Genomic DNA, 55,068 nt, shown 5'->3' on the forward strand with positions numbered 1-55,068 from the left:
ATCTGTCTATGCGTCCATCAGGGATCAAGGAATCGTCAACACCATACATCAGAACCATATGTTCAACGCCTTCAGCCATAGCGCCACCAATCAGAGCAGAACCACCATTAACGGTCAAATAGCGCTTGCGTAAAACAGGAATACCATCTTCTTGTGACAAGTAATAAATGTAATGCTGGTATTCCCAGATCTGGCTCTCATTATTGGCACCAAAGAGTGGTCTGGTTTCGCTCCCCTTGATGACTCTCGCCTCCTGACTATTGGTTGCCATATAAAAGCGGTTTGTATCCAATCCCTCTGATGCGGGTATAGGACGCCCTACCAATCGCTTGATACTGATAACATCCGAGTTTGCCACCCGATCAGCAGCGAGAATACAAGCGAATCCAGCCAATCCTTTGGAGGTTGATACCCGGCTTACCCATAGCCCCCTGATGGGACCAGCATTTGATGGCAAACTACCGACAGAACGCTCATCCAGACAATCGCTACTGGCAGGAACAATGCTACCAGCACTGAGGGTCAGAGAGGGGCCAACTTGCGTTGACTGACCGGTATAAGCTCCAAAAAAGCCAGCCCATTTGATATCCTGGCTAATCAGTCGAATGGCCAATCGACCATTTTCCTGTAATTCACTTTGATCAAAGGCATCTTCAGAGCTGGAGCGAGACATCACAAAAACTGTGAATACCCCCGCCAACAAAAATAGACCGAGCAGCATAGCGACCAGCCACTCTACCAGCGTGAAACCGCGAGAATTCATAAAGTCGTCGTCAGAATAAACTGGCGCCTCGAAAGATTATTTGCTGTCGAGAGTTGACACTCATTGATCAGCGTTGCTGCGGCGGCAGCAGCCCTCCCATCAGATATCTCTTGCTTGCCAGCCCAGAATATTCCGACAGCCAATACATTATTGGCCCGCCGCACCACGCAGCCTATCGGTGAATTCAAGGAAGATGCCGCCCCCGACACACTGGCCCCAAGCAGGGCTTGTTGCCAGTAGTGAAGGTCGGCATTACGTAAATCTGCAGCACTGCACGCACTGATTGTGCCATCTGCAGCGGCGCATGTCGGGCGTGGCAAGTTGGCGGCAAGATTGACGGTCACAGCACCGGATGCGGCCCAGCTATCGCGATTTATCCGTACCCGCTCAACCATATCGTTTGCCAACCAGCTGGCGATAGTACGCTGGCGAGCTTCATAACTGGCAAATTTGGAATGAGTTTGCAAAGCAACCAGACCAAGCAGCCCCAACGACAGGATGACTGCAGTGATCATCACCTCCAGCAGGCTGAATCCTCTCTGATGTGGTGAAACATGAATGACCATGGGCTATTCCCAACAGCTATTGCTAGCTGCACCAGAAGCACTTTTGACACCCAACTGATTAATGGAAAACACCGTGCAATCGGTATCTTTGGCTTGGGCCGTCGCCGCGCCAGCACTGGCTGACAAGGTGTAGGTGTTGCCTGATACGGCAATGGATAATTGATACAGACCATTCTCAGATGCACTACTGATACCAAGAGCAGCAGCAGAGGATGCATACTGATTGAAATCCATAAAATAGGTTTCTTGCCGATTGGCCGCATTCAACAGCATGCTCTTGGCTTCGACACGATGACTGGTCAGCACATATTGCTGATAGGCGGGATAAGCGATGGTGCCAAGAATCGCCACGATGGCGATGACAATCATCAACTCAATAAGAGAAAAGCCACGAAAGTATCCAATCATATCCCATCCTTGGTGACAGACTGCTTCATAAGTTTAACGCCGAGCCTGTCACTAGAACAAACCCGGCGTCATTATCAACACACTTTATTCTTAAGCCTTCCTGGCTGCACTCAAATTATTCTAAGTTCGGGAGGCACCTCAAAGACTACGTTCTCTTCACGGCCAGGATGCTCGGCAACCACCTTGCCACCCAGCTCCCGCAGGCGGGCAATCACGTTTTGCACCAGCACCTCGGGGGCGGATGCGCCAGCAGTGACGCCGATCGTCTTCACCCCTTCCAGCCAGCTCGTCTCAATCATCGACGCATCGTCGATGAGGTAGGCTTTGGCGCCCACCTTCTCGGCCAGCTCGCGCAGACGGTTGGAGTTGGAGGAGTTGCGAGACCCCACCACCAGCATGGCGTCCACCAGCCCCGCCATCTCCCGCACCGCATCCTGACGGTTTTGGGTGGCGTAGCAGATATCGTCCTTGCGCGGCCCCTGGATCTTGGGGAAGTGCTTGCGCAGCGCATCGATGACGTCAGAGGTCTCATCCACGCTCAGGGTGGTCTGGGTGACGAAGCAGAGGTCATCCGGATTCTTTACCTTGAGCTTGGCCACATCTTCCGGTGTTTCTACCAGATACATGCCGCCTTCGCGATTCTCGTACTGCCCCATGGTCCCGATCACCTCGGGGTGACCGGCGTGGCCGATGAGCACAGCCTCGGAGCCCTTGCGGCTGGCGCGATGGACTTCCATGTGAACCTTGGTCACTAGCGGACAGGTGGCATCAAATACCTTGAGGGCGCGGGACTTTGCCATCTCGCGCACTGTCTTGGCCACGCCGTGAGCAGAGAAGATGACGATGCTGTCGTCCGGCACCTCGTCCAGCTCCTCGACGAAGACAGCGCCCGCATCTTTCAACTTGTTCACCACATACCGGTTATGCACCACTTCGTGGCGGACATAGATGGGGGCACCGAACTTCTCCAGCGCGCTCTCGACAATACTGATGGCGCGATCGACACCGGCGCAAAAACCGCGAGGGTTAGCGAGCAGAATATCCATTAATGCACCTTCTCCTCATCATCAACGCCCAGGATCTCCACCTCGAAGGTGACGGTATGACCGGCCAGCGGGTGGTTGAAATCGACCGTGACCGACATCCCGGCTACCGCCCGGATGATGCCCGGCAGCTCGCTGCCATTGGGCTGATCGAACAGGATGATGGTGCCGACTTTTGGCTCCACATCGGCGCCAAATTTGGCACGGTCGAGATGGTAGATATTGTCGGGATTGGAGAGACCAAAGGCCTCTTCCGGCGCCAGAGTAAAACTCTTACTCTCCCCTTCGCTCAGCCCCAGCAGACACTGCTCGAAGGTGGGGGTCAGGCTGCCATCGCCCATCCGCAGGCGGGCAGGTTTGCCGTGCAGCGCCGTGCTGTCGGCAACCGAGCCATCTTCCAGCTTGATGGAGAAGTGGAACAGCACGCTGCTGTTAGCGGTGATCTGCTGGCTCATGCCTGCTCCTTTTTCTCACCACGGAAACCGTCCAGCACGATCATGGCGGCCCCGATAAAGATAAAGCTGTCGGCCAGATTGAATGCCGGCCAGTGCGCACGCTGCCAGTAGAAGTCGAGGAAATCGACCACATGGCCCAGCACCAGTCGATCAAAGACGTTACCAAGGGCGCCGCCGATGATGAGTGAATAGGCGATACCGCTCCAACGCTGGGTCACCGACTGCTTGCGCAGCCAGTGGATCAGCAATCCACAGATGGCAAAAGCCAGCACCGCGAAGAACCAGCGCTGCCAGCCCCCCTGATCAGCCAGAAAGCTGAATGCGGCGCCCTTGTTGTAGACATGCACCAGATTGAAGAAGGGGGTGATCTCCACCCCCGGGTAACCAAATGGCAGCAACTTGACCACGGCGAGCTTGCTCGCCTGGTCCAGTACAAAGGCCAGCACTGCCAGCCACAGCCAACGCAGGCCGCTTTTATGTTGAGTCATGTTCATCAGGCAAATTGACGAGTTTCGCCGTCACCCTCAACGTTGGTCACACAGCGACCACAGATCTCTTCGTGACCCGCGATGGTGCCCACATCTTCGACATGGTGCCAGCAGCGGTCGCACTTGGCGGCAGCAGACTGGGCCACGCTCAACCACAGGTCATCACGCTCGGTCGCCACAGAGCCTTCCGGCGCAGTGTCAGCCTCCACAACCTTGGCTTTGGAGGTGAGCAGCACGAAGCGCAGCTCATCGGCCAGCGCGTTAAGACGAGCGGCCAGCTCCGGCTTGGCGAACAGGGTCAGTTCGGCCTGTAGGGAACCGCCGATACGCTTCTCACCACGAGCCACTTCCAGCGCTTTGTTCACTTCACCGCGCACGGTGAGGATCTCGGCCCAGAACTCGTCGTTGAGAGTTTCACCCGCTTCCAGCCCGAACAGGCCGTCGTACCACTCTTCGGTGAAGACGAACTCGCCGCGCTCACCCGGCAGCAGGGCCCAGATTTCATCGGCGGTGAAGCTCATGATCGGCGCCATCCAGCGCACCATGGCCTCGGCAATGTGATAGAGGGCGGTCTGGCAGGAGCGACGGGCCAGGCTGTCAGCCTTGGCGGTGTACTGACGATCCTTGATGACGTCCAGATAGAAGGAGCCCATCTCGATGGAGCAGAACTGCATCAGCTTCTGGGTTACACCGTGGAAGTTGTACTCGTCGAACGCCGCCATGATCTCGGCCTGTACCGCTTTGGCACGACCCACAGCCCAGCGATCCACCACCACCATGTCGACAGGTGCCACCATGTCGGTCGCCGGATTGAAGCCGTTCAGGTTGGCCAGCAGGAAGCGGGCAGTGTTGCGAATACGACGATAAGCATCGGCAGAGCGCTTGAGGATCTCGTCGGAGACAGTCATCTCGCCGGTGTAGTCAGTGCTCGCTACCCACAGACGCAGGATGTCGGCACCCAGCTTGTTCATTACATCCTGCGGGCTCACCACGTTGCCGATGGACTTGGACATCTTGCGACCCTGACCATCCACGGTGAAGCCGTGAGTCAGCACCTGGTTGTAGGGAGCCTTGTCTTTCATGGCCACGCCGATCATCAGGGAGGACATGAACCAGCCACGGTGCTGGTCAGAACCTTCCAGATACATGTCGGCCGGCTTGCCGTTGAACTCGGGACGGGCATCAACCACGGAAGCGTGGGTAGAACCGGAGTCAAACCAGACATCCAGAGTGTCAGGCACCTTGTCGTACATGTCGGCATCGGCACCCAGCAGCTCGGCCTTGTCCAGATCCCACCATGCCTGAATGCCGGACTGCTCGACCCGCTTGGCCACTTCGTGCATCAGGCGCACGGATTCCGGGTGTAGTTCCTGGGTCTCTTTGTGGACGAACAGGGAGATGGGCACACCCCAGGTACGCTGACGGGAGATACACCAGTCAGGACGGTTCTCGACCATCGCCTGAATGCGGTTTTTACCCCAAGCCGGTACCCAGCCGCTCTGGCCTTGCTGGGCAATACCGTCCTTCTCGATGCGCTCGATCTCCTCCAGTGCGCGCTTGCGCAGACCCTTCTGCTCCATGCTGATGAACCACTGCGGGGTGGCACGGAAGATGATCGGGGTCTTGTGACGCCAGCAGTGCGGATAGGAGTGGTTGAACACCTTGTGGTGCAGCAGGGCGCCGCGCTCGGTCAGCACTTCGATCACGGAGGCATTGGCCTTGAACACATGCTGGCCGGCAAACAGTTCGGTATCCGGCAGGTAAACACCGTTGCTGCCAACCGGGTTGGCCACTTCCAAACCGTACTTCTGGCCGACCACGAAGTCTTCCTGACCGTGGCCAGGGGCGGTGTGAACGGCACCGGTACCGGCATCCAGGGTGACGTGGTCACCCAGTACCACAGGTACATCGAAGCTGTAGAAGGGGTGGTTGAAGCGCAGCAGCTCGAGCGCGGCACCCTTGGCATAGCCCAGATTGTGGAACTTCTCGATACCGGCGCGATCCATGACGTCCTTGACCAGCTCTGCGGCCAGGATCAGACGCTCGGGGTTCTCCCCTTCAACTTGCACTAGCGCATAGTCGAGGTCGGCGTGCATGGCGATGGCGCGGTTGGCTGGCAGGGTCCACGGAGTTGTGGTCCAGATCACCGCAGAGATCGGGCCCTTGCCGGTGTGGCCTTCGGCGCAGTCAAACTTGGCGGTAACGGTCGCCTCATCGACGGCCTTGAAGCGCACATCGATGGAGGGAGAGTTCTTGTCGTAGTACTCCACCTCGGCTTCAGCCAGCGCGGAGCCGCAATCGGTACACCAGTGCACCGGCTTGGAGCCTTTGTGCAAGTGGCCGTTTTCAACGATCTTGGCCATGGAGCGGATGATGTTGGCTTCGGTGCCAAAATCCATGGTCAGGTAGGGGTGTTCCCAGTCGCCCAGCACACCCAGACGGATGAAGTCGGTCTTCTGCGCTTCGATCTGGGTCTTGGCGTATTTGCGGCATTCGGCGCGGAATTCGGCAGCAGAAACCTTCTCGCCCGGCTTGCCGACCATGCCTTCTACTTTCAGTTCGATAGGCAGACCGTGGCAATCCCAACCCGGCACATAGGGGGAATCGAAACCGGAGAGGCCCTTGGACTTGATGATGATGTCTTTGAGGATCTTGTTGACCGAGTGACCGATGTGAATGTTGCCGTTCGCATAGGGGGGGCCATCATGCAGAATGAAAGAAGGCTTGCCCGCTTTGGCGCGGCGAATAGCGCCGTAGAGATCCTGATCGTACCAACGTTTCAGCATGTTGGGTTCGCGCTTGGCCAGATCGCCACGCATCGGAAACTCGGTTTCCGGAAGATTCAGGGTGTGTTTATAGTCGCTCATCAGTCCTGGGTTCCCTTCTTTTCTAAAAGAGTGCTGGGTAAATTGAATTGTGGCAGCCCGAACCAGGCTCGGGCCGCCAGGGCATCTCGTTCGATCTGCTCTTTCAAGGCAGTGAAAGAGGCAAACTTCTGCTCTTCGCGCAGCTTGTGGCGAAGCAGCACCTTGACCTGCTGACCATATAGATCACCAGAAAAATCAAATAGATGTACTTCCAATCTGGCTTGTGTGCCGCTCAAGGTCGGCCGTACACCCACATTGGCGACACCGGGGAAGGTCTTGCCGGAACATATCACTTCCACCGCAAACACGCCACCGACCGGGATCACCTGACGCTTGAGGGCCAGATTGGCGGTAGGAAAACCTATGGTGCGCCCCAACTTGTCGCCGTGGGCCACCCGGCCGCTGATGGTATAGGGACGGCCAAGCATCAGCTCCACCTCCGCCATCCGGCCCGCCTTGAGTGCTTCACGCACCAGGGTGCTGCTGACCCGCTGCCGTTCGAGCTGGAAGCTCTGGGTACTGATCACCTCGAAGCCGAAGCGATGGCCCGCCTCCTCCAGCAGGTGAAAGTCACCTTCCCGCCCCTTGCCGAAGCGAAAATCGTCGCCGACCACCAGGTAGCGCACCCCGAGCTTTTCCACCAGCAACTGCTCGATGAAGGTCGAGGCTGCCTGCTCGGCAAAGCGGTGGCTAAAGCGCACGCAGAGCATGCGATCGATATGCAGCCCCTGCAGTGCTTCGTACTTTTCCCGCAACCGGCTCAGCCGGGCGGGCGCTGCCGTGCCGGCAAACAGCTCCAGCGGCTGCGGTTCGAACAGCATGACGCAGGCGGGCAATCCCAGCTGGGCCGCTTTCTCCTTGAGACGTGCCAATACCGCATGGTGACCCTGATGAACCCCATCAAAGTTGCCAATGGTTAATACACATCCCCGGTGACGGGGCTTGAGATTGTGAATGCCGCGAATAAGCTCCATCAGTGCCTTGTGCGTTGCTGCCATGGAAATCGGCGGATTATATATCAGGCAGCAGGCAGGGTCAGCCCTCATAGCCTGATTTCAACTATCCGGGCCCAATCACGCCCCCTGCGGCGTCATGAGGCACTATCCCCATGGCACCGCAGGATCACGACTACTGCTGCCCCGATTTAAGGTGACGCGGCCGAATGCCCAGCAGCAGCAACACCACGGCATAGACCGCAGCCCCCAGCGACAGCAGCATGGTCAGCTGCAAACTGGCCTTGCCCATGCTCCATGCGCCCCACTGGGCCAAATCTGGCGACAGATAGGCGAGCACACCCCCCATCAGCACGCTGGCGACCAGCAGCTTGAGGCAGAACACGCCAGTATGGCGGGAGGGACGATAGACGCTCTGCTGGTACAGCCCCTTGAACAGCAAGGCCGCATTCAGAGTGCCCGAGCAGGCGGTCGAGAGCGCCAGCCCCACGTAACCGAGCGGGTAGATGAAGATGAGGTTGCAGACCATGTTGGCAATCATCGACATCACCCCGATCCGCACCGGCGTCTTGGTGTCCTGACGGGCGTAGTAACCGGGCGCCAGTACCTTGATCAGCATCAGGGAGAGCAGACCGGTAGTAGAGGCCAACAGACTGGCGCTCGACATGCTCACTTCATGCAGACCGAACTCGCCGCGCATGAACAGCACCCGCAAAATGGGCTCGCGCATCACCGCAATGCCTATCATGGCGGGCAGACCGAGCAGCATCACCATCCGTACCCCCCAATCCATGGTGCGGGAGAAGTCGGCAGGGTCTGCATCCACATGCTTCTTGGCCAGCGCTGGCAGGATCACGGTACTGATGGCCACCGCAAACAGACCGAGGGGGAACTCCAGCAGGCGATCCGAGTAGTAGAGGTAACTAATGGCACCGGTCGCCAGGAAAGAAGCCAGCATGGTGTTGACCAGCAGATTGATCTGGCTGACCGAAACCCCGAACAGGGCGGGGATCATCAGGGTGCGGATCTTCACCACCCCAGGGTGATTCCATCCCCACTTGGGCCATACCAGCATGTTGATTTGGCGCAAAAAGGGGTACTGGAACAGAAACTGCACCAAACCGCCCAAAAAGACACCAATTGCCAGCGAGATCTCAGGTTTGTCCATCAGCGGCGCAATCCACCAGGCCGCCGCAATCATGGTGATGTTGAGAAACACCGGCGTAAACGACGAGACCGCAAAGCGGCCGAAGGTATTGAGGATGGCCCCCGCCATGGCGGTAAAAGTGATAAACCAGAGGTAGGGGAAGGTGATTTTGAGCATCAGACTGGCGAGCTCGAACTTCTCGGCCGCAGGGCCGCCATGCAGCCAGTCCCAGAACCAGCCCCAGCCAAACAGCGCGGTCAGCACCCCCGACCCCAGCACACCGAGCAGGGTGACCACAGTCACTATCCCCCCCAGCGTGCCCGCCACCGCCGCCAGCAATTCACGCACTTCCCCCTCGTCGCCATTTTTCTTGTACTCCGTCATCACGGGAACAAAGGCCTGGTTGAAGGCACCTTCGGCGAACAGACGACGCAGAAAGTTGGGAATGCGATTGGCAAAAAAGAAGACGTCGGCGGCCACCCCGGCACCGAGCAGATTTGCGATGACCACATCGCGAACCAAGCCCATTACGCGGGATGCCAGCGTCATTCCGGACACTATCATGCCGGATTTGATCAATTTCTTACTCAAGACGAGGCCTCTGGAACTGTCAGAATGAAAAGAATGCTGCTAGAATCGGCCGACAGTTTAACCGTCTCCCTACTGACACACCACCGGGAGGCGGTGTTTATTTGCACAAATCATTTGACAATATGTGGTTGGAAGGGCATATTTCCGGGCCTTTTCAATACACTCGCTAAGACAGTTTTAGGAGTTTTACCTTGGCTAACATCAAATCTGCTAAGAAGCGCGCTCTTCAGTCAGAAAAACGCCGTCAGCACAACGCCAGCCGTCGTTCCATGACCCGTACCTACCTGAAGAAAGTCATTGCTGCTATCGCCTCTGGCGACAAAGCTGCTGCGACTGCCGCTTTCGCTGTTGCTCAGCCGATCATGGATCGTATGGCGACCAAAGGCCTGATCCACAAGAACAAAGCTGCTCGTCACAAGAGCCGCCTGTCTGCCCAGATCAAAGCTATGGCTTAATCAGCGTCTGCTGATCAAAGCTGAAAAAACCGGCCTTAGTGCCGGTTTTTTATTTATCTGCGCTGCAATAAAGTCGATGCAGCAAACTGATCATTTCACGCACCTCATGGCTGCGCAGCGAATAGTAGACCGTCTGGGCCTCTTTGCGCGTCGTCACCAGCTCATCCCGCCGCAGCAGCGCAAGATGCTGTGACAAGGCCGACTGACTCAGTCCCAATCGCTCGTTGAGCTCCCCCACTGACAGTTCGCGCTCCAGCAACTGGCACAGAATAAACAGCCGCCGCTCGTTGGCCAGCGCCTTGAGCAAGGCCACCGCTTTACTCGCATTGGCTTCCATCTCTTCAAGTTGCATCACATCTCTCCTCTACCACTCATCGCCGATGATACGTGGTGACGGGTCGTTTTAAAACGACAGGGTGGCCGGCTGGATGGCGGAGAAGTTCTCCTGGCCGGAAAAGAGAAAGGTAAAATCGCTCTCGCAGACCCGCTTCACCGCCGGATGCTGGATCATCCGCTCGGCGAAGATGACGTAATACTCCTCCATCAGATCCTGGGTTTCCCCGATCAGCATCACCCCCTCCCCCTCGAGGATCTCCTCCCGATAGATGGTGGGAGCCATGAAAATCCCCTGATTGAAGAAGCCAAACGCCTTCATCAAGGCGGCATCATCAAACTCGCCAAGAATGCTGGGGGAGACACCCTGCTGCTCGAACCACTGGGTCAGCTGACGCCCCATGGCGGTACGGCGACCGGGGATCAGCAGCTTGCGCTCCTCCAGACAGGCAGGAAAGGGCTTCTCAGGCAGCGGCGCCTTGCAGAAGAAGCTGACGCCACAGCCGCCCAGCCGTTTGGAGAGCAGCCCTGCATGCTGGCTGGAGTCCACCGGACAGTCGGAGAGGATCATATCGAGCTTGTGTTCGCTCAGCTGCTCCAGCAGCAGTTCGTGGGTCGATTCGAAACAGCGCAGATGGATGGAACCATCATTGGGGATGACAGAGAGCAGCACGCGGCTGGCAAGGCGCTTGGAGAGAGCATCGGCGATGCCGACGTCGAACAGGATCTGGCTCTCCTTGCGGTAGTTGACGATATCAAGCATCTCGTAGGAGAGGCTGAACATCTTGTCGGCATAGCGAAACACCAGCTGGCCCAGCTCGGTCGCCTCTAGGGAGCGCCCCTTGCGTTTGAGCAGCTTGCCACCGAGGCGCTGCTCCAGCAGCTTGATCTGGCCGGTGACCGTCTGCGGGGTCAAAAAAAGGGCTTCCGCTGCCTGGGTAACGGAGCCCTTCTTCTGAGTCATCCAGAAATAGTAGAGATGGTTGTAGTTAAGGTGTGACATCCGATGGGGTTCCCGCTTGACGCGGACTCCGGTAGCAGCTGAGTTCAACCGCCAGAATGTCATACATGTCGCTAACCGAGTCAACCTTGTTCGCGCCAAACTGCTCCATCAGACTGGCCTTGAGGCGTGCCTTGTCAGGCATCCGGTCAGCGCAATAACGCTTGTTGGAACGCTTTACCATCTCGCCAGCCCGGCTGCTCAGCGCCCGCTCGGAGAAGGTTTCGCCAAAGCGCGCCTTGGCCTGCTTGTCCCCCAGCAGCAGGGCACTGTCTACCACTCCGTTCAGATAGGCAGAGCAGTTCGCCGAAGCGGCGTCCTGCTTGCAATCCTCCAGCCCGCCGGCCCATGCCGCGGGGCTCAACAACAGCATCAACAACCCTGTATGCAGCTTCATAGTCCCTCCGTACTCTGTTCCCCTTCACCCTTGGGAAGGGCCATGCGCAAGGCCAGATAGCCGACTACCGCCGCCATGGTGGAGCCCACCAGGATCCCGAGGCGAGAGTAGCTGCCGTAATCCAGCCCACCGTGCTCGAAGGCGAGCGACGCGATAAACATCGACATGGTGAACCCGATGCCACAGAGGATGCTGACCGCAAAAATCTGCTTGAAGTTGACCCCGGGCGGCAACTGGGCGATGCCCAGCTTGACCGACAGCCAGCTGATGGTGAACACCCCGAGCGGCTTGCCGATAAACAGCCCCAGCATGATCCCCATAGGTACCGGACTCAGCAGGGAGGAGAGACCAATCCCTTCCAGCGATACCCCTGCGTTGGCAAAGGCAAACAGCGGCAGGATCAGATAGGCACTCCAGGGGTGCAGTTGATGCTCCAGATACTTGAGCGGCGAGGCGTAACGCTTGCCGTTAAGCGGAACCATAAAGCCCACCACCACACCGGCCAACGTCGCATGGACACCAGACTTGAGCACCGCCACCCAGAGCACCAGACCGACCAGCATGTAGAGGCTGATCCGATCCTCACCACGGCGATTCATCCAAAGCAGGGTGAGGGTTGCCAGAATACCGATAGCCAGCGCCTCAAGCGACAACTGCTGGGTATAGAAAAGCGCGATGATGATGATGACGCCGAGGTCATCCATGATGGCCAGCGCCAACAGGAATACCTTGAGGCTCACCGGCACCCGCTTGCCGAGCAGCGCCATCACCCCGAGGGCAAAGGCGATGTCGGTCGCAGCCGGGATCGCCCAGCCAGCACGCGCCACTTCATCCGAATAGTTGAAAAAGGCGTAGATCAAAGCCGGGGCCAGCATGCCGCCCACCGCAGCGATAGCCGGGAAGGTCGCCTGAACCCGGGTCGAGAGCGCCCCTTCCAGCATTTCACGCTTCACTTCCAGACCAACCAGCAGGAAGAAGATCGCCATAAAGCCATCGTTGATCCAGAGCAGCAGTGGTTTGTTGATGTCGAGGGCCGCGATGCGCACCTGCACCGGCGTGTCGAGAAACGCCTGATACCCGCCAGCCAGTGCGGTATTGGCTAAAATCATTGCCAGCATGGCAGCCATGATCAGAATAATTCCGGAGGCGGCCTCCAGCTTCAGGAACTTTTTGATTACGTCACTCATGGTTAAATTTTCCACCGTATTGCTTTGGTTTGAGTCTATCCCTTGCAACAACCAATGGAAAATCGTTTCTTGCTGCTCAATACAACGAAAAAACCGAAAGCAAAATAGAACATACCTGCTATAAGCAGGTTTTTCCTCGTCTCTGGCTACCGTCTTATTAGTCAATAAAATGAATTTTCAATTATTTAACTGCATAAAAAAGGCGCCCTGAGGCGCCTTGCTATCAGATGGCGACGGGCGCCTTGATGCCGGGATGGGGATCATAACCCTCGATCTCGAAATCCTCGAACTTGTAATCGAAGATGGAGTCAGGTTTGCGCTTGATCACCAGGGTCGGCAGCGGGCGCGGCTCGCGGGAGAGCTGCAGAGCTGTCTGCTCCATGTGGTTGGAGTAGAGATGCACATCACCGCCAGTCCAGACAAAGTCACCCACTTCCAGATCGCACTGCTGGGCCATCATGTGGGTCAGCAGGGCGTAGCTGGCGATGTTGAACGGCAGGCCGAGGAACACATCGCAACTGCGCTGGTAGAGCTGGCAGGAGAGCTTGCCGTCCGCCACATAGAACTGGAAGAAGGCGTGGCAGGGAGCCAGCGCCATCTTGTCCAGTTCACCCACGTTCCAGGCGGATACGATGATGCGGCGCGAATCCGGGTTGTGCTTGATGTCATCCACCGCCTTCTGGATCTGGTCGATGACAGACCCGTCAGCCGCAGGCCAGGAGCGCCACTGAGCGCCGTAAACCGGCCCCAGATCGCCATTCTCATCGGCCCACTCATCCCAGATGCTGACGCCATTTTCCTTCAGATAGGCGGTATTGGTATCGCCATTGAGGAACCAGAGCAGCTCGTGAATGATGGAGCGCAGGTGGCACTTCTTGGTGGTCACCAGCGGGAAACCTTCCGCCAGATTGAAGCGCATCTGATGGCCGAACAGGGAGACAGTACCGGTGCCGGTACGGTCAGACTTGACGGTCCCCTCATCAAGGATTTTCTGCATCAGGTCGAGATAAGCTCGCATTATTTCGCCTCCTTCACGGCATTACCGAACAACTGCGGACGCTTGTAGGCGGCCCAGATCATCAGGGCACCGGCGATAATCATCGGGGTGGAGAGGATCTGGCCCATGCTGATCTCCTGGAAGTAGAGACCGAGCTGGCTGTCCGGCTGGCGCACAAACTCCACCAGGAAGCGGAACAGGCCGTAGAACAGCAGGAACATGCCGGAGATGGCACCGCGCGGCGGATTCTTGCGCCAGAACAGGTTGAGGATGATGAACAGCACCACCCCTTCCAGTGCGAACTGGTAAAGCTGGGAGGGATGACGCGGCTCGGGGCCGGCCTCCGGGAAGATGATAGCCCAAGGCACATCGGTGACCCGGCCCCACAGCTCGCCGTTGAGGAAGTTGCCGATCCGGCCAACGCCGAGACCAAACGGAATGAGCGGTGCCACAAAGTCGGCCACGGTGAAGAAGTGGCGCTTGGTCTTGTGGGCAAACCAGATCATCGCGGTGATCACCCCGATCAACCCACCGTGGAACGACATACCGCCGGTCCAGATCTTGAACAGATAGGTGGGATCCGCGAGGAAGAGATCGAAGTTGTAGAACAGCACGTAACCGACACGGCCACCGAGGATCACCCCGAGGAAACCGTAAAACAGCAGATCCGACACCTCGTTGCGGGTCCAGCCGCTGTTCGGTGCATCGGCACGACGGCCAGCCAGCCACATGGCAAACGCAAAACCGAACAGGTACATGAGACCATACCAGCGTACCGATAGTGGTCCCAAACTGAATGCTACGGGATCAATCTGCGAGAAAACCCAATATCCATCGTGCTGCATATGCGGCCCCAGTCAAAATAAAAGCCGCATTTTCCGATCATTCGTCAGCAGGGACAAGGCATGATTATCAATCACTCTGTTTCGATTTATGACCGGCTCGCAGCAAACCGCCCAAACCATGCTCCTCCAGATAGCGGGCAAACAGGCCGCGCAGCACGTGGGGATTGTCATGTTTGAGGCCATCGGCCATCAGTTCGGTCAACTCGCTCAGGGTGGATTGACGCAGCACGTACTTGATCCGGGCGATGTTGTGGGTATTCATACTGAAGCGGCGATAACCCATGGCCAGCAGCAGCAATACACCGACCGGATCACCGGCCAGCTCGCCACACACCGACACCGGCTTCTGGTAGCGATGGGAGGCATCAACCAGCTGTTGCAGGGCGCGGATCACCGCTGGATGGAAGGCATCGTAGATGTTGGCAACCCGGGAGTTGTTGCGATCCACTGCCAGCAGGTACTGGGTCAGGTCATTGCTGCCCACCGACCAAAAGTCGATGAGCGGCGCCATTTCCGGCAAGATAAAGAGGGCTGAGGGCACCTCGATCATCACCCCGAGGCTAGGGTAGCGGATCACCGCATCGCGGCTCGCCGCCTCTTCCGACACCTCTCGCCACGCCTGATCCAGCAGACGACGGGAGGCTTTGATTTCGCTGACGCTGCTGATCATCGGCAGCATGATGGCCAGATTGTCCAGCCCTTCGCTGGCCCTCAGCATCGCCTTGAGCTGCACCAGAAACAGTTCGGGGTGATCCAGGGTGATCCGGATCCCCCGCCAACCAAGGAAGGGGTTTTCCTCGACGATGGGGAAATAGGGTAACGGCTTGTCACCGCCCACATCCAGCGTCCGCATGCAGACCGGTCGGTTGCGGTAGGTCTCCAGAATGCCGCGATAGCGGGCAGTCTGCTCCCACTCGGAGGGGAAGCTCTCCTGCAGCATGAAGGGGATCTCGGTGCGATAGAGCCCGACCCCGTCCGCCAGCTGGTTGAGGGAGATCTCGGTATCGGCGCTGAGACCGGCGTTGAGCAACAGGGAGACCTTGGTGCCGTCGGCCGTCTCGGATGGCAGGTTGTCGACGCTGCGCACCAGGGTATCGAGCGCCCGCTCTTCGCTCAGCAGCTGACGATACTCGGTCAGGATCACCTGATTGGGTTCGATGAAGAGATCGCCGCTGTAGCCATCGACGACCAGCATGCGACCACCGATGTCGCCGAGGGGCAGATCGACCCCCATGATGGCAGCCACCCCCATGGCGCGGGCCAGAATGGCGGCGTGGGAGTTGGTCCCCCCCTTGAGCGAGACCACCCCGGTCAGATACTCGCGGGGCACTTCCGCCAGAATGGTGGCTGTCACCTCGTCGGCGACCAGCACCACCGGCTCGCCGATGGAGATATGCTCCGGTTCATTCTGCACCAGTCGGCTGATCAGCCGCTGGGCGATATCCTTCACGTCGGTGGAGCGCTCCTGCAGGTAGGGATCCTTCATCCCCTTGAACTGCTCGATCAAGCGATCACTGATCAGCTTGACCGCCGAGACCGCAGTCCAGTGCTCCTTGCTCACCTTGTTGCGAATGGGCTTGATGTAGCCGGGATCGCTGAGCAGATGGAGATAGATATCGAAGATCGCCACCGAATCCTGGCTGTAGCTCTCGCGAAAACGCAGCGCCAGACTCTCCAGATCGTGACGAACCTCCTCCACGGCCAGCTCCAGCCGCGCCAGCTGGCTGGCATGATCTTCATCCTTGCGCGGGGTAATGGACGAGAGCGCCTTGCGGGGCCGCCACACCCAGGCCTTGGCCATGGCGATGCCGCTGGCACCGGCAATACCACGCAGTGGCTTGCTCCAGTCGGTCTTCTGCAACCACCCCTTGGCCTGCGCCTGAGCGATCCGCGCCGCCAGCTGGGCCGCCAAGGTGACCATGAAGGACTCTTCCCCCTCGTCGAAGCGGCGACTCTCCTTCTGCTGCACCACCAGAATGCCGACCACCTGACGCTGATGCATGATGGGTGCGCCGAGGAAGGAGCGGAACGCCTCTTCGGCCACATCGGGCAGGAATTTGAAGCTGGGATGCGCGGGGGCATCAGCCAGGTTGATCAGTTCTTCCCGCTGACCCACCAGACCGACTATGCCCTGCTCGTAGGGCAGAGTCACCTTGCCGACTGCGGACGGGGCCAAGCCATCGGTAGCCGCCAGGCGATAGCGGCGCACCTCGGGTTCCGAGACATAGACGGAGCAGCAGTCCACTGCCATGGCGTGCCGGGTCTGGCTCACCAATGCCTGCAAGGCCTGCTCGAGGGTATTGGCCTCGGCCATGCTCTCGACGATACGTCTCAGTTCCGTTAACAACTAATCTGTGCTCCTTAACGGGCGCGATTGCGTCGCCCATCCTTCTTGTTGACCTGCACTGCCGGCACTGGCATCGCCAGCGGGGCAAACTCTTTCATGACCCGGCGGTAAACCTCCCGCTTGAACGAGACGACCTGACGCACTGGGTACCAGAAGCTGACCCAACGCCAGTCGTCAAATTCGGGATGGCCATGACAGCCGAACTGGATCCGCGACTCCTTGCCCGAATTCAGCTGTAACAAGAACCATTTTTGTTTTTGGCCAATACAGACCGGTGAACTGTCCCAGCGGACAAGACGTTTGGGTAAACGGTACTTTAGCCAGTTACGACTGGTGGCCATGATGGTCACATCTTCGGGCTTGAGGCCAATCTCCTCATACAGCTCTCGATACATGGCCTGCTCTGGCGTTTCACCATCATCAACCCCCCCCTGCGGAAACTGCCAGGAGTGCTGCCCATAGCGTTTAGCCCACAACACTTGTCCTTCACGGTTACAGATCACGATACCGACATTGGGACGAAATCCGTCGCCATCAATCACGTGATCACCTTATAAAGGCTGAATCTATAAGGAGATTGTTCCACATTCACTCCGTGGCAGCAAACAAGGAGTGAATCCCCTGTTTCATGAATAACTTTCAATTTCAAACATACTTATAAACAAATCCAAGGATCCGCTCCCCCAAGTTGCCCACCCAGGCTGTGTATAAAGCTGTTAGCAAACGGGTATATACAGTACTTTTTAACTGTACGCGAAAAGTACCTCTCCGTATCACCACGCGACATAAAATATAAAAAATCATTATCTTTTATAAGCTTGAGATAAAACAACTGGATCTAGATCCATGTTCCCCCAAGAGTCAGATCCATGATCCGGATTGTGAACAAGTTCAACTGCTCAAAGATCCACCGCGGCGAAATTATCCACAGGAGTGGCACAATATCTACCCCGTTTACCCTGTGAAAATGGGGTGGCATTCACAATTTTTTGTAACATATCAGCGACTCCAACCACTTTCATCCACTTATCCAAGATTTCTGTGGATAACTGTGTGTAACATCATGCACAAACCCTTGGACAACTATTTCGAGGTCAAACCAGACCTGGCTTACTGCTCGATAAAACAGACAAAACTCTTTAAAATCATAATGATGAACTGATAACCCCCAAATTCTCTGCATTTGATCTTATCCACTCAGGATCGGTTATAAAAACAGCGATCCTTCTCGGGCTCCTCCCCTGTTAGAATATGGCGAGCAAGATGGAGCCAACTATGCCAAGCAATCCCCAATCCGAGCAGGAGTTATTGAGCCGCGCCTATGCCATGGCCGGCTTCACGCTGGCGCAGCTGGCCGCCGAGGCTGGTGTCGCAGTGCCCAAAGACCTGCGCCGTGACAAGGGGTGGGTCGGTCAGTTGATCGAGCTGCAACTGGGGGCCAGCGCAGGGAGCAAGCCGGAGCAGGACTTCCCGGAGCTGGGGATCGAACTCAAGACGATCCCCGTGGATCCTCAAGGCAAACCGCTGGAGACCACCTTCGTCTGCGTCGCCCCGCTGATCGGCGTCAGCGGCCAGCGCTGGGAGGAGTCCAACGTACGCAACAAGCTCTCCCGGGTGCTCTGGATCCCGGTGGAAGGCAGTCGGGAGATCCCGGTTGGCGAGCGGCGAGTCGGCATGCCGCTGATGTGGAGCCCGAATGAAGAGGAAGATCGGCTACTGCGTCAGGACTGGGAGGAGCTGATGGACATGATAGTGCTGGGAGAAGTGGAGCAGATCAGCGCACGCCACGGCCAGGTGATGCAACTGCGACCCAAGGCGGCCAACAACAAGGCGCTGACTCGCGCCATCGGCCGCGATGGTCAACCCATCATGACCCTGCCCCGCGGCTTCTATCTCAAGATCGACTTTACCCACAGTTTGCTGCAACGCTATTTTGCCTTGCCGACTTGATCTGCCTTATCAACATCTTTGTCATATGGTGGTATAAAAATAGACAGGAGCCATTTTTAACTCACAGACAAGGAGGCGTCATGCCACTGATCAAACAGTTTTTAAAGTCCAAGCCCGAGGTCAAGGTGACCTTTGCAGTAGAGAAAGAGGCGGCTGCAGGGGCGGAACAGGTGATGCTGATCGGCGAGTTTACCCAGTGGCAACCGGTCGAGCTTAAACGCATGAAGAGCGGCGAGTTCAAAGCCACCCTCAATCTACCGACCGACGGCCCGGGGTACTTCGAATATTGCTACCAGCTCATCACGCCGGCAGGGGAAACCCTCTACGAGAATGACTGGGCAGCGGACGACTATGTGCCAGGCCCCTTCGGGCGAGACAACTCGGTAGTTCGGGTCATCCAGTAACGGCTCCCAGATAGCCAATAGACGGATACAAAAAAGGCTCGCCATTGGCGAGCCTTTTCACTACCTGTCGAGCTATTTGCCGACATACCGACACCAATTCGAATCGAATTAGTTGAGCTTCTCTTTGATACGAGCAGCTTTGCCGGACAGGTTGCGCAGGTAGTACAGTTTGGCGCGGCGAACATCACCACGACGCTTCAGTTCTACACTGTGGATCAGCGGAGAGTGAGTCTGGAATACACGCTCAACACCTTCGCCGTTGGAGATCTTGCGAACGGTGAAAGCAGAGTGCAGACCGCGGTTACGCTTGGCAATAACGATGCCTTCGAAAGCCTGCAGACGCTCTTTACCACCTTCTTTAACACGAACTTGAACACGTACAGTGTCGCCCTGGGCAAAAGCCGGGATGTCGGTACGCAGTTGCTCTTGTTCAAGCTGCTGAATAATCTTGCTCATTGTCTTTCCTTACCTAGGATAAACTGAAAACTCTACTTAACGCTGTCACGCACTTCGCGGACATACTCGGCAAGAAGTGATTCTTGCTCGTCAGTCAGAGCTAGGTTGTTAATAAGTTCCGGCCTTCTTTGCCAGGTTCGTCCGAGCGACTGCTTAAGACGCCAGCGTCGAATCACTTCGTGATTGCCGCTTGTCAGCGCCTCGGGCACCGCCAATCCATCCAACACCTCCGGCCGAGTATAGTGGGGATGATCCAGCAAGCCATCCGTAAAGGAGTCTTGCTCGGCACTGGCCTGATCGCCCAAAACCCCGGGGACCAGACGCGAAACCGCATCGATCAGGGTCATGGCAGGCAACTCGCCACCACTTAACACGTAATCCCCGATAGACCACTCTTCGTCGACTTCGGTTTGTATCACGCGTTCATCGATACCTTCGTATCGACCGGCTACCAGAATCAGTTTCTGATTCGTCGCCAACTCGGTTACGCCCGCTTGAGTCAGCTTGCGTCCCTGAGGAGAGAGATAGATGACTTTCGCCCCGTCTCCCGCCGCTTGCTTGGCTGCATGAATCGCGTCACGCAGCGGCTGAACCATCATTAACATGCCGGGCCCACCACCATAAGGACGATCATCGACCGTACGGTGTTTATCGTGGGTAAACTCCCGGGGGTTCCAGCACTCAATCTGCAGCAGGCCACTCTTGACGGCCCGACCCGTTACCCCGTGCTCGGTAATGGCTCGGAACATTTCAGGGAAGAGGCTAATGACCCCAATCCACATAAGAAACCTCCGGCACCCGTGTTAGCGCGGGAAACTAGAAACCAGGATCCCAATCAACTTCGATTGTTCGAGCAGTCAGATCAATATTCTTGATCACCTGCTCTTCCAGGAACGGAATCAACCGCTCCTTTGCACCAAAGGCATCTTTTACATTGGCCTCAACCACCAACACATCGTTGGAGCCGGTTTCCATCAATTCGGTCACCTTGCCCAGGTCGTATCCCTTGGTGGTCACCACGGAGCAACCAATCAGGTCACGCCAGTAGAACTCACCTTCAGGCAACGCAGGCAACAGATCGGCGGGTACGCCAATCTCGACATTGGTCAATGCCAGGGCATCTTCGCGCACATCGATACCATCGAGTTTGCAGATCAGACCCTTGTTGTGACGTTTCCAGGATGAAACCCGAATTTCACGCCACGCCCCGTTCTGATTAATCAGCCAGGGGTTGTAATCGAAAATCGCTTCGGCAACATCGGTGAAGGAGTTCACTTTAAGCCAGCCCTTGATGCCATAAACGGTACCCAGGGTGCCCAGAACTACAGGTTTTTCCACCTTAACTCCTTACCGTTGGGCTGATTAAGCAGCTTTTTTAGCGTCTTTGATCAGCTTGGCAACGCGGTCAGAAACAGCGGCACCAGTAGCAACCCAATGCTCGATACGAGCCAGGTCCAGGTTCAGCTTTTCAGCTTGACCAGCAGCAACCGGGTTGAAGAAACCAACGCGCTCGATGAAGCGACCGTCACGGGCGCAACGGCTGTCAGAAACTACTACCTGGTAGAACGGACGCTTTTTCGCGCCACCACGTTGTAAACGAATGGTTACCATATCGTCCTCATTAACATCTAATGAACAAGGCCCGCAAACACGCGGACCCTAGCTTAAAATAAGCCGCGTAATTCTACTTGGATTCGTAATAATTGCAACCAAGCCAGCCATTTTTTGCGCAGAGCGGCAATGAAAAGGGGCCTGCCACTGCAGACCCCCATCAACACGCAGGCCGGATCAGAACGGGCCGCGACCGCCACCGAAACCGGGGGGCATCATGTTCTTCATCTGGCTCATCATCTTGCGCATGCCGCCCTTGCCGGACATTTTCTTCATCATGCGCTGCATCTCGGTGAACTGCTTGAGCAGCTTGTTCACGTCCTGCACCTGCATGCCGGAGCCTGCGGCGATACGGCGTTTGCGGGAACCCTTGATGAGATCAGGATGAGCGCGCTCTTTCGGCGTCATGGAGCTGATGATGGCCTCCATCCGCACGGTGAGCTTGTCATCCATCTGATCTTTCACGTTATCCGGCAGACCGGACATGCCGGGCAGCTTGTCGAGCATCCCCATCATGCCGCCCATGTTGCGCATCTGGGCCAGCTGCTCGCGGAAATCTTCCAGATCGAAACCCTTGCCACTCTTGACCTTGCTGGCCAGCTTGGCCGCTTTCTCTTTATCGACGTTGCGCTCGACCTCTTCGATAAGAGAGAGCACATCGCCCATACCGAGGATGCGGGAGGCGAGACGATCCGGGTGGAACGGCTCCAGCGCATCGGTCTTTTCACCCATACCGATAAACTTGACCGGCTTGCCGGTGATGTGACGTACCGACAGCGCGGCACCACCACGGGCGTCGCCATCCGCCTTAGTGAGGATGACACCGGTGAGCGGCAGCGCTTCATTGAACGCCTTGGCGGTGTTGGCGGCATCCTGGCCGGTCATGGCATCCACCACGAACAGGGTCTCGACCGGCTTGATGGTGGCATGCAGATCCTGGATCTCGGCCATCATCTCGCTATCGACGTGCAGACGACCGGCAGTATCGACGATCACCACGTCATAGAATTTCTTGCGCGCCTGATCGATGGCGGCGGTGGCGATATCGACCGGCTTCTGGCTGGCATCGCTCGGGAAGAAGTCGACGCCGATGTCGCTGGCCAGGGTTTCCAGTTGCTTGATCGCTGCAGGGCGATAAACGTCAGCACTGACCACCAGCACCTTCTTCTTGCTGCGCTCTTTGAGCAGCTTGGCCAGTTTGCCAACCGTGGTGGTCTTACCGGCACCCTGCAGACCGGCCATCAGGATGATCGCAGGCGGCTGGGCAGCCAGGTTGAGCTGTTCGTTGGCCTCCCCCATTACGGTGACCAGTTCACCGTGCACAATCTTGATGAATGCCTGGCCCGGGCTCAGGGATTTGGCCACCTCCTGCCCGACTGCGCGCTCTTTGACACGCGCCACGAAATCACGCACGACCGGCAGGGCGACATCCGCCTCGAGCAGCGCCATGCGGACTTCACGCAGGGTTTCCTTGATATTATCTTCGGTCAGGCGACCACGGCCACTGACATTGCGCAAGGTGCGCGAGAGTCGTTCAGTCAAATTCTCAAACATGACGGATTCCGGTTCTTGGCGTAATAAATTGGGGGCATTATAACCCAGAGCGGGCGCGAGGACGATTATTCACCGCACCGCAGCAGCAGGGACCTTCTCCCTATATATGGGCAGATCGGCCGTTGCACAACTGGCGAGCACTTCTCGTGCAAGGTATACTGCCCCTCTTACCCTCAAAAGCTTGTGCAACAACGACCTGGTTATGATCGTAATCTCTGTTCTGGCCCTGGCGTTTTATCTGCTGGCCATCATCGCCTCCCTGCATCTGTTACTGAGCGCCAAGCCGGTGGGACAGCGCTCCCTGTTTGCCTGTATCGGATTGGCCCTGATCGCCCATGCCAGCGCCCTCGGTTCAGAGGTATTGCAGAGTTACGGCCAGAACCTGAGCATGCTCAACGTTGCCTCGCTGGTCAGCCTCATCATCAGCTGCTTCATGACCTGCGTGACCCGCCGCTTCAACGGCTGGATCCTGCTGCCGGTGGTCTACAGCTTCTCGGCCCTGCTGCTGGCTGCCAGCGCCTTGATCCCGGGTCGCTACATAACTCATCTGGAGGCCCATCCCCAACTGTTGCTGCACATCGGCCTCGCCCTGATGGCCTACTCGGTATTGATGATCGCCTGTCTGTTTGCGCTGCAGCTCGCCTGTCTGGACAAACAGCTTAAATCTCGAAAAATCAGCAACCTGCCAGCCATGCCGCCACTGATGACGGTGGAGAAACGGCTGTTTCAGTTGATCTCTGCAGGGGTGCTGCTACTGACACTCTCCATCGCCTCCGGCCTCTTCTTTCTCGAAGATATGTTCGCCCAGGGCAAGTCTCACAAGGCAGTGCTCTCCATCCTGGCATGGTGTGTCTACGTGTTGCTGCTGTGGGGTCATCACACCTATGGCTGGCGCGGCCGCAAAGTCATCACGCTCAGTCTGATCGGCAGCTTCATCCTGACTCTTGCCTACTTTGGCAGTCGCTTCGTCAAAGAAGTGCTATTGAGCTGACACCTATACTCTTTTAGCCATACCATCCAACAGGAGCCCTTTTTGGACAGCATCTCAACGAGTACATTACTGATTGTTCTCGTTATCTTGATCCTTCTTTCCGCCTTTTTCTCCAGTTCCGAAACTGGCCTGATGTCCATCAACCGCTACAAACTGCGGCATCTGGCACAGACCAAACACAAAGCCGCACGTCGTGTCGAGCAACTGCTCGCCCGCCCCGATCGCCTGCTGGGGCTGATCCTGATCGGCAACAATCTGGTCAATATCCTCGCCTCCGCCATCGCCACCATCGTCTGTATCCGGCTGTTTGGTGATCTCGGGGTCGCCATTGCCACCTTCGGCCTGACCCTGGTGGTACTGGTATTCGGTGAAGTGACCCCCAAGACCCTGGCCGCCATGTTTCCGGAGAAGATCGCCTATCCCGCCTCCTGGATCCTCAAGGGGCTGATGGTGCCGCTCTCACCGCTGGTCTGGCTGATCAACGGCATCACCAGCGGCCTGCTCAAGATGCTGAAGATCAATCCCAACAAGGATGACTCCCTCAACACCGAGGAGCTGCGCACCATAGTCAATGAGGCGGGTAACCTGATCCCCCAGCGTCATCAGGAGATGCTGCTGAGCATTCTGGATCTCGACAAGATGCTGGTCGAGGACATCATGGTGCCACGCAGCGATATCTACGCCATCGACATCAACGATGACTGGAAGAGCATCCAGCGCCAGCTGGCCCACTGCGCTCACACCAAGATCCTGCTCTATCGCGACAATATCGACGACGTTGTCGGATTTTTACACGCGCGCGATGCCCTGCGGCTGGTAGCCAGGGACCAGTTCAACAAATCGAGTTTGTTGCGGGAAGTGGACGAGATCTACTTCATTCCGGAAGGAACACCGCTCAACGTGCAGCTGGCCAAATTCCAGCGTAATAAGGAGCGAATTGGCCTGATCGTCGACGAATACGGCGATATTCAGGGTCTAATCACTCTGGACGACATTCTGGAAGAGATCGTGGGCGACTTCACCACCTCCATGACGCCAGCGCCGAGCGACGAGATCCATCCCCAGTCAGATGGTTCTTATCTGGTCGAAGGCTCAGCCAATATTCGTGAGCTGAACAAGGAGATGAACTGGCACCTGCCCATCGACGGCCCGCGAACCCTCAACGGCCTGATCCTCGAATATCTGGAGGAGATCCCCCAGCCCAACATCGGGATCCGGCTGGCCGGTTATCCTATCGAGATCCTCGATGTGGAGAACAATATGGTCAAGATGGCGCGGATCATGCCGGCATCGTACCGGGCGGAGTCGGATTCGCAAGATTGAAAAAGGGCTGCCAGTGGCAGCCCTTTTCTATTGCTCATCGTCACTGTTCATCTTCATCATCCGGCTCCAGCACCAGCGTCGGGATCAACTCGCCAAACACCCTCTGTAGCTCGTCACGGTTAGCCAGCAGGTCTTGCAGCGTATAGCTGTCCATCACCGCCAGAAACGCATCCATCGCCTCTTTCAGCGCACTCTTGAGCAGACAGACAGAGACGATGTGGCAAGCGGGCGAGCCGCAGTCAATGCCGTCCAGATTGCCTTCCAGCGCCCTGATCACCTGACCGATATTGATGGTGGCGGGATCGCAAGCCATACGAATACCGCCATTCTTGCCCCGCTGGGATTGCAGATAGCCCAGTTTCACCAACTGATTGACCACCTTCACCATGTGGTTGCGGGAAACGCCATACAGGGCCGATACCTTGGCAACGCTCGACAACTCCCCTTCCGGCAGGGTGGCAAGATAGAGCAGGGCTCTCAATCCAAAATCTGTATAACTGGTTAGTCTCATAAAACCTGATTAGCGCGATGCGAAAAGTGGAGTATTGATTCAAATCAAATAAACATCTAGGATGCCACTTATTAAATGACATTTTATATGTTCAATTAGAACGAGGCCCCTATGCTAGATCAAACCACCGTTGCCGTCATCAAAAGCACCATTCCGCTGCTCGAAGCGGCAGGCCCTGCACTCACCCAGCACTTCTACCAGCGGATGTTCAGCCATAACCCGGAGCTGAAAGATATCTTCAACCTGGCCCACCAACGCAGTGGCGGCCAGCCGCTGGCCCTGTTCAATGCAGTCGCCGCGTATGCAAAGAATATCGACAATCTGGGAGCGCTCGCCGGTGCGGTCGAGCGGATTGCGCACAAACATACCGGATTCCTGATCCAGCCAGAACAATATCACATTGTAGGTAGTCATCTCTTGGCCACGCTCAAAGAATTGGGCGGAAGTGCGGTCACCGACGAGGTGCTGGAGGCATGGGGCAAGGCGTATGGCGTGCTGGCCGACATCTTCATCGGCCGCGAGCAGGAGATCTATCAGGAGAAGGCCAATCAGGATGGCGGCTGGCAAGGTACCCGCACCTTCATCATCAAGGAGAAGCGAGCCGAGAGCGACCTCATCACCTCCTTCCTGCTGGCGCCGGAAGATGGCAAGCCGGTACTGACCTTCAAACCGGGCCAATACCTCAGCATCAAGCTGGTTCACCCCGAGCTGGAATATCAGGAGATCCGCCAGTACTCCCTCTCCGATGCCCCCAACGGGCAGGATTACCGCATTAGCGTCAAGCGTGAGCCACAGGGTCAGGTCTCCAACCTGCTGCACGATCATCTGCAGGCGGGTGACAAGATCGAGGTGATGCCCCCTACCGGCGATTTCTACCTGAAAGCCGACAGCCAGACCCCGGTGGTACTGCTATCCGCCGGTGTCGGCGTGACGCCGATGATGAGCATGCTCAACCAGCTGCTGGCGAACGGCCATCAGGCTGATGTCACCTGGTTGCACGCCTGCGAACAGGGCGCTGTACACGCCTTCCGGGAGGAGATTCAGCAAAAATCCCGCCAGCATCCCAACTTGCTGAGCCGGACCTGGTATCGGGAACCGGAGGCCAGCGATGTACAGGGTGAAGATTACGACCTGGCCGGCACCATGGATCTGACTGCCGTGAAGGAGCGCATCACGCCAGAGGCCCACTACTACTTCTGTGGCCCTGTCGGCTTCATGCAAGAGATCAAGCGGCAGCTGCTGGCGGCTGGGGTGCCAGCGGGGCAGCTCCATTACGAAGTTTTTGGCCCCCATCAAGATCTCTAAGGCGCGGGCAGCCATATAACAGAGGGAGGTTCCGGCCTGTCATGGCACGGCGGCTGGAACCGGACCCACAGGTGCAGACCTGTGGGTCATTTTTTTGGATCAGTGCATCGCCTTGGCGCGGGCCACCACGTTGGCCGGCATCCTGTTGCCAAGACGGTTGAGCAGACTCGCCGCCTTCTGGTGCAGCACCTTGTCACCGATGACGGAGCCATGGAGCCAGCGATAGGCGTCCTCATAATCGAGCGGACTGCCCATCCCCTGCAGCAGCATCTCGACCCACTCGATGCGGGCCCGCAAAAAACCGAGGCTGGCCGCCTCGCGCATCAGGGTCTCGGCTCGCACCAAATCCTTCTGCACCAAAGTTCCTTTCCAGTAGTAGCGGCCCAACTGCTCCAGCGCCGGCGCCAACCCCTGATTGGCCGCCTCCCACATATATTGCACCCCGATCTCGGCATTGGGTTTGGTACAGACACCCCACGCCAGCATATCCCCCCAGAGGAATTGATAGGCCGGGATCTTCATCACCGAGGCGCGCGCTTCGATATCCTGAGTCAGCTGACAGCGATCCTGCTTCACCTGAGTGAGGTGGCGCCCCTGCTCAATCCAGTTAAGAAGCTCGTCCTGACGATAGAGCGGCACCGCCTGCAACTCGCCAGCGGCCAGAGGTGCGGGAGGCGCAACCACAGCAGCAGGTTCCGCCGGTTTTGGCAGCGGCGCGGCCCCCTCGCCACTGCTGGCAACGGGCGTGACCGGCTCGGCCGGAAGCAAGACGGGGACGGCCTCAGAGGGCGCTGGCGTAGCAGCAGAGACAGGGGCCGCCACCGCAGCACTGCTTGCGGTCAGTGCCGATGCAGTTGCTGCAGGCGCATCACTCGATACGGCAGCCGATACCGCCTCGGCACCATAGAGGGGCGCGGTGAATGCACCGACAAGAACGAGAAGAGTAAGGGGTTTCATCATAAGGTTCTCCTGCTGCACTCTGTTATCGGCACCAACCCCCATCCCCTTAGCCTGCCGGGCGGCTCTCATCAATACAAAAGGGAGCCGAAGCTCCCTTGTTGGCACGGTTGACCCGCTTACTTGACGAAATCGACACCCAGCTGGATATCGGCTTTCAGGGTAGCCAGCATGCCTTCCATCGCTTCCTGCTCGAACGCGCTCAGCTTGCCGTAATCCAGTACGGTTTCGACGCCGTTCTTGCCCAGCAGTACCGGCTGCGCGAAGAAGGTGGCGTGCTCGCCGTTGCCTTCCACATAGGCGCACTCAACAACGTTGGCTTCGCCCTGCAGACCCTTGATGAGGGAGAGACCGAAACGGCAAGCCGCCTGACCCATGGAGAGGGTTGCGGAACCGCCACCGGCCTTGGCTTCAACCACTTCGGTACCGGCATTCTGGATGCGCTTGGTCATGGCAGCCACTTCTTCAGCAGTGAAGGAAGCGCCTTCAATCTGGGAGAGCAGCGGCAGAATGGTAACGCCACTGTGACCACCGATCACGTTGACGCGTACTTTGTCGATGTTCAACCCTTTGGCGGCGGCCACGAAGGTCTCGGCGCGGATCACGTCCAGAGTGGTGACCCCAAACAGACGACGCTTGTCATAGACACCGGCTTTCTTCAGCACTTCGGCAGCGATAGCCACGGTGGTGTTGACCGGGTTGGTGATGATGCCGATCAGTGCTTTCGGGCAAGTGGCCGCGCACTTCTCGACCAGATTCTTGACGATACCGGCGTTGATATTAAACAGGTCGGAGCGATCCATCCCCGGCTTGCGTGCCACACCGGCGGAGATCAGCACTACATCGGCCCCAACCAGTGCAGGAGTCGGATCTTCACCGCAGAAGCCCTTGATGGCGACGTCGGTAGGAATATGACTGAGGTCAACGGCCACACCCGGGGTGACCGGGGCGATGTCATACAGGCTCAGCTCGGAGCCAGCCGGCAGACGGTTTTTCAACAGCAGAGCGAGGGCTTGACCGATGCCACCAGCGGCACCCAGAACGGCAACTTTCATGATCAACTCCATGTTTAAGCGTAGGTTTAAGGTTGTTTGTTGTTGTGCGCCCAACCTTAATGGATCCCCCCATAAAAAACAATCTGATAACAGTTGCAGTCACGGGTTCTGTGAGCCACGAAACATGCGGGAGCAAAAATTGGAGGGAAATACAAAAAGTTGGAGGAGAAGCACAGTTTTTCTGCACTTCTCCTTACCATAAAGAGGTAGTTCTGAAGGTCTCAGGATTGGAATGCCAACGCCCGTTTTTCACACCAGCGAAAACCAATTGTTAACAATCCGTTCATCGCCAGATAAAGCCCGCCAGCCACCCCGAACACCGCCAGGGTATCGTAGGTCTGGGCGTTCAACCCCTGCGCCAGCCCCATGATGTCCATGATGGTGATGGTACTGGCGAGGGAGCTCCCTTTGAGCACCAGGATCACCTCGTTGGAGTAGGCAGGCACCAGATGACGGGCGGCGTGGCGCACCTTCATCCACAAGGTCTGGCGGCCGTTAAAGCCAAGCGCACGACACGCCTCTACTTCACCGGCCGGGATGGCATCAAGCGCCCCCTTGAACAACCGGGTGGAGTAAGCCGCTGTGTTGAGACCCAGCGCCAGTACGGCGCAGAACCAGGGCTGCTTGAGCAGCGGCCAGAGCGGGCTGGCTTTCAGCCACTCAAACTGACCCGGCCCGTAGTAAATCAGGAAGATCTGAATGAGCAGCGGCGTACCGGTAAAGAGCAGCACCCACAGCTGCACCAGCTGGGTCGCCACCGGCAGGCGCAGCTCCAGCACCCAGGTCATCAGGGCCGCCAGCACAATCCCCAGCAGCAGGCTGAACAGGGTCAGCTCCAGCGTGGTGACAAGACCGCCCAGCAACGTAACGAGATACTCTTGCATAAGTTAGCCTCCGTAGCGGCGGGTGTAGCGGGCAGCCAGCCCGAGGCCATATTCACTCACCAGACTGATGGCCAGATAGATGAGGGCGGCGGCGGCATACCAGGTAAAAGGTTCATAAGTACTGGCCGAGGCCATCTGCGCCTGACGCATCATCTCGTTCACCCCGATAAGCGACACCAGCGCGGTATCTTTCAGCAATACCAGCCACTGGTTGCCGAGGCCCGGCAAGGCGTGGCGCCACGCCTGCGGCAACACGATGCGAAAAAAGATGTGGTTCTTGCTCAAACCCAGCGCCAACGCCGCCAGCCGTTGACCTGAAGGCACCGCATTGAGCGCCGCCCGCAGGGTCTGGGTCGCATAGCTGGCGAACAGCAGGGAGAGCGCCAGCACGCCACAGGCGAACGGGCTGAACTCCACATACTCGCCAGTGAGGAGGAACAGCACCTGGGTCGAGCCGAAGTAGATGAACAGCACCACCAGCAACTCGGGCAGGCCACGGATCAGCGTGGTCAGGGTGGCCACCGGCCACACCAGCGCACGCTTCTTGCTGAGCTCGGCGGCACTGAACGCCAGTGCCAATACCATGCCCCCGACCAGTGATGCCAAGGCCAGCCCGAGGGTCATCCAGGCTGCATCCAACAACAGGCTCAACATGGCTTACTGCGCGAAGTATTTGTCGAAGATTTTCTGATAGGTGCCGTTGGCCTTGATCTCGGCCAGCCCCTTGTTCAGCTGGGTCAGCAGCTCCTGATTGCCCTTGGCGACCGCGATGCCAAAGCCGGTACCGAAGTACTTGGCATCGGTCACCGGCGCACCCACCACCGCATACTCCTTGTGCTGCTTCAGCCAGTCGGCAGCAACGGCAGTATCGGCAAAGACACCGTCGGTACGGCCATTCATCATGTCGAGGAAGGCGCTCTGGTAGCTGGCGTACGGCACGGTCAGCAGGCCCTTGCTCACCCAGTTATCCACCAGATAGGACTGGTGAGAGGTGCCGTTCTGCACGCCGACCGTCTTGTCTACCATCTCTTCCGGCCCCTTGAAGGCCCCTTTCTTGGCGACGAATACTGCCGAGTTCTCGTAATAGATGTCGGAGAAATCGACCTGCGCGGAGCGCTCAGGGGTTACGTCCATGGCGGCGATGGCAGCATCGTAGCGACGGAATTTCAGGCTGGGGATCAGGCTGTCAAAGGCCTGGTTGTGGAAGCTGCACTCCAGCTTGGCCTGCTCGCAGATGGCGCGCGCCAGATCGATGTCAAAACCCTGAAACTCGTTCTTGTCATCCAGGTATTCGAACGGTGCGTAGGTGGCCTCGGTAGCGAACTTGATCTCTTTGGCCATGACGGAGGTACTCAACAGGCCCATGGCAGCAACCAACAACAGACTCTTTTTCATGACAGCTTCCTTATCGATTCAATATCAATGCATCAAGAATTCGGCAAACCGGCTGGTTTGCGGGGATTGGAAAATGGCAGCGGTGCCGGATTCGATGATCCGCCCCTTCTCCAGATAAATCACCTGACTGGCCACCTTGCGGGCAAAGTCGACCTCGTGGGTCACCACCACCTGGGTAATGCCGGTCTGGCTCAGGTTGCGGATGATCTCGGCCACCTCCTTGGTGATCTCGGGATCGAGGGCAGCAGTCGGCTCGTCAAACAGCAGCACTTCCGGGTCCATCATCAGGGTACGGGCAATGGCCACCCGCTGCTGCTGACCGCCGGAGAGACGGGCAGGCCAGGCATCGCGCTTGTCGGCCAGTTGCAGCTGGGCCAGCAGGTAGGCCCCCTTCTCGATGGCGGCCTCCTTGCTCATGCCAAGCACCTTGACCGGCGCTTCAATCAGATTCTCCATCACAGTGAGATGTGGCCAGAGATTGTACTGCTGGAACACCATGCCCACCTTGCGACGCAGCAGTTGGGACTGGCGGTTGAATTCGGCAGCAGAGAGGGAGTTCGGGAAAGAAAATTCACTTTCGCCAATCCGCAGAACACCCGCATCCGGGGTATCCAGCAGGTTCATCATCCGTAGCAGGGAACTCTTGCCAGCACCGCTCGGGCCCAGCAACACCAAGGTTTCACCGGGGGATGTCCGAAAGCTGACCTGTTGCAGAACCGGCACCTTGTGCCAAGACTTCTCGATACCTATTAATTCAATACCCATACAGCCCAATTGAATAAGTTTTCAAAATTTCATCCCGATTCTATCCCTAATAAAGGTTGATGCAAGCCATTTTTGAATCAATATGCAGAACAAGCGCCGCTTCCTTGCAAAAAACGGCATATGAATGCAAAATGGCACCGCTGTTCGTATCTGCCGCCTGTATCGCACAGGCCGCCACACCTCCTCATTCGTGAGACCAAGATGAAACACAACGACAAGCAAGAAAAACTGGCCAAGGCCTTTAAAGCCTTGCTGAAAGAAGAGCGCTTTGGCTCCCAGGCAGAAATCGTCACCGCCCTGCAAGAGCTGGGCTTCGAGAACATCAACCAGTCCAAGGTATCGCGCATGCTGAGCCGCTTCGGCGCCGTTCGCACTCGCAACGCCAAGATGGAGATGGTCTACTGCCTGCCGGTGGAACTGGGCGTGCCCACTACCTCCAGCCCGCTCAAGAATCTGGTACTGGACGTCGATCACAACGGCGCACTGGTGGTGATCCACACCAGCCCGGGCGCAGCCCAGCTGATCGCCCGCCTGCTCGACTCCCTCGGCAAGGCAGAGGGGATCCTCGGCACCATCGCCGGTGATGACACTATCTTCATCACCCCGACCAGCGACACCGATATCGAAGAGCTCTACCTCTCCGCCCTCGAGTTGTTCGAACAGACGCCGTAATGGCCGCTACCGCGTCATCGCGGTCACGCCAGAACGAAAAATCCCGGCCAAGGCCGGGATTTTTGTTTTCTGAGTCTTCGTCAGGCGGGCTTATTTGCCCTGCGCCATCAGAAAACCTTCCGATGGGGCGAAGAAAGCCGCGCCGGTCACCGCCTTGGTGAAGCGCAGCAGATGGTCGAAGTGGCTACCCTCTCCCTTGTACATGCTGGCCAGCATGGCGTTGAAGTGCTGCGGTGTGCGGCAGCAGGAGATGAAGTAGAGTCCCTGCTCGGTCATGGTGCCCCAGGGCATGCTCTGGCGCAGGATCTCCATGGACTCCCCTTTCGGGGTTTTGAGATTGACCCTCTTGATGTGGGCGGTCAGCGGCTTGGCGGCAGATTCATACTCGATATTGTCGGGCTTGGTGCGACCGATAATGTCTTCCTGCTCTTTCTGCGCCAGCTTCTCCCAGTCGCTCATGGCGTGGACCCAGCGCTGGACATGAATGTAGGAGCCACCGGCAAACTCGCCTTCCGCCAGCAGCGCCACTTCGGCACGGTGCTCATCCTGCGGGTTCTCGGTGCCGTCAACGAAACCGGTCAGGTCACGGAAATCCAGATTGCGGAAACCGCGCACCTCTTCGGCCAGCTCGACCAGTCCGGCCAGCAGTGCCATCACACGGTGACCGGCGTGGTGCAGCACGTCCACCCGATCGGCGCGCAGCTGAATAAAGAGATCAAACGGGGTGTTGGGGGCTTCCTGACCGTTGGCGGATTGCGCCATAAAGCTGCGGAACTGGGGCGGACGGGCGGCAGGGTAGAGACCATCCCAGGCATCGGCGCCAACGGCAACCAGACCGCTGAAACCGGCATCGGGGAAATCGGCGGCGACCGCCTGCCACAAGGCGGGCAGTTTGGCCAGACGGCCGACCAGCTCGGCGGCGTCGCCTGTGCGATTGAACATCAGATAGAGGGCGTGCAGATTCGGCTCTGCGCAGATCCCGGCTTGGGCTTTCATATATCTCTCCCCTGAGTAGGCGTTAGCGTTACGGGCTATTTGCGTTGCGCGATTATAAACCAGAGTGGATCCAGTTCTTTGATTTCACGACGATATCACGCGTTCAGGGCAAAGGGTCAAACAACACCAGCCCATGGGGGGCGACCTTGATCCGTGCCCGCATCCCATCAAGGGGCTCGCCAATGCTCGCCTCCAGCTGCAGATCGCCACACTCGAACAGCACCCGGCAGTGGTGGCCGAGGAACTGCTGCTCCACCACCTTGAGCTCGCCATCTGCCGCACTCTCCAGCAACAACTGCTGGGGTCTGAGCATCAGCTGCAACTGCTCACCCACTGCGCGGCCATGAGGCTCACTGCCACAGATGACCCCGAGCGCCGTCTGCACGCAGTGGCTGTCCACCACCTGGGCAGCCAGATAGTTGACCCCGCCGAGAAACTCCGCCACGAAGCGGTTTTGCGGGCGGCGATAGAGCTGCTCCGGCTGGCCCACCTGTTCGATGTGACCGGCGCGAAACAGCGCCAGCCGATCGGCGAAGGCGAACGCCTCCTCCTTGCTGTGGCTGACGAAGATGGCGCCGATCCCCTGCTGCTTGAGCAGGGCGCGGATCTCGAGGATCAACTTCATCCGCACCTGGGTATCGATGTTGGAGAAGGGCTCATCCAGCAGCATCAGCCGCGGCTTACACACCAGCGCCCGGGCGATGGCTACTCGCTGCTGCTGACCGCCGGAAAGCTGGTGCGGATAACGATCCCCCAGCCCCTGCAGATTGACCAGCGCCAGCGCCTCGTCCACCTGCTGCTGGCGGGCGCGGCGATCGAGTTTGGTCAGGCCAAAGCCGACATTGTCGGCCACCGTCAGGTGGGGAAAGAGGGCGTAATCCTGAAAGATCATCCCGATATTGCGCGCCTCGGGCGGCATGCTGGCACTCGGCCCGTCGAGCAGGGTATCACCGAGGCGAATTGAGCCCTCTGCCAACGGCAGCAGCCCGGCGATGGCCTTGAGCAGCGTGGTTTTGCCGCAGCCACTGGCCCCCAGCAGGCAGACGATCTCGTTGTCTGCCACCGTCAGGGAGAGCTGCTCCAGCACATTGCGGCCGTTGTAACGACAGCTGACATTTTCAACCTGCAAACAGGACAAGGCTGACTTCCTCTCGTTTCTGGCGGCGCGCTGCCTTTCGGTTCAGCACACCGCATGCAATTTCATTGACCGACGCGGCGACTCAGTGGCCCGGACTGTCCAGACTGCGGTTGACCCAGATCAGCGGCAACAGCCCCACCAGCACAATGACGATAGCCCCCAGCGCGCCACGCTCCAGCATCTCGTCCGAGACAAACTGATAGACGTGGGTCGCCAGAGTATCGAAGTTGAACGGCCGCAGCAGCAGGGCGGCGGGCAGCTCCTTCATGGATTCGATAAACACCAGCATGGCACCGGCAAACAGACCGCGGCGCACCAGCGGCAGATGGACCCGGCGCAGCATGCCGCCATCCCCCTGCCCCAGGGAGCGGGCAGCCATGTCGAGACTGGGGGAGATCTTGCCCATGCTGCTCTCCACCGAGCCGATGGCGATGGCCACGAAGCGTACCAGATAACCGAACACGATGGCGGTGATGGTGCCGGTTAGCAGCAAGCCCGGGCCCTGACGCCCGAGCCACTCGGCCAGATCGTTGATGGCAAAGTCGAGGGCGGTTAGCGGCACCAGCACACCGATGGCGAGCACGGTACCCGGCATGGCGTAGCCCATGGCGGCTATGCGCAGGGGCAACAAACTCTTTATCCCGCCATCGAGGCGACGGAAGAAGCCGAGCAGCAGGGCGATGCCCATCGCCAATAGTGCCGTCAGCGCCGAGATAGCCAAGCTGTTGCCGGCAAAGCGGACAAACTCCGGCGTCCATGACAACTCGAAGTAACGCACCCCGTAATCGAGCAGGATGACGAATGGCAGGCCAAAACCGGCCAGCACCAGCCCCCAGCACCAGAGACAGGCCAACCAACGGCCAATCCCCTTGAGCGGATAGCGCAGCGGCTGCTCATGGCCCATGGACTTCTGGAACACCTGCTGCCGACTGCGCGAGCGGCGCTCCAGCGCGATCAGCAGCACCACAGCCAGCAGCATCAGGCAGGAGAGTTTGGCCGCGGTGGCCAGACTGCCATAGCCAAGCCAGGTGTCGTAGACCGCCGTGGTCAGGGTGTTGATGGCAAAGAAGTGGACGGTGGCGAAATCGGCCAGCGTCTCCATGGCCACCAACGATACCGCCACCATGATGGCGGGGCGCGCCAGCGGCAGACTGAGACGACGAAAGCTCTGCCACGGGGTACAGCCGAGCAGGCGGCTGGAGTGGATCAGGCTGACTGACTGCTCGAGAAAAGAGGCGCGGGTCAGCAGATAGACATAGGGGAACAGCACCAGCGCCAGCACCCAGGCGGCGCCGCCAAGGGAGCGAATGGCCGGAAACCAGTAATCGGCAGGACTATTCCAGCTAAAGAGCGCTCGCAACCCGGCTTGTAACGGGCCCGAGTAGTCGAGCAGGTTGGTATAGACGTAGGCGACGATATAGGAGGGCATGGCCATTGGCAGCATCAAGGCCCATTGCAGGGCACGGCGCCCCGGCACCTGACACATGGCCACCAGCCAGGCGGTGGGTACGCCAAACAGCAGGCTGAGCAATACTACGCCGACCACCAGCCCCAGGGTATTGCCGAGATAATCGAGCAACACGGTATCGGCGAGGTGGCGAAACAGCTCCCCCTCAGCCGAAAAGGCAGAGAAAAGCAGAGCAATCACCGGTAAACCCAGCAGCAGGGCGATGGCCCAGCTGCCGGTCATCCATCCAAAATTTTTCATGAGACCACAGATGTTGATGGGGCCGTTGGCCCCATCTGATTACAAGTCGAACTTCACTTCATCCAGCAACTGCAAGGCGTCCTTGCGGTGCTTGGCGTAATCGCTGACCGGTAGTGCGTCAGACTTGAAACTGCCCCAGGACTTGACCATGGCGGAAGGCTCGACTCCGGCCTTGACCGGATATTCGGCGTTCACATCCGCATACATGTGCTGGGCGGTGTCACCAGCCAGAAACTCCATCAGCTTCTGGGCCTCGGCCTTGTTCTTGGCATACTTGGTCATGGCCACGCCGCTCACGTTGACATGGGCACCGCGGTCAGCCTGGTTCGGGAAGTTGATATAGACTGCATCCGCCCAGGACTTCTGCGCCGGATCTTTCAACATGGCGCCCAGATAGTAGCTGTTGCCGAGCGACACGTCACAGATGCCATCCTTGATCGCCTTGACCTGATCCCGGTCGTTGCCCTGCGGTTTGCGCGCCAGGTTGGCCTTGACCCCTTCCAGCCAGGTTTTGGTTTCGGCCATGCCGTGATGGGCAATCATGGAGGAGACCAGCGCCACATTGTACTCATGCTTGCCGCTGCGGGTGCAGATTTTCCCTTTGAATTCCGGCTTGGCCAGATCTTCGTAGCTGATGGTCTCCAGCTTGCCGAGGCGATCCTTGCTGGAGTAGATGGCGCGTACCCGGGTGGTCAGAGCGAACCAGTGATTCTCCGGATCACGATAGATAGCGGGGATGTTCTCCTGCAGGATCTTGCTATCCACCGGCTGTACCAGCCCCTTGTCCACCAGATCGGTCAGACGGCTGATATCGACGGTCAGCATCAGGTCGGCCGGAGAGAGCTTGCCTTCCCGCTCCAGACGCTCGTTCAACCCCTCTTTGGCGAACACCACGTTCACCTTGATGCCAGATTCCTTCTCGAACTGCTGGATGATGGGCTTGATCAGCTCATCCTGCCGGTTGGAGTAGACATTCACTTCCCCGGCCGCCAATGCCGACTGAGCTGCCAACGCAGAGAAAGCCAGTGCCAACATCTTCATTTTCATCATCCATTCCTTGATTAGCTATACAGAGTGATAACGATTTCCGTTTGCATTCTGCATACATCTTATAAGCGGATCAAGAAAGCTCGCCATCGCCACATCACATATTTAATCGCCCATAAATGAAAAGGGCCGGATGGAATCCCATTCGGCCTCTTCTGAGCAAAACGTTATGTTGATCAGGCTTCAATAAGCGCTCACTCCATCGGGATTCCCCGAGATCGGGAGGTCAACAGATCTGTACGTCACTGATGCGGTTCATCACAGCGCCTCGTCGTCACTTTCGCCGGTGCGGATGCGCACCGCCTGCAGTAAGTCGTAGACAAAAATCTTGCCGTCGCCGATTTTGCCGGTATAGGCCGCCTTGCAGATCGCCTCAATCACCCCTTCCACGTTATCATCGGCGGTAGCAATCTCCAGCTTCACCTTGGGCAGGAAGTCGACCTGATACTCGGCTCCCCGGTATAATTCGGTGTGTCCCTTCTGGCGGCCAAATCCCTTGACCTCGGACACGGTCAGCCCTTCCACCCCCAGGTTGGCAATAGCCTCGCGGACATCGTCCAACTTGAACGGTTTGATAATCGCACTAATCAGCTTCATCTGGTTGCTCCCAATCCATGGTGTGTCATGAATCGGGTATCAATTCTTATGCCAAGTATTTTTATTGTTTTATTTCATATAGATAGAGTTTAATGCCTGCGCCATTCGCCAGGCACATCCCCATAACCGGCCAGCACGCCCCATAATGAGGCACCATGCTGCAGCGGTCAGCGGGTATGCACCAAACAAGAGCAAAACAGCATGTTAGTTATCTCCAACAGCGTCACGATTCCCTGGCATGAGCTGCAATTTCAGACCATGCGGGCACAGGGCAACGGCGGACAGCACGTCAACAAGACCGACTCCGCCGTCTGGCTGCGCTTCGATTACCGCAACTCTCCCAGCCTGACGCCCCTCTACAAGGAGGGTCTCGACAAGCTGAGCGACAGCCGGGTACACGATGGCTTTGTCCTGATCCGGGTCGAGAGCCATCGCAGCCAGGACATGAACCGCAAGGAGGCGATGAGCCGTCTGGTGGAGTTGCTGAAAAAAGCAGCCTGGCGCCCCAAGGCCCGCCATGCCACCAAGCCGACCCGCAGCTCCCAGCGCAAGCGGGTTGATGCCAAAAAGCGCAAGGGGGATATCAAGTCCGCCCGCGGCAAACCGGTTCTGGACTGAGCCAACCCCCAGCCCCCAAAGGATGTCAGCCGATGAGATACAGTTTTTGCGACAGCGCCCGCGGCCCGCTGCTGGTCGCCATCGATCAGGATGGCCTGCGCCACGTGGAGTTCATGCACGGGGAGCGGCCCGTCATGCCGCAAGCTGACTGGCAACGGGATGACAAGGCGCTGGCCCCCTATCTTGCCCAGTTCACCGCCTATTTTGCCGGGAAATTGCAGCAGTTCGATCTGCCCATGGCAGCGAAGGGCACCCCGTTCCAGCAAACGGTGTGGAACGCTTTGTGTGATATCCCCTATGGCGAGACCGTGAGCTATCTCGAGATTGCCCAGGCGATAGGCAATCCCAAGGCGGTGCGGGCTGTGGGCGCTGCCAATGGGCGCAATCCGCTGAGCATCATAGTGCCCTGCCATAGAGTGATCGGACGTAGCGGCGAGCTGACCGGCTACGCAGGCGGCATTCCCATCAAGCGCTGGTTGCTGGAACTGGAACAGACTGGCACAACATTCGAGCTGGCCCCATGAGATGATGAGCGCCCCCGGAGAGGAACGGGACAATATCGTGGCCAAAATGAAAAGGCTTTCAGCCAGTAGCCACGCTTTGCTGACAAGATGAACAGAAAATGAAGAATCGCCTCAGAACTACTTCAGATTGAGCTTGGCATGATGGCTCCATACTTGAATGGCACGGCTCATTCGCTGATTCAAGTAGCACCCATGTGACGCTTCCAATCTGTCTTTTTCCCCGCGCCTCCTCTGAGGCGCTTTTTTTGTGCCGACACAACAGGCCACCACTTGGGCTGAATGGCCTGAACGCCACAAAATCTGCGCCCGCCCAAAAACCAAGAGGCGAAGGATCATCCTTCGCCTCTGACGTAACAACTGGCTACTCGCTCTGGGGCAGGAACTGCAGCTCCGGCGCCGAGGAGGTCAGCACATCGGCGCAATAATCCCAGGTCGAGATGCGATAGTGCTGCAGATCTTCATCCAGATGCAGACCATCCGACTCCTGATGGAACCAGCTGGCAAAACGGGATGGGGTGATGAGCTGGATCTGCTCTTCGATAGCGTGACTATCCTTCCCCTCGGCCAGATCGCAATCTTCGATAACCCGCAGGGCGTAGATATGGCGAAAATAGACCCGGCAGAGGATTTGCGGGGGCAGATCGATGCTGCGTGCCCGCCCCAGCATGATGGTCAGAGAGTCGCTCCAGAGATCCTGATGCAGCTCGGCCACAACCAGACCGGGTGGGAGCTGGCGGGACGGAGCCCAAGGGACGGCAACCTGCCGAATGGCATTTTTCTGTTCCATATTCACCTCACGACGACTCGCTCCCTGTCTTGAGTCTATCTGAACCACATAGTCCCGGCGAAGGCAATCGATGGACAATAAAAACGGCAATAAAAAAGCCGACGTATCAAACGTCGGCGAATAAAAAGTGCTTACAACAGAGGATTCACATATTCAGACCCACGGGTCGAAAGATTGGTTCCCTCTTTTTGTAATTAATTTTCGGCGCGTTTAAACATCAGGGTATTGGCGTCCGACTCTTCCGGCACGAAGTAGTAGCCCTCGGCGTTGAAACCGGTCAGCTGCTCCACCTCGGTCAGACGGTGCTTGATGATGTGGCGAGCCATCATGCCGCGCGCCTTCTTGGCGTAGAAGCTGATGATCTTGAACTGGCCGTTCTTCTCATCCTTGAACACCGGTGTGACAATCCGCCCTTTCAGGCTCTTGGGGCGTACCGACTTGAAATACTCGTCGGAGGCCAGATTGATCAGCACTTCATCCCCCTGCGCTGCCAGCGCGTCGTTGAGATGGTGAGTGATCACCTCCCCCCAGAACTGGTAGAGATCCTTGCCGCGACTATTGTCGAGCCGGGTCCCCATCTCCAGCCGGTAGGGCATCATCAGATCGAGTGGGCGCAGCACGCCGTAGAGGCCGGAGAGCATCCGCAGGTGCGCCTGAGCGAAGTCAAAATCGGCCTCGCTGAAATCCTCTACCGCCAAACCGGTGTAGACATCCCCCTTGAAAGCCAGCAGCGCCTGACGGGCGTTGGCGGGGGTGAAATCTGGCTGCCACTCGGCAAAACGGGCTGCATTGAGACCGGCCAGCTTGTCGCTGATCTTCATCAGAGTGGCGATCTGGTCAGGGCTCAGTTGGCGGGCCCGGCTAATCAGTTCGGCGGAGTGATCCAGCAGCTCGGGTTGGGTGAAACGGGGTGTCACCAGCGGTGACTCGTAATCCAGCGTCTTGGCCGGGGAAACCACAATCAGCATAACGTTCCTTTATGGCGAGGGGCCGAACGGCAGAGCGGCCCCATGATTCATTCATCCAGCGTCACATTGTCCAGCGTGCCGGTGCCGAGCCGCTCGCGACCGGAGAGCTTGATCAGCAGTCGCAGGTCGTTGGCCGAGTCGGCATGGGCGAGGGCCTCACTGTAGCCAATCTGGCCGGCGCAGAACAGGCTGAAAAGCGCCTGATCGAAGGTCTGCATACCCAGCTCGGTGGATTTGGTCATCACCTCCTTGAGGCGATGCATCTCTCCCTTGCGAATAATATCGGTGATGAGCGGGGTATTGAGCAGGATCTCGAACGCGGCGCAGCGCCGCTTGCCATCCATACTCGGCACCAGCTGCTGAGCGACGATGGCCTTGAGGTTGAAAGAGAGATCGAACAGGAACTGGCGGTGTTTGTCTTGCGGCACCAGATGGAGGATGCGATCCAGCGCCTGGTTGGCGTTGTTGGCATGCAAAGTGGCGAGACAAAGGTGTCCCGTCTCGGCGAACTGAAGGGCAAACTCCATGGTCTCCTGACTGCGGATCTCGCCGATCAGGATCACGTCCGGTGCCTGACGCAGCGAGCTTTTCAGCGCCACATCGAACGACTCTGTGTCGATCCCCACCTCTCGCTGGGTCACCAGACTACGACCATGCTGATGAACGAACTCCACCGGATCTTCTACCGTCAGAATGTGACCATCGGCATGCTGGTTGCGATAGCCGATCATCGCCGCCTGGGTAGTCGATTTGCCCGCCCCGGTGGCGCCGACAAACAGCACCAGTCCCCGCTTGGCCATCGCCACCTCTTGCAGGATCTTGGGTAGCTGCAGATCTTCAAAGGTGGGAATGCGGGTCTCGATACGCCGCACCACCATGCCGGGCAGCTCCTGCTGCCAGAAGGCGCTGACCCGAAAACGACCAAGCACCTCGCGATAGATCGCGTAGTTGGCCTCCTTGGTGCGAATATAACGCTCGAAGTGATCGCTGCTGAGGGTATCCCTGACCAGCTTCAGCGCCCCCTTCTTGTCGAGCGCTTCCCCCCCCAGCGACACCAGATGGCCATTCACCTTGAGGGTGGGCGGCGAGCCCACCGTCACAAACAGATCCGACCCCTTTCGCTCGACCAGCTCGCTCAGCAGATCATCCAGATTCATCATCTATCCCTCCCTGGGTGCGAGTCGCTTAAATGCTGTTGGGATCGACGGCCTTGGCCTTGGCATCGAGGGATGCCACCACGCCACGACTAACCAGCTGCTTGAGGCTCTGATCCATGGTCTGCATGCCGTGGGTCATCCCGGTCTGGATCACCGAGTAGAGCTGGGCAATCTTGTCCTCCCGGATGAGGTTACGCACCGCCGGAATGCCCATCATGATCTCGTGAGCCGCCACCCGACCGCCACCAATGCGCTTGAGCAGGGTCTGGGAGATGACCGCCCGCAGGGATTCGGAGAGCATGGAGCGCACCATGTCCTTCTCCGCGCCGGGGAAGACGTCAATGATACGGTCGATGGTCTTGGCCGCCGACGAGGTGTGCAGGGTGCCAAACACCAGATGGCCAGTTTCGGCGGCGGTCATGGCCAAACGAATGGTCTCAAGGTCGCGCATCTCGCCCACCAGAATGATGTCCGGGTCTTCCCGCAGTGCCGAGCGTAGGGCGTTGCTGAAGCTCTTGGTATCCCGGTGCACTTCCCGCTGGTTCACCAGACAGCGCTTGTTCTCGTGGACGAATTCGATGGGGTCTTCGATGGTGAGGATATGGTGATGGAAGTTCTCGTTGATGTAGTTGACCATGGCCGCCAGGGTGGTCGACTTACCCGAGCCGGTCGGGCCGGTCACCAACACCAGACCCCGCGGGAACTCGGCGATCTTGCGGAAGATCTCCGGCGCATCGAGATCCTCGAGGCTCAGCACCGTGCTGGGGATGGTACGAAATACCGCGCCCGAGCCGCGAGCCTGCTGGAAGGCGTTGACCCGGAAACGGGCCAGATTGGGCACCTCGAACGAGAAGTCGACCTCGAAGTTCTCCTCCAGCTCCTTGCGCTGATGGTCGTTCATGATGTCGTAAATGAGGGCATGCACTTCCCGGTGTTCCAGGGCGGGCAAATTGATCTTGCGAACCTCACCATCAACCCTGATCATCGGGGGAACCCCGGCCGAGAGGTGTAGATCCGAGGCTTTATGCTTTACACTGAAAGCCAATAACTCTGTGATATCCATAGACTTGTCATTCTCCCATCACAAGATCACTAACGAAATATGAACCAGATTGCCCAGCACCTGTTTCAGGTAAAGGAACGTATTGCCCAGGCCGCCGAACGGGCGAGCCGCAACCTGCAGCAGATCCGCCTGCTGGCCGTGAGCAAGACCAAACCTGTCGAGGCCATCATGGCCGCCCATGCCGCAGGTCAGCGCTGCTTTGGCGAATCCTACGCCCAGGAAGCAGCGGCCAAGATCGATACCTTGCGCCAGCAGCCGGAATATAGCGACATAGAGTGGCACTTTATCGGCCCTTTGCAATCGAACAAATCCAAACTGGTCGCCGAACGGTTTGACTGGGTGCAGAGCGTGGATCGGGACAAGCTGATCGACCGCCTCAACAACCAGCGCCCAACTACAATGGCACCGCTAAATGTTTGTCTGCAAATCAATATTAGCGGAGAGAGCAGCAAATCCGGAACGTCGGAACAAGAGATTTTCCGCCTTGCCGAGCTGGTCTCTCAAAGTGAGCGACTGGTGCTGCGGGGGCTGATGGCCATTCCCGAACACACCAGTGACGAGAGCGTACTGGCCGCTCAAATGACCCGTATGCAGACTCTGTTCACCGAGCTTGCGCGACAATACCCCACGGTGGATACCCTCTCGATGGGGATGACCGAGGATCTTGAACTGGCGATCGCCCACGGCAGCACCATGGTGCGGGTCGGCACCGCCATCTTCGGCGCCCGTGACTACTCATAGGCAAGGCCAGCGGATAACCCATACGTCCGCCTCTTGCCGCGACTTCATCAACAGGAGCGTTTGATGGAACACCGAATTCTGGCGTCTGGTGGTGCAGGCAACACCCACCCCGCCGCGACCCCATGTGCTACAGGAGCATCTGATGCAGCATAGAACGCTGGCCTTTATCGGCGCGGGCAACATGAGCCGCAGTATCATCGCCGGACTGGTCAAGGCGGGTTATCCCGCTGGGCAGATCACTGCAGCCAACCCCAGTCTGCCCAAGCTGGAGGCTCTGGCGAGCGAACATGGCATTCGCATCACCCAGAGTAATGCCGAGGCGGCCCGCGACGCAGAGGTGATCGTGCTGGCGGTCAAACCGCAGCTGATGGCCGGCATGCTGTCAGCACTGGTTGAAGAGTTGGGCTCCCTTGAGGGCAAGCTGCTCATCTCCATCGCGGCTGGCATCAAGGTGGCGCGCCTTGGCGAGATGGCCGGTGGCCATGACCGCATCATACGCACCATGCCCAACACCCCTGCCCTGCTGGGGCTGGGCATGACCGGCCTCTATGCGCCCGAGCATATTGGAGCCCACGATCGCGAGTTTGCCGAGCAGATGATGCAGGCGGTTGGCAAGACCCTCTGGGTGGAGCAGGAGTCCGGCATCAACGGCGTCATCGCCGCGGCGGGCAGTGCTCCGGCCTACTTCTTCCTCTTTATGCAGGCCATCGCCGAAGAGGCAGAGGCGATGGGCTTCTCGCCCGAGCAGGCACGCCTGCTGGTGCAGCAGACCGCGCTGGGCGCAGCCACCATGGTGGAGCAGAACCCTGAGCTGGCGCTGCAAACCCTGCGTGAGCAGGTCACCAGCAAGGGCGGCACCACAGCCGAAGCCATCAAGACATTCCAGCAGCAGGGGCTGATGCCGCTGACTGCGCAAGCCATGCAGGCGGCCGTTGCTCGCGCCACCGAAATGGAAACCCTCTTCTAACAGGAGCCCAGATGAACACTGCTTACTTTCTGATTAACACCGTTTTCGATCTCTACCTGATGGTGATCCTGCTGCGCGTCTGGCTGCAGTGGGCCCGCGCCGACTTCTACAACCCGATGAGCCAGATGGTGGTCAAGCTGACCAATCCGCTGGTGATCCCGCTGCGTCGCGTTATCCCGGGCTTGGGCGGCATCGATCTCGCTTCCGTGGTGCTGGCGCTGGCCATCGCCTTCGCCAAGCTGGCCCTGCTCAAGAGCATGAACGTACTGCTGGCGGACTGGCTCAGCATCAGCCTGTTTGCCGCGCTGACCGTGCTGAAGAAAGCGGGCTCGATGATCTTCTGGGTACTGCTGATCCGCGCCATCCTGAGCTGGGTCAGCCAGGGCCGCAACCCCATCGAATACGTGATGCATCAGTTGACCGAACCGTTCCTCGCCCCTATCCGCCGCGTACTGCCGGCACTGGGCGGGCTGGATCTCTCGGTGTTAGTCGCCTTTATCGGCCTGCAAGCCATCAACTACCTGCTGGGTGACCTGTTCGGCCAGCTGTGGTGGATGATTTGATGCCAGCCGTCCTGCAACAAGGGGATGAACTGGTACTGCATCTGGTGATCCAGCCCAAGGCAAGTCGGGATCAGATCATCGGATTGCATGGCGAAGAGCTGAAAGTGGCCATCACGGCGCCGCCCGTCGATGGCCAGGCCAACAGCCATCTGATCAAGTTTCTGGCCAAGCAGTTCAAGGTGGCCAAGGGACAGATCACCATAGTGCGGGGCGAGCTGGGGCGACACAAAACCGTCGCCATCGACAGCCCCAAACAGTTGCCGCAAGAAGTGAGTACACTGCTGAATGACACGCAAGGCTGAATGAATCGGCCTGCGCCAACCGTAGATATGAGAGGGATGACAGATGAAAACAGCCTGGATGAGTGGCCTGCTGGCACTGCTGATGACCCTGCCGCTCAAGGCAGAACAGATGAAGGAGCTGGGCCCCTGGTTGGTGCACTACAGCGCCTTCAACTCCAGCTTCCTCACCCCCGAGGTCGCCAAGGCGTATGGACTGGAGCGCAGTCGCTATAACGCCATCATCAATATCGCGGTACAGGACAAGCAGAAAGTGGCGCAAGCCGTGGGGATCACCGGTGAGGCCAAGAACCTGACCGGCACCATCCGCACCCTGAACTTTCAGGAGGTAAAAGAGGGGGATGCCATCTACTATCTGGCGACCCTCCCCTACCGCAACGAAGATACCTATCAGTTCACCCTGAAGATCATGGGCGGTGGGCAGCAACAGAACCTCAGCTTCCAGCAAACTTTCTACGTCGACTGAGCAGCAACAAGAAGCCCCGACCAAGGCCGGGGCTTCATTTTATCCATATGACAAGGGCGCCATGAGGGCGCCCTTGTTGCATCTATTCCGTACCGCGACTGTTACAGGGCGAGGAACAGACCGGCCAGACAGGCGCTCATCAGGTTCGCCAGCACGCCGGAGAGAATGGCGCGCATGCCGTAACGGGCGATGAAGGATTTGCGCTCCGGCACCATGGAGCCCAGACCGCCGATCAGGATCGCCATGGAGGAGATGTTGGCAAAGCCGCACAGGGCGAAGGTCACGATGGCCTTGCTCGACTCGCTCAGGGTCTGATCCTGCACCAGACCGATGAAGGCGACGAACTCGTTGACCACGATCTTGGTACCGATCAGGGCGCCAGCGGCTTGTGCCTGATCCCAGGGTACACCGATCAGCCAGGAGACGGGGGCAAACAGCCAGCCCAGAATGATCTGGAAGCTCAGATCCAGCCCCACCAGACCGCCAGCCCAACCCAGCAGACCATTGAGCATGGCGATCACGCCAACGAAGGCCAGCAGGGTCGCACCGACTGCCACCGCGATATTGAGGCCGGACATGGCGCCATCGGCCGCCGCCTCAATCACGTTGGTGGCGCGGGGGATCTCCACATCCTGATGGTGATCGACCTCTTCAGCTCCCGGCGGCACCAGGATCTTGGCCATCGCCAGACCGGCAGGGGCCGACATGAAGGCCGCTGCGATCAGGTATTTCAGCTCAACCCCTAGGCTGGCATAACCCACAAGGGTGCCACCGGCGACGGAGGCGAGACCACAGCTCATCACAGCGAAGAACTGGGAATCGGACATCTTGGAGAGGTAGGGTTTGACCACCAGCGGCGCTTCCACCATGCCGACGAAGATGTTGGCGGTCGCGGAGAGGCTCTCGGCACGGCCGGTGCCCAGCAATTTCTGCAAGCCACCACCCAGCAGGGCGATGACCCGAGGCATGATGCCGATGTGGTAGAGGATGGCGATCACCGCGGAGAAGAAGATGATGACCGGCAACACGTTGAAGGCAAAGATGAAGCCCAGCTTGAACTTGGCCAGATCACCGAACAGGAAGGCGATCCCCTCCTGACCATAACCGATCACGCTGCTTACGCTCTCACTGACCCCGTTCAGCACATGCTGACCGGCAGGCAGCCAGAGCACTAGACCGGCAAACATGATTTGCAGGCAGAGGGCAAGGCCAACTGTTCGCAATGGGATACGACGACGATTATCAGAGCAGATGACGGCAAGCGCCAGGATACTCAGGATGCCGAGCAGGGCAATCATAGGGACTCCATCAGGTGGGGCAAAAGATGGGCGCGGATTCTGCGCCTCTCCCCCCGTCACTGCAAGTCCGCTTGGTTACAACCCTGTTAGAAAAAACGTTTGCACGATATCGGTTGCGCCAACTGGCTGATTTGGTTCAATTTTAGTATCAGGAGAAATCGAGAGTTCTTATGTGGAAACAATTATTCCTCGCCACCGGACAATTTACCCCCGAGCCAGGGGGCCAGTCGCTGCTCCCAATAGGGTTCGGTGCCAAAGCTGGCCTTGAGGAAATCGATGAAGAGACGGATCTTGGGATCCAGATGTTCGCGCCGGGCATAAACGGCGTGTACCGCCATCTGCTGGTTCGGTCGCCACCCTGGCAACACAGGGATCAGCTTGCCGCTCTGTAACTCCTTGTCCAGCAAGTAGTTGGCAATATAGGCGATACCGAGCCCGGCCAGTGCCGCATCCCGCACCGCCTCCGCCATATCCACCCGATAGTTGCCCGCCACCTGCACCGTCTGGCGCTCCTTGCCCTGGCGAAACGACCACTGGTGATAGCGTCGCTCCCGACTCTGGTAAGTGATGCAGTTGTGCTGGGCCAGATCCTTGGGATGAAGCGGCGTGCCGTGGCTCAGCAGGTAATCCGGCGAAGCCGCCACCACGAAGCCAATGTCGGCCAGCCGCTGTCCCACCAGCCCTTCCGGCTTGTCCTCATAGGTGGTGAGCCAGAGATCCAGCCCCTCATCCACCAGATTGGTTCTGTGGTCGAACAGCGAGACCTCCAGCTCCAGCTCGGGATAGCGATCCTGAAACGCCTTGAGATGAGGAATGACGTGCAAGCGGCCAAAGGATTGGCCCACCCCGAGATGGAGCACACCGCTCACCTTGCCGCGCCGCTCGGCGATCATGGAGTCCGCCTCCTGCGCCACCGCCACCAGCGCATGACAGTGACGGGCATACTCCTGACCCAGCTCGGTCAGGACGAAGCGGCGGGTGGTGCGCTGGACCAGCTGGGCGCCAAGGGTGGTCTCCAGCAGCGCCAGCTGCTTGCTGATATGGGATTTGGATACGCCGAGACGACGGGCGGCGGCAGAGATCCCCTGCTCGCGTACCAGCGCATCGAAGATCACCATTTGAGGAAGACGTTGCAGCACAGGATAACCGGATTGAGTGGCGGGAGCCCATTATTCCAGAGCCGCCCGCCAAGGGGTAGGGTCAGAGCCCCAGCGCCCGGGTGATCTGCAGTTTGAGGGGGTCGTCAGCCGGATTCTGGTTGGCGCCGTAGCTGGCGATCAGCTTGCCATCCCGCCCCACCAGATACTTGTGGAAGTTCCAGTTCGGCTCATCCCCGTCAGCGGCCGCCGCCAGCCCCTTGAACAGTGGCACAGCATCGGAGCCCCGCACCGCTACCCGATTGAACATCGGGAAGGTGACGCCATAGTCGCGGCGACACACCTCGGCGGTCTTGGTCTCGTTGCCCGCCTCCTGCCAGAAATCGTTGGAGGGGAAACCCAGAATAATCAGCCCTTTATCCTTGTAGCTCTGGTAGAGCTTCTCCAGATCGCGGAACTGACCGCTGTAGCCGCAGTAGGAGGCGGTATTGACCACCAGTACCACCTTGCCCTCGGTCAGCTGACAGAGGTTGTGGCGCTGAGAGTTGTTTAGCTCCCGCATCTCCACATTGAAATAATCGGGGCACGCCGCAGAGGCCGCGCTGGCCCCCAATAACAGCAACAGAGTGAACCATTTCATCACCAAAACTCCTTTTGTTTTGTCCATCATACGCGGTTACCGGAGCCGCAGTTCACTCTCAATGCAGGGGAATGCCGGTCAGCCAGCCGTGGCCCCAGAACACCAGCAGCGCAGTGGCAGCCAGGCCCGCCCCGACGCTGATGCCGGTGCCCGTCCAGTTGGCCGCCGGGCGGGGAAATCGCTGCCAGTCCCGCACCGAAATCCAGAACATGCTCACCAGCGCCCACAGCCCGATGCCGCCAAACAGCACCAGAGAGCGCGCCTCGCTGTTGACCAGCAGATGAGCCACCGCCCAGAGCAGGGTACCGAGCAGTTGGGGATGCACCAGCCAGCGGCGCAGATGGTTGGGCCCCTGGCCGGAGAAAAAAAGGATCAGCGCAAAGGGCATCATCACCGTCATGGTCATCGGCCCCCACTCCGGCAGGAAGTAGAGCGGCAGCGAGCTGGCCGAGCGCCAACCGGCGATGATGCAGGCGATGGCGATAAACACCAGCAGGGAGAAGAGCCCCTTGTAGCGATTCTCACCCAGCCGTTCTCTCAGTCGCGCCCGATGGGCCACCGCAAAACAGGGATAGAGATGGATCAGGGTAAACAGCGCAACCCCCAGGGTCAGCAGGAACATGAGTCTCTCCTTGTACTTGGTACGACCACTATGCCGTAAAGGGAGATGTGCGCCTATCAAAACCGCGCTGACCCATGGAGTCAAAAGTGTGGCAAGACAAAGGAGCAGAAAGAAAAGAGCCGATCACGATGGATCGGCAAATAAGTGCCAGGGCAGTCAGACATCTCGCGGGATGGGAGATGCCCCAAACGGGGATATTGAGTGGCCGATGGGGCGCATCGGCCGAACCGGATCAGCCCTTGAGCTGATAGAGCGCTGCTACGTTGCGCGCAGTGAGTTGAATGTTGGTGCTGGCGCTCTCCAGCGCCTCCGGCAGAGACATGGCGCGGTTGACCACGGCGAATACCGCGTCCAGCCCGTGATCGTGTACCACACCGCAATCGTCGGTCAGGCAACCGGAGATGCCGATCACCGGCTTGCCGAACTGCTTGGCGCAACGTGCGACACCGATTGGCGTCTTGCCATGGATGGTCTGGCTGTCGATGCGCCCTTCGCCGGTGATGACCAGATCCGCATCGGCCACTTCCTCGGCCAGTTTCAGGGCTTCGATGACGATCTGGATGCCGGGCTTGAGCTCGGCACCAAGCAGACCGACCAGCGCGGCGCCCATGCCACCGGCGGCACCCGCCCCCGCAATATCCTTCACCTGCTTGCCGAGGGCCTGCTCGATGCAATCGGCATAACGGGAGAGGTTGGCATCGAGCTGCTGCACTATCTCCGGGGTCGCCCCCTTTTGCGGGCCAAACACCGCAGAGGCGCCTTTCGGGCCGCAGAGCGGGTTGTTCACATCGCACGCTACCTCGATAACCAGCTCACCCAGACGCGGATCCAGACTGCTCAGATCGATGGTCGCGAGCTCACTGAGACCTGCGCCACCCAGAGCAATAGGCGCACCATCCGCTTTGAGCAACTTGCCGCCGAGCGCCTGGATCATGCCGGCACCGCCGTCATTGGTGGCGCTGCCGCCAATGCCGAGGATCAGGTGCTTCACCCCCATCTCCAGCGCCGCCAGGATCAGCTCACCGGTACCGAAGCTGGAGGTGAGCAGCGGATTGCGCTGCTCGGGCGCAACCAGATGGATGCCGGAGGCGGCGGCCATCTCGATGACGGCGCGCTGGCCATCACCCAGCAGGCCGACGAAGCCCTGCACCTTGTTGCCAAGAGGCGCGGTCACTTCGACCGGCAGGATCCGGCCACCGGTGGCATCGACCAGCGATTGCACCGTGCCCTCACCGCCATCGGCCATCGGCAATTTGACGTAGGTGGCGTTCGGCAGCACCTGCTTGAAACCGGCCTCGATGGCATCAGCCACCGCCATGGCGCTCAGACTCTCCTTGAATGAATCGGGGGCAATAACAATTTTCATATCAATTCCTTAGGCGAGGCCAAACACGCCAAACATCAGGGTGGAGACAGTGGCAATGGTCAGACCGACTGCAGTTTCGTAAGGGATAAGTTTCAGGCGCTCCCCCACCCCCATGTGGACGCTGCCACCGGTGGCATGGAAAAAAGAGCCGTGGGGCATGTGGTCAAACACGGTGGCACCGGCATGGATCATCGCCGCCCCGGCCAGACTGCTGATCCCCAGTTCAATCAGGGTGGAGCTGAATACGTTGGAGGCCACCACGGTACCGGCGGTAGTCGAGGCGGTTGCCAGCGACATCAGGGCACCGGAGATAGGCGCCAGCAGGTAAGAAGGCAGACCGGAGGCGGTCAGGCCGCTGATCAGCACATCTTTCAGGCCTGAGTTGGCGATGATGCCTGCCAGGGTACCGGTACCCAGCAGCATGATGGCGACTGGCGCCATGCGGGCGAGACCGGATACCGCAAACTGGTTCACCTTGCTGAATTTCCCCATCATCAGGGCGCCGACCAGACCACCGAGGGGCAGTGCAATCAGCGGATCCACCACGATACCGGCGACCGGTCGCAGTGCCAGCAACAGGATGGCGACCAGCGGCGCGCTGATGGCGGCGGCAAAGCCCGGCAACTTGGCACCGGCAAAGCTCACCACCTCGTCGGCAGCAACCTTGCTGCCCTTGTTGTTCAGCCGCTTGGCTAGCCAGTAGGCCATCACCAGACCGAACAGACCCGGAATGATGCCCGCCGCCATCACAGAGGTCAGGGGCAGATGGAAGGCATCAGCCGCGGCAATGGCGTTGGGATTGGGGGACATGACGTTGCCCGCCTTGCCGCCGCCGATCATCGCCAGCAGGATGGCCGCCTTGGAGAGATCGGCACGGCGGGCGATGGCCAGCGCGATGGGGGCGACCGTGATAACGGCCACATCCACGAATACGCCGACCGCAGTCAGGATCAGAGTCGCCAGCGCCAGTGCCAGCAGGGCGCGGGTTTCACCCAGCTTCTTGACGATGGTCTCGGCGATAGTGGTGGCCGCACCCGATTCGATCAGCACGCCCGCCAGTACACCGGCCGCCAGGATCCGCATCACAGCTGTGGTGATCCCCTGGGCGCCGCCGATCATCAGGGCAACGGTCTGGGTCAGGTCGGCACCGCCAATCAGTCCACCGGCCAGGGCACCCACGATCATGCCGTAAGCGGGCGGCACCTTCTTCAGAATGAGGAAGATGGCGATAGAGAGCGCCGCAATGGCGCCAAGGGCAGTAACCGGGATCATGACGGACACCTTCAATAGGAGTGAATGGCCGCCATTATGGAGATCTGTAATCAGAATGCTTTGGCTTAAAAACCAAAAATTGCGTCATGTAAACGTGGTTTTTTGTCAAATCTCACAATCACAAGTCGAGATTAAGGCCGAGATAGAGCAAAAATTTGTCGTCTAACTTGTTGAAATTCAACCCGGTTATCTGCTCGATCCTGCTTAGTCGGTAACGCAGGGTATTGGGGTGAATGAACAGGGCTTCGGCGCAGCGATACAGATCACAATCCTGCAAGAAATAGTGGCGCAGGGTCTTCTGCAGCGCCCCTTTGCCATCTTCCCGGGCCAGTTTCTGCAGCGGTGTGCGCAGCTGATCCGCTTGCCAGGAGTCCGCCAGACTCCCCAGCAGCACCGGCAAACGGTAGTCCTCGAAGAAGTAGACCTGTTTGCGCGGCGCCTGCCGCATGCCACGGCGCAATGTATCCCGCGCCGTCTGGTAAGAGCGCGCCAGCCCGTCGATCCCGGCGAAGTAATCGCCCACCGCGATATGCACCTTGAAGTGGGGAATGCGCGCCAGCAACTGCTTGATCCGGCTGCGCTCCTGCGCCGATTGCCAGACGCCATCACTCAATTGCGCCGGTTTGAGCACCACTATCTCGTCGAGCCCGTTGATGGCGACCAGATTGTCCCGCTCCGGGTTCTCCAGCTGATGAACCAGCTCCCGCAGACGCGCCGGATCCGCCTCCTCCAGCGCAAGCACGGCCACCACCCGAGGCTGGGCCAACTCCAGCCCGAGAAAGCGGGCCGCCTGCTGCAATTGATCGACTCGTCCCTCACCACGAATGAGCTGCAACACCAGCTCCTCCTTGTGGCGCTTGTCCCACTGCAACTGCTCGGTGAGCGCCGCCTGCTCCAGGATCAGTTCGGCCGTCATTCGCACCAGCTCGGCGTAAGCACGCACTTCCTCCGGATCGCCAGAGATGCCGATCACCCCGATCAGCTCCCCCTGATAGGAGATGGGCAAATTGATGCCGGGTCGCACCCCCTTGAGCTGCAAGGCAGTCGCTTCGCTGATCTCCACCACCCGGTTTTCGGTGAGCGCCAGCACGGCCCCTTCGTGGCGCTGATGGATCCGTTCCGGATTGCCGGACGCAATGATGAGACCATGTTCGTCCATCACGTTGACCGAAAAGGAGAGGATCTTCATCGCCCGTGCGACGATCTGGCGGGCAAGATTATCGTTTAGCTGCATAACATCTCCGGACAAGGGGCTGATCTGGCTACGCCACCACGGGCCGATTCAGGGCACATGGGCGCAAAGATGCCACATCATCAAGACAAGCGAGAGGGGGATCGCTAGAATAGGCCACTTTACCCGATGTGTGCCCCGCCATGGAGCAGGAATTGCGTGCTTGCACCCGCCTGCCCGTGATGGCCCATCCCTCCGATCTGGACTGTGCTATGGATTATGAATTTCGCCGCGACCCGTTTGGTGGCTATCGCGCCCGGTTCTCCATGGGCCATGAAGCTATCGGTCAGTGGCTGATCGACGAGGTTGGCAAGGATGAGGAGAAGCTCGACGAGCTCTTCTCCATCATTGATCAGCTCTCCAACCGCACCCGAGTCGAATATCGGCTCAACGGCGGTGACTACTCCCTGCTGCTGACCCATGAAGAGGCGGAGGTGAAAGCCAACGCCCTCAATATCGAGCTGGGTGATGATCTTGACGATCTCGCCTACTACGATGATGAACAGCTGGCCATGTGCGGGCTGGAAGATTTTGCCCAGGTGCTCACCTCCTGGCGCGCCTTTATCCGTAACGAGGATATGGGCTGATTGACCCAATGTCGGGCAAATGTGCCCTTTTGCCTAACTCAACAGGATTGACTATGTCTATTTACGATTTTGATGACGAACTGCCGGAAGACGAAGAACAGGAATCCACCAAGAAAGCGGCTGCACCTGCCAAAAAGAAAGGCAAGCAGGTGATGAACACCCAGGTCAACCTGAGCCCGCGCGATGCCAGCCGTCTGAACGGCATGCACGTTGAAGCGATCGCCACGCTGGATGACGTCAGCCTGCCGAAGAACGTCATCTTCAAGGCTGGCCTGATCGCCCTGGGCGAACTGGAAGCCAGCAAGCGCGCCGATATCATCGCCCGCGTGATTGCCGAATCAGGCCGCTAAGCGTCCCTGAAGGCAAATAGAAAGCCGGAGCCACTGCTCCGGCTTTTTGTTTTCCGCCCAGGTACTCTCAACGGCAATCGATCCCCTTTCCGGCTCGGGAGACCAGTTGGTCATAGCGACCATCGGCACGGGCGGCAGCCAGGGCATGATTGAAGCGCTCAAGCAGACTGGCGGCCTCCGGGTACTGCCGTGAAATGATCAGATAAAAAGTGTCGCTCTGGCGAAAGTGGGGCAATGCCTGCAGATGGCAGGGGTCACCAAACAACTGACGGCTGGCATCCCGGGTCACCG

62 protein-coding genes (2 of these 62 only partly in view) are annotated in these 55,068 nt (G+C 58.4%); 16 read left to right on the forward strand and 46 right to left on the reverse strand.

Annotated elements, in window-relative coordinates; translation table 11 throughout:
- The 9 genes from ACTG20_RS19885 to murJ all read right to left on the reverse strand — a co-directional run.
- Positions 1 to 763: the 5' portion of a PilW family protein gene (locus ACTG20_RS19885; protein WP_080768699.1), read on the reverse strand. It extends 233 nt beyond the left edge of the window; the window shows 763 of its 996 coding nt (coding positions 1-763); the start codon lies at positions 761 to 763; its stop codon lies beyond the left edge, outside the window.
- Complete coding sequence (gene pilV, locus ACTG20_RS19890; protein ID WP_194495119.1) at positions 760 to 1,329, reverse strand: type IV pilus modification protein PilV; 570 nt, start codon at positions 1,327 to 1,329, stop codon at positions 760 to 762. The genes ACTG20_RS19885 and pilV overlap by 4 nt, the downstream gene beginning before the upstream one ends.
- 3 nt (positions 1,330 to 1,332) lie before the next feature.
- A complete protein-coding gene (locus ACTG20_RS19895; RefSeq protein WP_005358030.1) occupies positions 1,333 to 1,737 on the reverse strand; it encodes a type IV pilin protein in 405 nt (134 codons plus the stop codon).
- A 110-nt stretch (positions 1,738 to 1,847) separates the two neighbouring features.
- Entirely contained in the window at positions 1,848 to 2,783 is a 936-nt protein-coding gene (ispH, locus tag ACTG20_RS19900) for a 4-hydroxy-3-methylbut-2-enyl diphosphate reductase (RefSeq protein ID WP_194495117.1), read from the reverse strand.
- The gene (gene fkpB / locus ACTG20_RS19905) at positions 2,783 to 3,235 is read right to left on the reverse strand and encodes an FKBP-type peptidyl-prolyl cis-trans isomerase (protein ID WP_005341354.1); all 453 of its coding nucleotides are present in this window, start codon (positions 3,233 to 3,235) and stop codon (positions 2,783 to 2,785) included. The genes ispH and fkpB overlap by 1 nt, the downstream gene beginning before the upstream one ends.
- On the reverse strand, positions 3,232 to 3,729 hold the full coding sequence (lspA, locus tag ACTG20_RS19910; RefSeq protein WP_005340447.1) for a signal peptidase II: 498 nt from the start codon (positions 3,727 to 3,729) through the stop codon (positions 3,232 to 3,234). Before lspA ends, fkpB begins: the two co-directional genes overlap by 4 nt.
- On the reverse strand, positions 3,729 to 6,590 hold the full coding sequence (gene ileS, locus ACTG20_RS19915; protein ID WP_194495115.1) for an isoleucine--tRNA ligase: 2,862 nt from the start codon (positions 6,588 to 6,590) through the stop codon (positions 3,729 to 3,731). The genes lspA and ileS overlap by 1 nt, the downstream gene beginning before the upstream one ends.
- The gene (ribF, locus tag ACTG20_RS19920; RefSeq protein WP_019445579.1) at positions 6,590 to 7,564 is read right to left on the reverse strand and encodes a bifunctional riboflavin kinase/FAD synthetase; all 975 of its coding nucleotides are present in this window, start codon (positions 7,562 to 7,564) and stop codon (positions 6,590 to 6,592) included. The genes ileS and ribF overlap by 1 nt, the downstream gene beginning before the upstream one ends.
- A 154-nt stretch (positions 7,565 to 7,718) precedes the next feature.
- A complete protein-coding gene (gene murJ, locus ACTG20_RS19925; protein ID WP_005348927.1) occupies positions 7,719 to 9,281 on the reverse strand; it encodes a murein biosynthesis integral membrane protein MurJ in 1,563 nt (520 codons plus the stop codon).
- A gap of 191 nt (positions 9,282 to 9,472) precedes the next feature.
- Between murJ and rpsT the strand changes: the two genes are divergently transcribed.
- On the forward strand, positions 9,473 to 9,736 hold the full coding sequence (rpsT, locus tag ACTG20_RS19930) for a 30S ribosomal protein S20 (RefSeq protein ID WP_005308808.1): 264 nt from the start codon (positions 9,473 to 9,475) through the stop codon (positions 9,734 to 9,736).
- 49 nt (positions 9,737 to 9,785) lie between these two features.
- Here rpsT and ACTG20_RS19935 read toward each other — a convergent pair whose 3' ends face one another.
- From ACTG20_RS19935 to rppH, 8 genes are all read right to left on the reverse strand, one after another.
- Positions 9,786 to 10,088 carry an ArsR/SmtB family transcription factor gene (locus ACTG20_RS19935; RefSeq protein ID WP_013724128.1) on the reverse strand — a complete coding sequence of 101 codons (303 nt, stop codon included), beginning with the start codon at positions 10,086 to 10,088 and terminating at the stop codon, positions 9,786 to 9,788.
- A 51-nt stretch (positions 10,089 to 10,139) separates the two neighbouring features.
- Complete coding sequence (nhaR, locus tag ACTG20_RS19940; RefSeq protein ID WP_005340434.1) at positions 10,140 to 11,072, reverse strand: transcriptional activator NhaR; 933 nt, start codon at positions 11,070 to 11,072, stop codon at positions 10,140 to 10,142.
- Positions 11,059 to 11,466, reverse strand: coding sequence for a hypothetical protein (locus tag ACTG20_RS19945; RefSeq protein WP_019445581.1), 408 nt, complete (start codon positions 11,464 to 11,466; stop codon positions 11,059 to 11,061). The genes nhaR and ACTG20_RS19945 overlap by 14 nt, the downstream gene beginning before the upstream one ends.
- Positions 11,463 to 12,653 (reverse strand): Na+/H+ antiporter NhaA, encoded by a 1,191-nt coding sequence (gene nhaA, locus ACTG20_RS19950; RefSeq protein WP_005348917.1) that lies wholly within the window; start codon positions 12,651 to 12,653, stop codon positions 11,463 to 11,465. The genes ACTG20_RS19945 and nhaA overlap by 4 nt, the downstream gene beginning before the upstream one ends.
- Positions 12,654 to 12,876: 223 nt before the next feature.
- A complete protein-coding gene (gene thyA / locus ACTG20_RS19955) occupies positions 12,877 to 13,671 on the reverse strand; it encodes a thymidylate synthase (RefSeq protein ID WP_019445582.1) in 795 nt (264 codons plus the stop codon).
- Positions 13,671 to 14,495, reverse strand: a complete 825-nt coding sequence (gene lgt / locus ACTG20_RS19960; RefSeq protein WP_031227775.1) for a prolipoprotein diacylglyceryl transferase — start codon at positions 14,493 to 14,495, stop codon at positions 13,671 to 13,673. The genes thyA and lgt overlap by 1 nt, the downstream gene beginning before the upstream one ends.
- Before the next feature lie 67 nt (positions 14,496 to 14,562).
- Entirely contained in the window at positions 14,563 to 16,842 is a 2,280-nt protein-coding gene (ptsP, locus tag ACTG20_RS19965) for a phosphoenolpyruvate--protein phosphotransferase (protein ID WP_005348914.1), read from the reverse strand.
- Between the two features lie 14 nt (positions 16,843 to 16,856).
- Complete coding sequence (gene rppH / locus ACTG20_RS19970) at positions 16,857 to 17,384, reverse strand: RNA pyrophosphohydrolase (protein WP_005340421.1); 528 nt, start codon at positions 17,382 to 17,384, stop codon at positions 16,857 to 16,859.
- A 733-nt stretch (positions 17,385 to 18,117) separates the two neighbouring features.
- On the opposite strand from rppH, the gene mutH reads away from it, so the two are divergent.
- Together mutH and ACTG20_RS19980 are read left to right on the forward strand one after the other, a co-directional pair.
- Positions 18,118 to 18,792, forward strand: coding sequence for a DNA mismatch repair endonuclease MutH (gene mutH / locus ACTG20_RS19975; RefSeq protein WP_042084339.1), 675 nt, complete (start codon positions 18,118 to 18,120; stop codon positions 18,790 to 18,792).
- Between the two features lie 80 nt (positions 18,793 to 18,872).
- Entirely contained in the window at positions 18,873 to 19,196 is a 324-nt protein-coding gene (locus ACTG20_RS19980; protein ID WP_005348910.1) for an isoamylase early set domain-containing protein, read from the forward strand.
- A 108-nt stretch (positions 19,197 to 19,304) separates the two neighbouring features.
- On the opposite strand, the gene rplS is transcribed toward ACTG20_RS19980, so the two are convergent.
- The 5 genes from rplS to ffh form a co-directional block, all read right to left on the reverse strand.
- Positions 19,305 to 19,652 carry a 50S ribosomal protein L19 gene (gene rplS / locus ACTG20_RS19985; protein ID WP_005313505.1) on the reverse strand — a complete coding sequence of 116 codons (348 nt, stop codon included), beginning with the start codon at positions 19,650 to 19,652 and terminating at the stop codon, positions 19,305 to 19,307.
- Between the two features lie 32 nt (positions 19,653 to 19,684).
- The gene (gene trmD, locus ACTG20_RS19990) at positions 19,685 to 20,434 is read right to left on the reverse strand and encodes a tRNA (guanosine(37)-N1)-methyltransferase TrmD (RefSeq protein ID WP_005340400.1); all 750 of its coding nucleotides are present in this window, start codon (positions 20,432 to 20,434) and stop codon (positions 19,685 to 19,687) included.
- Between the two features lie 34 nt (positions 20,435 to 20,468).
- Positions 20,469 to 20,990 carry a ribosome maturation factor RimM gene (rimM, locus tag ACTG20_RS19995; RefSeq protein ID WP_005340394.1) on the reverse strand — a complete coding sequence of 174 codons (522 nt, stop codon included), beginning with the start codon at positions 20,988 to 20,990 and terminating at the stop codon, positions 20,469 to 20,471.
- A 24-nt stretch (positions 20,991 to 21,014) separates the two neighbouring features.
- On the reverse strand, positions 21,015 to 21,263 hold the full coding sequence (gene rpsP, locus ACTG20_RS20000; protein WP_005340392.1) for a 30S ribosomal protein S16: 249 nt from the start codon (positions 21,261 to 21,263) through the stop codon (positions 21,015 to 21,017).
- Between the two features lie 177 nt (positions 21,264 to 21,440).
- Entirely contained in the window at positions 21,441 to 22,817 is a 1,377-nt protein-coding gene (gene ffh, locus ACTG20_RS20005; RefSeq protein ID WP_005340391.1) for a signal recognition particle protein, read from the reverse strand.
- A gap of 202 nt (positions 22,818 to 23,019) precedes the next feature.
- Between ffh and ACTG20_RS20010 the strand changes: the two genes are divergently transcribed.
- Together ACTG20_RS20010 and ACTG20_RS20015 are read left to right on the forward strand one after the other, a co-directional pair.
- A complete protein-coding gene (locus ACTG20_RS20010) occupies positions 23,020 to 23,808 on the forward strand; it encodes a cytochrome C assembly family protein (RefSeq protein ID WP_005340390.1) in 789 nt (262 codons plus the stop codon).
- A gap of 42 nt (positions 23,809 to 23,850) precedes the next feature.
- Positions 23,851 to 25,131, forward strand: a complete 1,281-nt coding sequence (locus tag ACTG20_RS20015) for an HlyC/CorC family transporter (RefSeq protein ID WP_058058355.1) — start codon at positions 23,851 to 23,853, stop codon at positions 25,129 to 25,131.
- 40 nt (positions 25,132 to 25,171) lie between these two features.
- Here ACTG20_RS20015 and ACTG20_RS20020 read toward each other — a convergent pair whose 3' ends face one another.
- Positions 25,172 to 25,642: an Rrf2 family transcriptional regulator gene (locus tag ACTG20_RS20020; RefSeq protein WP_005340388.1), complete on the reverse strand. Its 471-nt coding sequence runs from the start codon at positions 25,640 to 25,642 to the stop codon at positions 25,172 to 25,174.
- Positions 25,643 to 25,753: 111 nt separating this feature from the next.
- Here ACTG20_RS20020 and hmpA point away from each other — a divergent pair, with 111 nt between their 5' ends.
- Entirely contained in the window at positions 25,754 to 26,947 is a 1,194-nt protein-coding gene (hmpA, locus tag ACTG20_RS20025) for an NO-inducible flavohemoprotein (protein ID WP_439987349.1), read from the forward strand.
- A 99-nt stretch (positions 26,948 to 27,046) separates the two neighbouring features.
- Here hmpA and ACTG20_RS20030 read toward each other — a convergent pair whose 3' ends face one another.
- The 6 genes from ACTG20_RS20030 to ACTG20_RS20055 all read right to left on the reverse strand — a co-directional run bounded on the left by ACTG20_RS20030 (position 27,047) and on the right by ACTG20_RS20055 (position 32,003).
- Positions 27,047 to 27,631, reverse strand: a complete 585-nt coding sequence (locus tag ACTG20_RS20030) for a tetratricopeptide repeat protein (RefSeq protein WP_108541576.1) — start codon at positions 27,629 to 27,631, stop codon at positions 27,047 to 27,049.
- Between the two features lie 392 nt (positions 27,632 to 28,023).
- On the reverse strand, positions 28,024 to 28,959 hold the full coding sequence (gene mdh, locus ACTG20_RS20035; RefSeq protein ID WP_005340384.1) for a malate dehydrogenase: 936 nt from the start codon (positions 28,957 to 28,959) through the stop codon (positions 28,024 to 28,026).
- A gap of 221 nt (positions 28,960 to 29,180) precedes the next feature.
- Positions 29,181 to 29,843: an arginine ABC transporter permease ArtM gene (gene artM, locus ACTG20_RS20040; protein ID WP_005348902.1), complete on the reverse strand. Its 663-nt coding sequence runs from the start codon at positions 29,841 to 29,843 to the stop codon at positions 29,181 to 29,183.
- Positions 29,844 to 29,846: 3 nt separating this feature from the next.
- Positions 29,847 to 30,497, reverse strand: a complete 651-nt coding sequence (artQ, locus tag ACTG20_RS20045) for an arginine ABC transporter permease ArtQ (RefSeq protein ID WP_439987350.1) — start codon at positions 30,495 to 30,497, stop codon at positions 29,847 to 29,849.
- 3 nt (positions 30,498 to 30,500) lie between these two features.
- A complete protein-coding gene (locus ACTG20_RS20050; RefSeq protein WP_019445594.1) occupies positions 30,501 to 31,238 on the reverse strand; it encodes a transporter substrate-binding domain-containing protein in 738 nt (245 codons plus the stop codon).
- Between the two features lie 24 nt (positions 31,239 to 31,262).
- A complete protein-coding gene (locus tag ACTG20_RS20055; RefSeq protein ID WP_005357971.1) occupies positions 31,263 to 32,003 on the reverse strand; it encodes an ATP-binding cassette domain-containing protein in 741 nt (246 codons plus the stop codon).
- 201 nt (positions 32,004 to 32,204) lie between these two features.
- Here ACTG20_RS20055 and argR point away from each other — a divergent pair, with 201 nt between their 5' ends.
- Positions 32,205 to 32,675 carry a transcriptional regulator ArgR gene (gene argR, locus ACTG20_RS20060; protein ID WP_005340378.1) on the forward strand — a complete coding sequence of 157 codons (471 nt, stop codon included), beginning with the start codon at positions 32,205 to 32,207 and terminating at the stop codon, positions 32,673 to 32,675.
- Between the two features lie 90 nt (positions 32,676 to 32,765).
- Here the strand turns inward: argR and ACTG20_RS20065 are convergent, their stop codons facing one another.
- From ACTG20_RS20065 to glnK, 5 genes are all read right to left on the reverse strand, one after another.
- A complete protein-coding gene (locus ACTG20_RS20065) occupies positions 32,766 to 33,671 on the reverse strand; it encodes a Dyp-type peroxidase (protein ID WP_064338814.1) in 906 nt (301 codons plus the stop codon).
- Between the two features lie 103 nt (positions 33,672 to 33,774).
- Positions 33,775 to 34,809, reverse strand: a complete 1,035-nt coding sequence (locus ACTG20_RS20070) for an ABC transporter ATP-binding protein (protein ID WP_194495298.1) — start codon at positions 34,807 to 34,809, stop codon at positions 33,775 to 33,777.
- 82 nt (positions 34,810 to 34,891) lie between these two features.
- Entirely contained in the window at positions 34,892 to 36,517 is a 1,626-nt protein-coding gene (locus ACTG20_RS20075; RefSeq protein ID WP_194495296.1) for an ABC transporter permease, read from the reverse strand.
- Positions 36,518 to 36,556: 39 nt separating this feature from the next.
- The gene (locus ACTG20_RS20080; protein WP_196783465.1) at positions 36,557 to 37,564 is read right to left on the reverse strand and encodes a Fe(3+) ABC transporter substrate-binding protein; all 1,008 of its coding nucleotides are present in this window, start codon (positions 37,562 to 37,564) and stop codon (positions 36,557 to 36,559) included.
- Between the two features lie 258 nt (positions 37,565 to 37,822).
- Positions 37,823 to 38,161, reverse strand: coding sequence for a P-II family nitrogen regulator (glnK, locus tag ACTG20_RS20085; RefSeq protein ID WP_005341406.1), 339 nt, complete (start codon positions 38,159 to 38,161; stop codon positions 37,823 to 37,825).
- A gap of 201 nt (positions 38,162 to 38,362) precedes the next feature.
- Between glnK and arfB the strand changes: the two genes are divergently transcribed.
- Together arfB and ACTG20_RS20095 are read left to right on the forward strand one after the other, a co-directional pair.
- On the forward strand, positions 38,363 to 38,779 hold the full coding sequence (gene arfB, locus ACTG20_RS20090) for an alternative ribosome rescue aminoacyl-tRNA hydrolase ArfB (RefSeq protein ID WP_019445599.1): 417 nt from the start codon (positions 38,363 to 38,365) through the stop codon (positions 38,777 to 38,779).
- 32 nt (positions 38,780 to 38,811) lie between these two features.
- Positions 38,812 to 39,303, forward strand: a complete 492-nt coding sequence (locus tag ACTG20_RS20095) for a methylated-DNA--[protein]-cysteine S-methyltransferase (RefSeq protein WP_194495292.1) — start codon at positions 38,812 to 38,814, stop codon at positions 39,301 to 39,303.
- A 361-nt stretch (positions 39,304 to 39,664) separates the two neighbouring features.
- On the opposite strand, the gene ACTG20_RS20100 is transcribed toward ACTG20_RS20095, so the two are convergent.
- The 4 genes from ACTG20_RS20100 to tapT all read right to left on the reverse strand — a co-directional run bounded on the left by ACTG20_RS20100 (position 39,665) and on the right by tapT (position 43,278).
- A complete protein-coding gene (locus ACTG20_RS20100) occupies positions 39,665 to 40,090 on the reverse strand; it encodes a hypothetical protein (protein WP_005340360.1) in 426 nt (141 codons plus the stop codon).
- Positions 40,091 to 40,284: 194 nt separating this feature from the next.
- On the reverse strand, positions 40,285 to 41,058 hold the full coding sequence (gene yaaA, locus ACTG20_RS20105) for a peroxide stress protein YaaA (protein ID WP_064338818.1): 774 nt from the start codon (positions 41,056 to 41,058) through the stop codon (positions 40,285 to 40,287).
- 47 nt (positions 41,059 to 41,105) lie between these two features.
- Positions 41,106 to 42,215: a type IVa pilus ATPase TapU gene (gene tapU / locus ACTG20_RS20110; protein WP_439987862.1), complete on the reverse strand. Its 1,110-nt coding sequence runs from the start codon at positions 42,213 to 42,215 to the stop codon at positions 41,106 to 41,108.
- A 28-nt stretch (positions 42,216 to 42,243) separates the two neighbouring features.
- Positions 42,244 to 43,278 carry a type IVa pilus ATPase TapT gene (gene tapT / locus ACTG20_RS20115; protein ID WP_005340354.1) on the reverse strand — a complete coding sequence of 345 codons (1,035 nt, stop codon included), beginning with the start codon at positions 43,276 to 43,278 and terminating at the stop codon, positions 42,244 to 42,246.
- A 39-nt stretch (positions 43,279 to 43,317) separates the two neighbouring features.
- Between tapT and ACTG20_RS20120 the strand changes: the two genes are divergently transcribed.
- From ACTG20_RS20120 to ACTG20_RS20140, 5 genes are all read left to right on the forward strand, one after another.
- Complete coding sequence (locus ACTG20_RS20120) at positions 43,318 to 44,019, forward strand: YggS family pyridoxal phosphate-dependent enzyme (protein WP_076495788.1); 702 nt, start codon at positions 43,318 to 43,320, stop codon at positions 44,017 to 44,019.
- 142 nt (positions 44,020 to 44,161) lie between these two features.
- Entirely contained in the window at positions 44,162 to 44,986 is an 825-nt protein-coding gene (gene proC, locus ACTG20_RS20125; RefSeq protein ID WP_439987351.1) for a pyrroline-5-carboxylate reductase, read from the forward strand.
- Positions 44,987 to 44,997: 11 nt separating this feature from the next.
- Positions 44,998 to 45,549, forward strand: coding sequence for a YggT family protein (locus ACTG20_RS20130; RefSeq protein WP_047436998.1), 552 nt, complete (start codon positions 44,998 to 45,000; stop codon positions 45,547 to 45,549).
- Positions 45,549 to 45,851: a DUF167 family protein YggU gene (gene yggU, locus ACTG20_RS20135; RefSeq protein WP_179902587.1), complete on the forward strand. Its 303-nt coding sequence runs from the start codon at positions 45,549 to 45,551 to the stop codon at positions 45,849 to 45,851. The genes ACTG20_RS20130 and yggU overlap by 1 nt, the downstream gene beginning before the upstream one ends.
- 43 nt (positions 45,852 to 45,894) lie before the next feature.
- On the forward strand, positions 45,895 to 46,314 hold the full coding sequence (locus ACTG20_RS20140) for a DUF4426 domain-containing protein (protein WP_150390230.1): 420 nt from the start codon (positions 45,895 to 45,897) through the stop codon (positions 46,312 to 46,314).
- A 101-nt stretch (positions 46,315 to 46,415) separates the two neighbouring features.
- Here ACTG20_RS20140 and ACTG20_RS20145 read toward each other — a convergent pair whose 3' ends face one another.
- The 7 genes from ACTG20_RS20145 to ACTG20_RS20175 form a co-directional block, all read right to left on the reverse strand.
- Positions 46,416 to 47,612 (reverse strand): NupC/NupG family nucleoside CNT transporter, encoded by a 1,197-nt coding sequence (locus tag ACTG20_RS20145; protein ID WP_005348874.1) that lies wholly within the window; start codon positions 47,610 to 47,612, stop codon positions 46,416 to 46,418.
- Between the two features lie 182 nt (positions 47,613 to 47,794).
- Complete coding sequence (locus ACTG20_RS20150) at positions 47,795 to 48,730, reverse strand: LysR family transcriptional regulator (RefSeq protein WP_439987863.1); 936 nt, start codon at positions 48,728 to 48,730, stop codon at positions 47,795 to 47,797.
- Positions 48,731 to 48,812: 82 nt separating this feature from the next.
- On the reverse strand, positions 48,813 to 49,349 hold the full coding sequence (locus ACTG20_RS20155; RefSeq protein ID WP_042656240.1) for a glutathione peroxidase: 537 nt from the start codon (positions 49,347 to 49,349) through the stop codon (positions 48,813 to 48,815).
- Positions 49,350 to 49,407: 58 nt separating this feature from the next.
- Positions 49,408 to 49,971, reverse strand: coding sequence for an NnrU family protein (locus ACTG20_RS20160; protein WP_439987353.1), 564 nt, complete (start codon positions 49,969 to 49,971; stop codon positions 49,408 to 49,410).
- Between the two features lie 232 nt (positions 49,972 to 50,203).
- Positions 50,204 to 51,337, reverse strand: coding sequence for a glycerate kinase (locus ACTG20_RS20165; RefSeq protein ID WP_439987354.1), 1,134 nt, complete (start codon positions 51,335 to 51,337; stop codon positions 50,204 to 50,206).
- 9 nt (positions 51,338 to 51,346) lie between these two features.
- Positions 51,347 to 52,609 (reverse strand): GntP family permease, encoded by a 1,263-nt coding sequence (locus tag ACTG20_RS20170; RefSeq protein ID WP_167573583.1) that lies wholly within the window; start codon positions 52,607 to 52,609, stop codon positions 51,347 to 51,349.
- A gap of 118 nt (positions 52,610 to 52,727) precedes the next feature.
- A complete protein-coding gene (locus ACTG20_RS20175) occupies positions 52,728 to 53,843 on the reverse strand; it encodes a sugar diacid recognition domain-containing protein (RefSeq protein ID WP_439987355.1) in 1,116 nt (371 codons plus the stop codon).
- A gap of 209 nt (positions 53,844 to 54,052) precedes the next feature.
- Between ACTG20_RS20175 and ACTG20_RS20180 the strand changes: the two genes are divergently transcribed.
- Both ACTG20_RS20180 and ACTG20_RS20185 read left to right on the forward strand, forming a co-directional pair.
- Positions 54,053 to 54,427 carry a YacL family protein gene (locus ACTG20_RS20180; RefSeq protein ID WP_439987865.1) on the forward strand — a complete coding sequence of 125 codons (375 nt, stop codon included), beginning with the start codon at positions 54,053 to 54,055 and terminating at the stop codon, positions 54,425 to 54,427.
- Between the two features lie 53 nt (positions 54,428 to 54,480).
- The gene (locus ACTG20_RS20185; protein WP_005340323.1) at positions 54,481 to 54,777 is read left to right on the forward strand and encodes a hypothetical protein; all 297 of its coding nucleotides are present in this window, start codon (positions 54,481 to 54,483) and stop codon (positions 54,775 to 54,777) included.
- Positions 54,778 to 54,844: 67 nt separating this feature from the next.
- Here ACTG20_RS20185 and ACTG20_RS20190 read toward each other — a convergent pair whose 3' ends face one another.
- Positions 54,845 to 55,068: the 3' end of a substrate-binding periplasmic protein gene (locus tag ACTG20_RS20190; protein WP_439987356.1), read on the reverse strand. The gene runs 514 nt beyond the window's last position; only the last 224 of its 738 coding nucleotides appear in the window; its start codon lies off the right edge, out of view; its stop codon occupies positions 54,845 to 54,847.

The sequence above is a fragment of the Aeromonas sp. 84A genome (genome assembly GCF_051919345.1).
GTDB lineage: Bacteria > Pseudomonadota > Gammaproteobacteria > Enterobacterales > Aeromonadaceae > Aeromonas > Aeromonas veronii.

Excerpts from the sequence above, each read along its gene's own strand:
- pilV (WP_194495119.1), bottom strand. The coding sequence starts at position 1,329 with ATGGTCATTCATGTTTCACCACATCAGAGAGGATTCAGCCTGCTGGAG.
- ACTG20_RS19895 (WP_005358030.1), bottom strand. The coding sequence starts at position 1,737 with ATGATTGGATACTTTCGTGGCTTTTCTCTTATTGAGTTGATGATTGTC.
- ispH (WP_194495117.1), bottom strand. The coding sequence starts at position 2,783 with ATGGATATTCTGCTCGCTAACCCTCGCGGTTTTTGCGCCGGTGTCGAT.
- fkpB (WP_005341354.1), bottom strand. The coding sequence starts at position 3,235 with ATGAGCCAGCAGATCACCGCTAACAGCAGCGTGCTGTTCCACTTCTCC.
- lspA (WP_005340447.1), bottom strand. The coding sequence starts at position 3,729 with ATGAACATGACTCAACATAAAAGCGGCCTGCGTTGGCTGTGGCTGGCA.
- ileS (WP_194495115.1), bottom strand. The coding sequence starts at position 6,590 with ATGAGCGACTATAAACACACCCTGAATCTTCCGGAAACCGAGTTTCCG.
- ribF (WP_019445579.1), bottom strand. The coding sequence starts at position 7,564 with ATGGAGCTTATTCGCGGCATTCACAATCTCAAGCCCCGTCACCGGGGA.
- ACTG20_RS19935 (WP_013724128.1), bottom strand. The coding sequence starts at position 10,088 with ATGCAACTTGAAGAGATGGAAGCCAATGCGAGTAAAGCGGTGGCCTTG.
- nhaR (WP_005340434.1), bottom strand. The coding sequence starts at position 11,072 with ATGTCACACCTTAACTACAACCATCTCTACTATTTCTGGATGACTCAG.
- ACTG20_RS19945 (WP_019445581.1), bottom strand. The coding sequence starts at position 11,466 with ATGAAGCTGCATACAGGGTTGTTGATGCTGTTGTTGAGCCCCGCGGCA.
- nhaA (WP_005348917.1), bottom strand. The coding sequence starts at position 12,653 with ATGAGTGACGTAATCAAAAAGTTCCTGAAGCTGGAGGCCGCCTCCGGA.
- thyA (WP_019445582.1), bottom strand. The coding sequence starts at position 13,671 with ATGCGAGCTTATCTCGACCTGATGCAGAAAATCCTTGATGAGGGGACC.
- lgt (WP_031227775.1), bottom strand. The coding sequence starts at position 14,495 with ATGCAGCACGATGGATATTGGGTTTTCTCGCAGATTGATCCCGTAGCA.
- mutH (WP_042084339.1), top strand. The coding sequence starts at position 18,118 with ATGCCAAGCAATCCCCAATCCGAGCAGGAGTTATTGAGCCGCGCCTAT.
- ACTG20_RS19980 (WP_005348910.1), top strand. The coding sequence starts at position 18,873 with ATGCCACTGATCAAACAGTTTTTAAAGTCCAAGCCCGAGGTCAAGGTG.
- rplS (WP_005313505.1), bottom strand. The coding sequence starts at position 19,652 with ATGAGCAAGATTATTCAGCAGCTTGAACAAGAGCAACTGCGTACCGAC.
- trmD (WP_005340400.1), bottom strand. The coding sequence starts at position 20,434 with ATGTGGATTGGGGTCATTAGCCTCTTCCCTGAAATGTTCCGAGCCATT.
- rpsP (WP_005340392.1), bottom strand. The coding sequence starts at position 21,263 with ATGGTAACCATTCGTTTACAACGTGGTGGCGCGAAAAAGCGTCCGTTC.
- ffh (WP_005340391.1), bottom strand. The coding sequence starts at position 22,817 with ATGTTTGAGAATTTGACTGAACGACTCTCGCGCACCTTGCGCAATGTC.
- ACTG20_RS20010 (WP_005340390.1), top strand. The coding sequence starts at position 23,020 with ATGATCGTAATCTCTGTTCTGGCCCTGGCGTTTTATCTGCTGGCCATC.
- ACTG20_RS20020 (WP_005340388.1), bottom strand. The coding sequence starts at position 25,642 with ATGAGACTAACCAGTTATACAGATTTTGGATTGAGAGCCCTGCTCTAT.
- hmpA (WP_439987349.1), top strand. The coding sequence starts at position 25,754 with ATGCTAGATCAAACCACCGTTGCCGTCATCAAAAGCACCATTCCGCTG.
- mdh (WP_005340384.1), bottom strand. The coding sequence starts at position 28,959 with ATGAAAGTTGCCGTTCTGGGTGCCGCTGGTGGCATCGGTCAAGCCCTC.
- artM (WP_005348902.1), bottom strand. The coding sequence starts at position 29,843 with ATGCAAGAGTATCTCGTTACGTTGCTGGGCGGTCTTGTCACCACGCTG.
- artQ (WP_439987350.1), bottom strand. The coding sequence starts at position 30,497 with ATGTTGAGCCTGTTGTTGGATGCAGCCTGGATGACCCTCGGGCTGGCC.
- ACTG20_RS20050 (WP_019445594.1), bottom strand. The coding sequence starts at position 31,238 with ATGAAAAAGAGTCTGTTGTTGGTTGCTGCCATGGGCCTGTTGAGTACC.
- ACTG20_RS20055 (WP_005357971.1), bottom strand. The coding sequence starts at position 32,003 with ATGGGTATTGAATTAATAGGTATCGAGAAGTCTTGGCACAAGGTGCCG.
- argR (WP_005340378.1), top strand. The coding sequence starts at position 32,205 with ATGAAACACAACGACAAGCAAGAAAAACTGGCCAAGGCCTTTAAAGCC.
- ACTG20_RS20065 (WP_064338814.1), bottom strand. The coding sequence starts at position 33,671 with ATGAAAGCCCAAGCCGGGATCTGCGCAGAGCCGAATCTGCACGCCCTC.
- ACTG20_RS20075 (WP_194495296.1), bottom strand. The coding sequence starts at position 36,517 with ATGAAAAATTTTGGATGGATGACCGGCAGCTGGGCCATCGCCCTGCTG.
- ACTG20_RS20080 (WP_196783465.1), bottom strand. The coding sequence starts at position 37,564 with ATGAAAATGAAGATGTTGGCACTGGCTTTCTCTGCGTTGGCAGCTCAG.
- glnK (WP_005341406.1), bottom strand. The coding sequence starts at position 38,161 with ATGAAGCTGATTAGTGCGATTATCAAACCGTTCAAGTTGGACGATGTC.
- arfB (WP_019445599.1), top strand. The coding sequence starts at position 38,363 with ATGTTAGTTATCTCCAACAGCGTCACGATTCCCTGGCATGAGCTGCAA.
- ACTG20_RS20095 (WP_194495292.1), top strand. The coding sequence starts at position 38,812 with ATGAGATACAGTTTTTGCGACAGCGCCCGCGGCCCGCTGCTGGTCGCC.
- ACTG20_RS20100 (WP_005340360.1), bottom strand. The coding sequence starts at position 40,090 with ATGGAACAGAAAAATGCCATTCGGCAGGTTGCCGTCCCTTGGGCTCCG.
- yaaA (WP_064338818.1), bottom strand. The coding sequence starts at position 41,058 with ATGCTGATTGTGGTTTCCCCGGCCAAGACGCTGGATTACGAGTCACCG.
- tapU (WP_439987862.1), bottom strand. The coding sequence starts at position 42,215 with ATGAATCTGGATGATCTGCTGAGCGAGCTGGTCGAGCGAAAGGGGTCG.
- tapT (WP_005340354.1), bottom strand. The coding sequence starts at position 43,278 with ATGGATATCACAGAGTTATTGGCTTTCAGTGTAAAGCATAAAGCCTCG.
- ACTG20_RS20120 (WP_076495788.1), top strand. The coding sequence starts at position 43,318 with ATGAACCAGATTGCCCAGCACCTGTTTCAGGTAAAGGAACGTATTGCC.
- proC (WP_439987351.1), top strand. The coding sequence starts at position 44,162 with ATGCAGCATAGAACGCTGGCCTTTATCGGCGCGGGCAACATGAGCCGC.
- ACTG20_RS20130 (WP_047436998.1), top strand. The coding sequence starts at position 44,998 with ATGAACACTGCTTACTTTCTGATTAACACCGTTTTCGATCTCTACCTG.
- yggU (WP_179902587.1), top strand. The coding sequence starts at position 45,549 with ATGCCAGCCGTCCTGCAACAAGGGGATGAACTGGTACTGCATCTGGTG.
- ACTG20_RS20140 (WP_150390230.1), top strand. The coding sequence starts at position 45,895 with ATGAAAACAGCCTGGATGAGTGGCCTGCTGGCACTGCTGATGACCCTG.
- ACTG20_RS20145 (WP_005348874.1), bottom strand. The coding sequence starts at position 47,612 with ATGATTGCCCTGCTCGGCATCCTGAGTATCCTGGCGCTTGCCGTCATC.
- ACTG20_RS20150 (WP_439987863.1), bottom strand. The coding sequence starts at position 48,730 with ATGGTGATCTTCGATGCGCTGGTACGCGAGCAGGGGATCTCTGCCGCC.
- ACTG20_RS20155 (WP_042656240.1), bottom strand. The coding sequence starts at position 49,349 with ATGAAATGGTTCACTCTGTTGCTGTTATTGGGGGCCAGCGCGGCCTCT.
- ACTG20_RS20160 (WP_439987353.1), bottom strand. The coding sequence starts at position 49,971 with ATGTTCCTGCTGACCCTGGGGGTTGCGCTGTTTACCCTGATCCATCTC.
- ACTG20_RS20165 (WP_439987354.1), bottom strand. The coding sequence starts at position 51,337 with ATGAAAATTGTTATTGCCCCCGATTCATTCAAGGAGAGTCTGAGCGCC.
- ACTG20_RS20170 (WP_167573583.1), bottom strand. The coding sequence starts at position 52,609 with ATGATCCCGGTTACTGCCCTTGGCGCCATTGCGGCGCTCTCTATCGCC.
- ACTG20_RS20175 (WP_439987355.1), bottom strand. The coding sequence starts at position 53,843 with ATGCAGCTAAACGATAATCTTGCCCGCCAGATCGTCGCACGGGCGATG.
- ACTG20_RS20180 (WP_439987865.1), top strand. The coding sequence starts at position 54,053 with ATGGATTATGAATTTCGCCGCGACCCGTTTGGTGGCTATCGCGCCCGG.
- ACTG20_RS20185 (WP_005340323.1), top strand. The coding sequence starts at position 54,481 with ATGTCTATTTACGATTTTGATGACGAACTGCCGGAAGACGAAGAACAG.